Below are 57,671 nucleotides of genomic sequence, written 5' to 3'. Positions count from 1 at the left end.
TCGATATTCCAACTGCAACGCGGGTCGCAGGCAATAGTCAGGCAATGCCATACCCCGGTAAATATCCGGATTACACATCAGCGTGGGTTTTAATTCCCCCGCGGTCAGACGTTGTTCATCAAAGACCGAAAGATGCTTACGGATGAACGCTTCACATTCAGCATCAAACGCATAACGATCGGCGATTTTCACCTCTGAATGGGCTAGAGAAATATACACCACGCGCGAATCAAGCACCGTAGACAGGGCGAGAAGATGCGGGACAACGTTATTCTTCATGGTCACCAGTTGTGGGTTGAGTTTCCCGTCAAGGAAATAGCGAATGGCAGGGGGAATATCCGATGAAGGAAGCGTTTCAAGCGCATGGATCACAATACCAATAGCGCGAAAATCGAGCGTTGCCTCAAACAAGCGCTGAAATTTTACATTGACCTTCAGTTCACTGAGCAACGCGCCAAGTTCAGTGGAAATACGATCTGCAATATTGGGTTTCTCCACACTGACCAGATGTACAAAGTGGTCGATGTTGGGCGGGAAGTAAAATGAGGGATCGCCCATGGCAAGGGCTTCGCGCGCGTGAACGCCCAGATAGATTTCTTTGGTGGTAAACTGCACGGGCAGGTAGAGCCTCTGCCCGTTGAGCATCCGGCGGCCAAGCATCACGTCATGAGATTGATTTAACGCCGGAGGTGGGAAATGCTCCGCCAGTTGCGCATAGTATTTATCATAGATGCCCGTTATCACCGGGTTCAGACCGGCCGCATTTGCCTGCCAGTAAGCGGAGTGCTGAATAGCATGCTGGCGCGACACTGACGCATATTTTTTCATCAATTGTTGCGCTAAGGCAGTCTTGCGGCGCGGTGCAAAATGCGGGGGCGTTTCATCCAGATACTGTTTGACGTAGCGGATATGACTGAATTTCGTCAGCCGCCGCCGGGAGGCGCGTCCCAGCTTTTGATAGCTGAGGCGAAACGGCGTCTCTTTCTCTCCCAACCCCAGCAATAACATATCGAGAACCATCCAGGCGTACGCAGGCTCTCGTGCTTTTATCTCTTGCGGCGGAAAACGCAAAAATTCATCGCTCAATGTCGCAATGATATGGGGCTTATCGGCTGCCGGTAATTTAGCGCGGTCGTACATCTGGCTAAAACGTGAAGCCGGTGAAGGTAGGTTCTCCGTACCGCGCTGGAATCGTGCCCCCTTATCCGGGTGCCATCCTCCCAGGGTCATAAACTGCCGCAAATACGCTGCCAGCGCAGCATGCTCTGTGTCTGATAGCACCTCGAGATGCCGATGCGCATCCGTCCCGTTCTCCACCTTAGCAGGTGCGCTGGCGCGTTCCCTTGCCTCTGGCGCTAGCGGTAAACGGTCCGGCACGCTAACGGCATGTCCAGAGGGCGGCAAATAGGGATAAAACGCAGCCACGCTCTCATTGCCAGGATAAAAACCGTGAGGGATCATCCCCGGTTCATCCTGGTATCGTGAACGGAGCATGCCGATCCCCGCCGTTCCCCCACGCCACGCCATGCCGCCCAGCAGCAATAATCCGCCCAATAGCAGCGTCTTTTTAACGCGCGACGTCGCTTTGTTCCCCCTCTTATTGTCGGGTTTGGGTGCGGTGCAACAGGTTTCAGCGCTGGACATCAGCGTCAGTGGGGAAGCCGAAACCGCACGTAGCTTGTGCCGTAACGGTTTGAGATCGCCATGGACCGTTTTATGTGGGGTTTTACACGCTGACGGTGACATTACAGAACACATCGGGCTGCAAGACGAGCCCGAAACAGGAAGTAACAACGTCATGACAAGATACCTTTCTCAAGTAAACGCCAAAAGAGAGAGTGAAAAAAAGGCGGGATGATAAATCAAATAATAAACAGCATGTTACAGAAAACACCCTTGCTATAAGACACAACAAAACCGGCAACAGACAGGATAAAGCGTTTCATTTCTTGAGAATAAGAGCATAACCGTCCACAATTTACCTCAGGCCATAACCCTTAAGGACATCATGATGAAGAGAACGTTTATCGCCCTGTTATTGGGTGCGGTTTCTGTTGGTGCGATGGCGCAACAAGGGGGATTTGTCGCGCCGAACAGCGCAGGCGCTACCTCGGGAGGATTTAAGGGCCCGGTGCCCGGTTTGACCACCGTAGAACAGGCTAAAACACTCAGGGACGATGCCTGGGTGGTATTGGAAGGTCATCTGGTACGGCAGTTAGGTCATGAACTGTACGAGTTCCGCGACAGCTCTGGCACCGTCCATGTTGATATCGATGACAAGCGCTGGGCAGGGCAAACGGTCACACCCAACGACAAAATCCGCATTGAAGGCGAAGTGGATAAAGACTGGAATAGCGTTGAAATCGACGTTAAATCCGTTCATCTGGTAAAATAACGCGTCACCATAAAGGGGCTTAACGCCCCTGTTCACTCAGGGCACGCCGCGCTACACTGCGCAACATCATGCGCCCTTTTTTATTGTTGCAAGGAACTTATGACTGCGCTCAAGCGGTTAACCGCCCTTTCCCTCACGACGCTACTGTACGCCTGTAGCGCTTTTCAAGGCAAACCCATGCCGCTGCCACCGCCAACACCGCATGCGCAGCTTATCGTCTATGCCCAAACCGGCACCTTAGAGAAAATGGGTTCGATATCGGTTACCGTGCGAGGCAGTACCGACGACGCCGATCGCGCCATTCAACAAAAAGCGGACGCTTACGGCGCACGCTATTACACCATCACGTTGAAGCAAGAGCACGCATTGACCAACATGTGGACATCACGCGCCGTGCTGTACCGCTAAACAAGCGCGCTGATGTACAAAAGCGGCGTGGTTACGCCAGACGCTGCCTGACCGCCTCAAACAGACAAACGCCGGTCGCGACGGAAACGTTAAGCGACGAGACGCTACCGGCCATCGGGATACTGATCAACTCATCGCAGTGTTCACGCGTCAAGCGGCGCATCCCTTCCCCTTCCGCGCCCATTACCAGCGCCAGCGGGCCAGTCAGCTTGCTTTGGTAGAGCGTATGATCGGCTTCACCCGCCGTCCCAACGATCCACACCTGATTTTCCTGCAACACGCGCAGCGTGCGCGCCAGATTGGTCACGCGGATCAACGGAACATTTTCCGCGGCCCCGCAGGCCACTTTTTTTGCGGTGGCATTGAGTTGCGCAGAACGATCGCGCGGCACAATGATCGCATGCACCCCGGCGGCATCCGCGTTACGCAAGCACGCACCGAGGTTGTGAGGATCGGTAACACCATCCAGTACCAATAAAAACGGCTGTGCTACGCTTGCCAGCAGAGCCGGCAGATCGTTTTCCTGATACTGGCGCCCCTCTTTAACCCGCGCCACGATCCCCTGATGCACCGCCCCTTCAACCTTGCTATCCAGCCATTGACGATTCGCCACCTGAATCACGATGCCATTGGCTTCCAGGGCGGCGATCACCGGTTGCAAGCGGCGATCTTCACGCCCTTTCAGGATGAACACTTCCAGAAAACGCTGCGGATCGCGTTCTAACAGGGCGTTGACTGCGTGGATACCGTAAATAATTTCGCTCATTGATACTCTTCAAACGTGGTGTGTTAACGAACGGCGGAAACTCCGCCGTTCGCTGCGGGCATTTACTGTGCCGCGTTCTTTTTACTGGCGCGTTTCGCCTTGGTGGCGGCGGCGATCTTACGCGTTTTTTCGACGTTTTTCTGCGTCTTGTCGGTCTTTTTCTTCGCTTTGGCCTTGGCTTTCACCTTATCGGGCGCCGCCTTTTTCCCTGCGCTTTCGTCCTTGCGGAACGCGCTATCAGGTTCAAAATTGGCCGGCTTCTTACCACCGCGACGTGGGGGCCGAGCCTCACGGCGGACAGGTTTTTTCGCCTTGTCGCGTGCGGTCTTGCCTTCACCGCGCACTTTACGGGTGCTGGAGAGCAGAGAGAAATCGATATTGCGTTCGTCCATATTGACCGCTTCCACGCGAATTTCGACTTCGTCACCGAGACGATAGACTTGCCCGCTCGATTCACCGATCAAGCGTTGACCTATATTGTCATAACGGTAGTAGTCGTTATCCAACGTGGAGACATGCACCAGACCGTCGATAAACAGATCGTTGAGGCGGACGAAGAAGCCAAAGCCGGTGACGCTGGCGATGATCCCGGTAAAGGATTCTCCCACGTGGTCCTGCATAAAGTCACACTTCAGCCAGTCGGCGACATCGCGTGTCGCTTCATCCGCACGTCGCTCGGTCAAAGAACAGTGCATGCCCAGTTGCAGCATCTCATTCAGATCGCTGTGCCAGCCGCCGGTCGGCGTCCAGCGTTCACGGCGATCGCTCAACAAATACTTGATGCCGCGGTGCAGTGACAGATCGGGATAGCGGCGAATCGGAGACGTAAAGTGACCGTATGACGTCAGCGCCAGACCAAAGTGGCCGCGGTTTTCCGGATCGTAAATCGCCTGCTTCATCGAGCGCAGCATCATGGTTTGCAGCATTTCATGATCGGGGCGTTCCGCCACCAGCGTCATCAGTTCGGCGTAGTCTTTGGGCTCCGGTTTCATACCGCCTTTCAGCGTCAACCCAAGCTCACCCAGCACGCTACGCAACGCCAGCACATGGTCTTCACTCGGGCGATCGTGCACCCGGAACAGCGCAGGCTCCTGATTTTTCTCAACGAACCGGGCCGCCGAGATGTTAGCCAGGATCATGCACTCTTCAATCAGTTTGTGCGCATCGTTGCGCACCATCGATTCCACGCGTTCGATACGGCGTTCCGCGTTAAAAATAAACTTCGCTTCTTCGGTTTCAAAGGCAATGCCGCCGCGCTCTTCGCGCGCTTTTTCCAGCACCTGATACATCTTGTGCAACTCTTCCAATCCGCCTACCAGCGGCTGGTAATGCGCTCGCAGCTCCGCATCGCCTTGCAACATATGCCACACCTTGGTGTAGGTCAGGCGCGCATGGGAACGCATCACGGCTTCGTAGAATTTGTAGGTCGTCAGCTTGCCGGTGGCAGAAATGGTCATCTCGCACACCATACACAGCCGATCCACGTCCGGGTTCAACGAACACAGGCCGTTAGACAGCACTTCCGGCAGCATCGGCACCACTTGCGAAGGGAAATAAACCGAGGTACCGCGCGCCCGCGCTTCATGATCCAGCGGCGTATTGGGGCGCACGTAATAGCTGACATCGGCAATCGCAACCCACAGACGCCAGCCACCACCGCGTTTTTTCTCGCAGTAGACCGCATCGTCAAAATCGCGCGCGTCTTCACCGTCAATCGTTACCAGCGGCAGCGAGCGCAGATCAACGCGCCCTTTTTTCGCACTTTCCGGCACCTGTTCGTTGAAATCTTTGATCTGTTCTTCGACCTGTTTCGACCAGGTGTGCGGGATATCGTGGGTGCGCAGCGCGATATCCACCGCCATGCCGGTGCCCATTTTATCGCCCAGGATCTCGACAATCTTCCCGATGGCTTTGGTGCGACGCGTTGGGCGCTGGGTTAACTCCACCACCACCATGTAGCCCATGCGAGCGCCGTTGATGTTCTCTTGCGGGATAAGGATGTCGAAGCTCAGGCGGCTGTCATCCGGCACCACAAACCCCATACCGGCATCGAGGAAGTAGCGACCGACAATCTGCCCGGTACGCGGTTCCAGTACCCGCACGATACGGCCTTCGCGCCGCCCTTTGCGATCGGCACCCAGCGGTTGCGCCAGCACCACGTCGCCATGCATGGTGCGTTTCATCTCTTCAGCCGACAGGTACAGGTCGTCCTTGCGCCCTTCTACGCGCAGGAAACCAAAGCCGTCGCGGTGGCCAAGGACCGTGCCGCGCAGCAAATCCAGTTTTTCCGGCAGCGCATAGCATTGGCGGCGGGTAAACACCAGTTGACCATCACGCTCCATCGCGCGCAAACGGCGGCGCAGCGCTTCTTGCTGCTCTTCCGTCGTCAATGCCAAATCGGTTGCCAGTTCGTCACGGCTGATGGGCGTATTGCGTTTTTCGATGTGGGCCAGAATGTATTCGCGACTGGGGATGGGTGATTCGTATTTTTCTGCTTCACGTTCCAGGAATGGATCTTGGGACATTGCGGTTCCTCCGTTGTCTTCAGCAGAAGGCTGAACGGACTTCATTCAACCAACAATAATTTATAAAGCGGCGGGTTCTCTTTCACCATATCGGCCAACGTATGTTGGTCCAGTTCGGAGAGAAAGCGCTGAACGCCCTGTTGCAGCACCAGTTTTAACCGGCATGCCGGCGTGATGTGGCAAAACTCATGGTTGCAGTTCACCAGAGACAGCGGCTCCAGCGCGCGCACCACATCGCCTATGCGGATGGTTTCCGCGGGCTTGCCCAAACGGATGCCGCCATTTTTTCCGCGCACCGCCATCACAAAGCCAGCCCGACTAAGTTGATTGATAATTTTGACCATATGATTACGAGAGACGCCATACACTTGCGTCACTTCAGTAATATTCGTCATCTTGCCTTCAGGCAGTGATGCCATGTAGATAAGCGCGCGTAATCCGTAATCCGTAAAACTGGTTAACTGCACAGAAACCTCGGATACCCTCGGGTATCGGTAAGAACGTCGCAACCATGCTCATCGCATCAACGTTCGTCAAATCATCAAAACCCATGCTGGCAGCACTCCCTCGCTTGTTTTGCACTACCAAGGCATCACAGCCAAAGGAAGCAAAAGTGAGGCTAACACGGACGATAAATCACATAAGAGCTAGATTTACTAGCAATAATAAACCAGTCGCGAATGATCCGGCGAATTATTTAGCATATTCGCTGGGTTTACGCATTGATTGCTTCCTTACATCGGTGAATTGCCATAGGTTGGGACTTCATACCTGACGGGAGGAGAGATTCAGAGCCTCGTGACACACTCACTTGACATCCCTGCTCAGCAGTCGGGTGATACGAGCAAGCAAACGGTTACCATAGATAAACGCTCTACTTGCAAAGCAAACCGCCAACAAAGAGGTAAACATGAATTTACATTTTAAATGACAATCTATCGTACACTTGACAAGCGATCAATTATCTCCCTTTGTCAATTTCCTATGCTATCAATTGGTTACTTAGCTATCGTTAAGTGCAAATTTTTACTGAATGTCTGAAAACAAAATGAAGCGCAATGTAGCCTGGAAAAAATATTGTCAAGGCATCTAATCATTACATCACACTTCTTAATTATTACTTTGTTGATAAACAATGAATATTGTCAAAAACCACTTTAAAAATAAATTGAAGGCTACCTATAAATAAAAAAATAATTCAATACCTAACAACTTATATTCATCAATAACAAAACAATCATAGATAAAACCCCCTACAAAAACTAACAACAAGATTATACTGAATATAACTCTGGGCCTTAAAAAAACCAGAGAGAGAAATAAGAAAAAGACCACAAAATAAAACAATAATTTAGAATCAAAAAACCTTAACCTGTTAATTATCAAGGTGAAATCAACGTGTTATTCTATCTGTTACCAACATAAATAATGAGCAGTCTCATTTTATTTATAGAGAGGTATGTATGCAAGCCTATAAAGCCATAGTGATATTAATCATATCATTATTTTCATTCAGCTCAAATAGTTACGCTGTATATCTGTATAATATTGATGATGAGGGTAGTTCTGTAGAAAGTCTAAAAATATTACTGGGAGAGCCGACCACTCAAGAGTTAGTCGTCGCGAAATTAAATATTTATCAGCTAAACAATGAAATAAAAAAACTAGAAATACCCATAAACACTAACTTGGTGGTTAGCTCAGAACTTATCAGTTTTGAAACAACAGATGCACAGGCCGCCGTTTGGCAAGGCAGAATTGTAAAAGTCAACAAAGGAGGTTACATTGATAATGTATTTCAAAATTCAGTAGACAGCTTTGTGACTCTGATTAGGGCAGACAACAGACTCACCGGAATGATCTCTATCAGAGGGAAAATATATACAATCAAGCCATTAGATGAATATAGAGTTGCAATTATCACTCTGGACAGCAGCAAGTTCCCTGATGAGGGTGAGCCTATAAATGTCCCTGACACAGAGACCAGTCCAGTAGCGCCACCCACAGACTTAGCACAAACACCTTTTAACCCCAATGCAACAAGCGAAATTAATATCTTAATGATCACAACCCCTGAAGCTTTTAATCAAATAGGTGAAGCTAATTATAGGGGATTTATCAGCATGGCAGCCAAGACATTGCAACAAAATGCCCTTAACACCAATCTCAGAATACGATATACCGTCAGTGATATCGTCACCAATATCGCAGAGAGAGGTCGAAACCAGCACCAATTACTCGCGGCTATGCAGACCCCCAATAACGAGTTGGGTCAATTTGCAGCATACCAACGTAACCGTGCACGGGCAGACCTGGTTCAATTAGTCGTCGCCTATAATGGCGTTTGTGGGTTAGGAAACCACTTGGACGGCTCCTTACACCACTTTAGGTATTGGGGGTTTAGCACCGTCTGGCACAGATGCGTCGATAATTTTACCCATGTACATGAATTCGGTCATAATTATGGTGCCATGCATGACCGAAACACCGAACAAAACCGCTTTTTCCCGTGGGGATTTGGTTTTCGGGATACGGCAGTGGTTCCTGGGTTTAGCACAGTGATGACAAGTTGCAACGGTTGCAGCAGAATCAATATGTTTTCCAGCCCGTTATTAGCACCTAATGGTCGCCCCATGGGAACCACAATGGAAGATAACCGGCGAGTGGTCGATCAAACACGCCACAATGCCGCGCTGGTTTTTCCAAAAGATCCTGGTGGTCCTGTCGATCCCGAATATCCTGTAGATCCTGGTTATCCCACAGGCAACTACGACCATGTGTTTCCAAGCGGTCTATCCACCTACCGAGCAGGAACACGTGTTTTACAGCCCAGAAATAACCTTATCTACGAGTGCCGTCCATTCCCCAATGAGGGCTTTTGTAGGCAATGGTCGCCAGCTTCCCCACAATTTGAGCCAGGTTTCGGTGCAAGTTGGCCACAGGCGTGGATACTACGGTGATAACTGCTGGAGCTATTTGTTATAGCCCCTTGTTATCTACCTGCGAGTTCCATCCGGCATAACCCCCTCCCGCCAACGCGGTATTCAGGACGCCGCGTTGGCGGGCATTTGCCGCTCCATCGAGTCAATCATCGACTGCTTCGCGGTGTCCAAATGGCGGCGCAGCTCACGCATCGCGAGCAGATCGTTGCGACACAGCATCGCGCTCAGCAGCGCCAAATGCTCCTCCACCGCCAGCGTATTGCGCTGTTTGAGCGAACGCTCGTCCCACTGATAGTGAAAGTGGAACACTACCGAGATTATCTCGCTCATCTGATCGAAAAACGGATTATCCGCAGCAGAAATAATCAGTTGGTGCAGTTGCTGATCCAGCGGCGAAAACAGGCGATAGTATTCCTGAATATGGTTACGCAGTTCACGATGGCTCTCCAGCAACTCTTTCACCGTGATCCAACGCGGATCGCGGTCAGGCAAGTTCATAAAGGCGTTCAGCGCATGCGTTTCCAGCATCTCCCGCAGTTCGAACAGTTTTTCGGCATAGGCCTGATCGAACTGTTTCATGCGCCAATAACCCCGGCGCAGGCTCTCGATCAGATCGTAACGTGAGAAGCGCAGCAGAAACTCGCGCACCACCATCGGCCGGACGTGGCACCGGCGTGCCAGTTGCAGTTCGGTAAAGGCATCGCCCGGCACAATCTGGCGCTGGTTGATCATGTGATAAAAGCGCTTTTCGAACAGTGCGGTCTGTTCCTCCAGCGTTTCGGCGATCACATCAAAACCGTCATTGTTCTCCGGCACGCGCGCAATGTGATATTTGCCGCCTTCGCGCACCACGATGCCGCGCTCGGCCAGGTAATCCAGCGTATGCATCACCGTCGTGCGACTGATATTGAACATCTCCGCCAGCACCGCCTGCGAAGGCAGAGGAGAGACCAGCGAAGCCTGATTTATCGCATCGATAAACTGGTTAATCACATGCTGGCGTAAGGTGGGTGTACGACTCATACAGGACCTTATTTGGTTTTTTATTCATTAAAAACCGATTAAGAGCCAAAGTCAGTGTGATTTATCACATTACTGAAAACTCTCTGCAACATGGGGCCCTGTTTTAGGAAAAGATAACGGCACCAGGTGAAATTGATGTAGAGAATAAAAAATGAAAAGTCTTATATGCCGACAACCAACACAATTTGAATATAAAGAACGACCCGTGCCAACACCAGCGGAAAACGAAGTATTATTAAAAGTCAAAACGGTCGGCATATGCGGCACCGACATTCATGCCTGGGCGGGGAAGCAGCCTTTTTTTAATTATCCTCGCGTACTCGGTCATGAAATTTGCGGTGATATTGTTTCCATAGGAAATAATGTCACTCGTTTTCATATTGGCCAGCAGGCTGCGGTTATTCCTTATCTCTCTTGTAACACGTGCAGTGCCTGTTTAAATCATCGTCCGAATTGCTGCGAAAATATCTCGGTTATCGGCGTACATCAGGACGGCGGCATGGTGGAATATATCGCTGTGCCGGAAAGCAACGTGCTGCTGGCAGAAGGTATCGATCCGGCCGCTGCTGCGCTGATTGAACCCTTTGCCATCAGCGCTCACGCCGTCCGTCGCGCTGAATGTGTACCGGGCGACAGCGTACTGGTGGTGGGCGGCGGCCCGATTGGGCTGGGCGTCGCGGCCATCGGCCTGGCGGACGGCCTGAATATCGCGCTGGCCGATACCCAGGCAGAGCGGCGAGCGCATACCCATAATCTGCTAGGCATACCGGTGCTGGACCCGGCATCCCCTCAGTTTGAACAACAACTCCGTGCCACCTTCCAGGGAGAACTGCCTAACAAAGTGATCGATGCCACCGGAAATGAAATCGCGATGAATAACAGCGTCAATCTTATTCGTCACGGTGGACAAATTATTTTCGTTGGTTTATTTAAAGGAAATCTCTCATTTTCCGATCCTGATTTTCATAAAAAGGAGACGACCATGAAAGGAAGCCGAAATGCCACCCATGAGGATTTTGCCAAAGTGGCGACATTGATGAGTGAAGGGAAAATCAGTGCGGAAATGATGTTAAGCCATCGGTTTGACTTTTCGTCTCTCGCTGCGATTTATGAAACTGAAATAGTCAATAATAAAAATCTGTTGAAGGCGGTCGTGGAGTTTTAATCTCACTCTGCGGAATCATCGGACGAATGCCTTACCCTACAAAAATAATGAGGTTGCTATGAAAATAAAATTACTGCCCTTATGTTTTGCTGTGAGTTTTGCCGTAACAGGAATCGCTGGCGCACAGGCGCAAACCAAAGAACTGCGCTTTTCCTGGTGGGGGGGCAACCAGCGCCACCAGGCCACGCTCGCTGCCATTGCCGCGTTTGAAAAAGCGCACCCGGACGTCAAGGTGAAAGCAGAGCCCGCCGGGTGGGATGGCTACCTCTCCAAATTAACCACGCAGTTGGCAGGCAACACCGAACCGGACGTGATGCAAACCAACTGGAACTGGCTGGTGCTGTTCTCCAAGGACGGCAACGGTTTCTATAACCTCAACAATGCCAAAGGGATAGACTTGACGCAGTTCTCCCCGCAGGCGCTCAAAATGACCAGCGTGGACAACAAGCTTAACGCTATTCCTGTCGCCATGACGGGGCGCTCCATGTATTACAACCCGGTGCTGTGGCAAAAAGCGGGGTTGAGCTACCCACAAACCTGGGATGACATGCTGGCTGCCGGTCCGGTTTTTAAACAGAAACTGGGCGACGATCACTACCCGTTCGTGCTGGCTAACCACGACACTACCATCATGACGTTTCTGAACTCGTACATGATTCAGAAATACAATAAAACCATGATCGATGATAAAACCCAATCCTTCACCTTTACCCCGCAGGAGTGGCTGGACTACTTCGGGATGTATAAAAAGCTGGTGGACGGGCACGTCATCCCCAACATGAAATTTTTCGCCGCCTACGGCAAAACCAACGCCTGGGAAATTCCCAACTGGCTGGAAGGCAAGATTGGCGGAGTCCACACCTGGAGCACCGACAACACCTTCTCCGGTAGCCTGAAAGCACCGGCTACGCTGGAAGTGGGGCCTTATCCAACATTGCCGGGCGCCAAAGACAGCGGCATGTTCTACAAACCGGCCATGATGCTCTCCATCGGCAAAAATACCCGCTATCCGCAGGAGTCTGCCCAGTTGATCAATTTCCTGCTGAATGCGCCGGAAGGGGTCAGCGCCATGGGGCTGCAACGCGGCGTGCCGCTGAGTCAGGTTGCCAGCAAACAGTTGATGGATGCGGGTACGCTCAATGCCACGCAGTTGCCCGTGCAGGGGCTGAAGCAGGTGGAATCGCTGTACGGCAATATTGCGCCGTCACCCTATATGGAGAACCCACAGTTGCTGGCCTCGTTCCTGGAACACCTGCAAAAATACGATTACGGCCAGATGACGCTGGAAGAGATGGCACAGTCGTTCCCCAAATCGGGGCAGCGTATCCTGAAAAAAATCATGTAATACCAACACCTACGCTACGCATCCGTGTGGCGTAGGCGCTATCAGTAATGGGTAAACCGTTTTATTCTGTCACTACGATATTTGTAAACATGCGAGAAAACTATGAACGCCTTTGACACTGCGCACACGGACACCGCGGCAGCCGCAAGCCGCTACGACGCGATTTATCAAAAACTTGAGCTGCTGTTCAATGAGATCATTACCGTTCGCACGGACGATGCCGCATTGAAGAAGCTGAAGGTGATCGCTTCAGATCTCTCGATCGAAAACTGGGACTGGTCGCAAGGCGTGGGGATCTACGGTATCTGGCGTCTTTATCAGGTCACGGGCGAACAGCGTTATCTGGACTATGTGCTGGCATGGTATCAACGCCGCCTGGCAGAAGGGTTGCCGGAGAAAAATATCAACCGTATGGCACCGATGCTGACGCTCACCACCATGGGGATCGCCCAGGAGAGCCGCGAGCATCAAGCGCTGATCGAGGAATACGCACACTGGATTGAACATGAACTGCTGCGCACCCAGGAGAATGGGTTCACCCACTGCACCAGCGATCACCTCAATGAAGAGCAGCTCTGGGTCGATACGCTGTTTATGAGCGGTCTGTTCTACGCCCGTGCCAGCGCCTATCTCAATCGTCCTTCCTATCTGGACGAGGTCAGCTATCAGTTCCTGTTGCACATCAAATACCTGATCGACAGAGATACTGGGCTGTGGATGCACGGCTGGAACTTCAGCGGCAACGGCAACTACGGCAAAGCATTGTGGGGACGCGGCAACGGTTGGGCCGCCATCAGCACCGTCGATTTCCTCGAGATGCTGGACCATCAAGATGCCAGCCACCAGATGATCCTCAACACCTTCCGCCGTCAGGCCGATGCGGCCGTGCGCTATCAGGATGCCAGCGGTATGTGGCGCACCCTGCTTAACCAGCCTGACAGCTACCTGGAGGCCTCCGGCACCGCCGGTTTCACCTACGCGCTGTTGAAAGGCATTCGTCTCGGTCTGCTCGATGAACGCTATCACGATGCCGCCTGGAAAGGCGTCAATGCCCTGCTGAGCCGCATCAGTCCACAGGGCGAAGTGGCGGATGTCTCCGCAGGAACCTCGGTCGGGCACGATCTCGACCACTATCGCAAGATTGCCATCAAACAGCGCGCGTATGGTCAGTCGCTTACCATGCTGGCGTTGACAGAGGCATTGGCCGGGCTGAAGTAGCTTCGAAATTCTGGCAGCTCCGTGGCGTATCGGGCCGTCGCGGGGCTTTTTTCAGCGTTGTTTACTGCGCCGTGTGTGGCGTAAAGGCCTGCTCCGCATCCGGTGGCAACAATCCCGCGTTCCAGCGCTGCTGCCAGCTGTGCGCAAAGGTTTGCATCCCGCTTTGGCCGCCCATTTGCAACAGGCCAGGCAGTTGATGGCTTTTCCCCTCACGAATCAGGTTGGCTACCGCCGTATTTGCCAGCAACACTTCATACAGGGCAACGCGCCCGCCACCGCGTCGTAGCACCAGTTGCTGCGCCACCACACCTTGCAGACACAGCGCCAGTTGGCTGCGCACAAAATCCTTCTCCTGTGCGGAAAACACATCCAGCAGACGTTCTACCGCCTGTGCGGCACCGCGCGTATGCAGCGTCGCCAACACCAAGTGCCCGGTTTCTGCCGCCGTTAACGCCAAGCGAATGGTTTCGCCGTCGCGTAATTCCCCCAGCAGGATCACATCAGGATCTTCACGCAGCGCGCCGCGCAAGCCGTGGGCAAACGACGGGCAGTGCACGCCGATTTCACGCTGTTGAATCAGGCCGCGATTTGCGGAAAGCGCGGAGGAGTAGACAAATTCAATAGGGTCTTCCAAGGTAATAATATGACAAGCCCGCTGCTGCCTGAGCGCATTCACCATCGCTACCAATGTGGTGGATTTTCCACTGCCGGTTGCGCCTGTCACCAGAACCAACCCGGCGGGTCGCGTTATTAACGATGAAAGAATTGGCGGCGCATGCAGTGTTTCCAACGCGTGCGCCGTTGTTGCAATGGTGCGCAACGCAACGGAAAGCCCGGCATGCTGGCGAAACAGATGCGCGCGCAGCCGAATGCCGTCGGGTGTGGTCAACGCGCCATCCGCCTGCCCCTCGGTGTGTAATTGCTGGCGCTGAAGGGCCGTCATCCAACTTTCGCCCCAACGTTCCAGTTGCGCAGCGCTGCAACAGGCGCTGGCCTGTACCGGTTGTAGCTCGCCATCAATACGCCACATCGGCGGATATCCGCTACACAGGTGCAGATCGGAGGCATTCTGTTTTACACTACAGGTTATCCACTCATTGATATCCATAGATCCCATCCTTAGCATGACCATGAACCCGATTGAGCAGAATCTACAGAACGTCAGAGAGAAGATCGCCACCGCCGCCACCGCATGTGGACGCGACCCGCACGCGGTGACCTTGCTTGCCGTCAGTAAAACCAAACCTGTGGCGGCGATCGAAGAAGCGATTGCCTGCGGGCAGCGAGGTTTTGGGGAAAATTATGTACAGGAAGGCGTGGACAAGGTGCTTTATTTCCGTGAGGCCCTGCCTCAGGTGGAATTACAATGGCACTTTATCGGACCACTGCAATCCAATAAGAGCCGCCTGGTTGCCGAACATTTTGACTGGTGCCACACCGTCGATCGCCCTAAAATCGCCCAACGCCTGAGCGAACAGCGTCCGGCGGCGTTAGCGCCGTTGAACGTATTATTACAAGTGAATATCAGCGGTGAGGCCAGCAAATCGGGGATTGCACCGGCAGATCTTCCTGCCTTGGCCGCCAGCGTCGCGGCACTGCCGCATCTGACACTGCGGGGTCTGATGGCGATTCCGGCACCGGAAAGCGACTACGCACAGCAGTTAGCGGTATTTCAATCGATGAATGACCTGTTTGCGCAGTTAAAATTGCATTATCCTCAGGTGGATACCCTCTCCATGGGGATGACGGATGATATGAGCGCCGCGATTGCGGCAGGCAGCACACTGGTACGTATCGGCACCGCCATTTTCGGCGCGCGTGATTATCATCAGCATGGGTAAGCCTTAGCATGTATAAGCCTCAGCGTGGATAATCCCCGTCGGGGCTGAACCCTGCTACTGGCCGGTTGACGAAAACGAGAGAACATAAAGATGCAACACCGCAAGCTTACCTTTATTGGTGCCGGAAACATGGCGCAGGCCATTATCGCAGGGCTGGTTAACGGCGGTTATCCCGCCGATCGTATCCTCGTCTGTGCTCCGAGCGCCGCACGCCGGGATGCGCTGGCCCAGCGCTATGGCGTTATCAGCAGCGACGACAATCTGGCGGGCGCGCAGGACGCCGATGTCGTGGTGCTGGCGGTGAAACCGCAACTGATGGCAAGCGTGTGCGAGCCGCTGCGCGGCATACTGAACGTGCCGGGCAAGTTGGTGCTGTCCATTGCGGCTGGCGTCAGCGTGGCGCGTTTTCAAGCGCTGTTAGGAGAGCCGTTAACGCTGGTACGCATTATGCCGAACACACCGTCGCTGGTGGGTAAAGGCATGAGCGGCCTTTATGCACCCGCCAACGTATCGGCGGAGGATCGTGCCTTTAGCGCTGCGCTGATGCAAAGCGTGGGTAAAGTATGCTGGGTTGAGCAAGAGAGCGGCATTAACGGCGTTATCGCCGCCGCAGGCAGCGCACCGGCCTACTTTTTCCTGTTTATGGAAGCGATGCAGCAAGAGGCGATTCGCCAGGGATTTACACCGGAAAGCGCGCGCCAGTTGGTGCAGCAGGCCGCACTGGGTGCAGCCGCACTGGTCGAAGCCAGCCCGGACACGCCGCTTGCGACGCTGCGTGAGAATGTGACGTCCAAAGGCGGCACCACCGCAGAGGCTCTGCGGGTGTTTAACGAACGCCAACTGACACAAACTGTCGCCGATGCCATGCAGGCTGCCGTGCATCGCGCACAGGAAATGGAAAAACTGTTTTAACGCACCGTTATTCTCTATATAGCTGATAAGGAATCGATGTTTCTATGCTAACCCTGACGTTTCTGGTCAAGACACTGGTCGACCTGTATGTAATGGTGCTGCTGTTACGCATTTGGATGCAATGGTCACGCAGTGATTTTTATAACCCGCTGTCGCAATTCGTAGTAAAAATCACGCAGCCTATCGTCAGGCCGCTGCGCCGTATTCTGCCTGCACTCGGCCCTATTGATAGCGCATCGCTGCTGTTGGCGTTTCTGCTGACCACGCTGAAATACCCGCTGCTGATGCTTATTCAGGTAGGCGCTTTCGCGATAAGCCCGGTGAACCTGCTGGTGGGTTTGTTGGCCCTGCTAAAATCCGCGGGCTATCTGGTGTTCTGGGTGGTGATCATCCGTGCGCTGATGAGTTGGGTAAGTCAGGGACGCAGCCCGGTAGATTACCTGCTGTTCCAGCTCACCGAGCCCTTTATGGCACCGATTCGCCGTATTATTCCGGCCATGGGCGGTATCGATTTCTCGGCGATGGCAGTGATTTTGATCCTGTATCTCCTGAACTACCTCGGCATGGATCTGTTCCCGGAATTCTGGTTCCTGCTGTGAGTGCTATCGCTCTGCTGCCCGACGGGTTGGTCATTCGGCTCTATATTCAGCCGAAGGCCAGCCGTGACCAGATAGTTGGCCTGCACGGTGATGAGCTGAAAGTCGCCATCACGGCACCGCCGGTCGATGGTCAGGCCAACGCGCATTTGGTCAAATACCTTGCCAAGCAGTTCCGGGTGGCTAAAGGCGCGGTGAGCATTGAAAAAGGCGAGCTGGGCCGCCATAAACAGATTAGAATTGCTAACCCGCAGCACATTCCTACGGAAATCGCCGCATTGATCTCGCAGTAACCCACCGCAGGGTGCTGCGCATCGCAACAGATAACCCCCCGCCATTCCCTACGATGGCATTAACAGAATGCAGGACACACGCATGGATACCACGAGGCAAAACGTCGTTTTAGCCACCGGCAACCCCGGGAAAGTTCGCGAACTCGCCGATCTGCTGGCGGATTTTGGTATGAATATCGTCGCACAAACCGAGCTGGGCGTTGATTCTGCCGAAGAGACCGGGCTGACCTTTATCGAAAATGCACTGCTCAAAGCGCGCCACGCGGCACAGATCACCGGGTTGCCTGCGGTTGCTGATGACTCAGGTCTTGCGGTTGATGCGTTGGGCGGCGCGCCGGGCATTTATTCCGCGCGCTACGCCGGGGTTGACGCCAGCGATCAAGCCAATCTGGACAAACTGCTCGATGCCATCAAGGATGTGCCTGACGAACAACGCGGTGCCAGCTTCCACTGCGTGCTGGTCTACCTGCGCCACGCCGATGATCCGACGCCGCTGGTCTGCCACGGCCGTTGGCAGGGCGTGCTGACGCGTGCAGCAGTGGGTGAAGGCGGCTTCGGCTATGATCCTATCTTCTACGTGCCGGGCGCCGGCAAAACCGCCGCAGAAATGACGCGCGATGAGAAAAATGCGCTGTCGCACCGTGGTCAGGCGCTGCGTTTGCTGCTGGATGCGCTGCGTCATGCATAAACTACCGCCGCTCAGCCTTTACATTCACATTCCCTGGTGTGTGCAAAAATGCCCGTACTGCGATTTTAACTCCCACGCTCTCAAGGGCGAGGTGCCGCATCAGGAATATGTGGATCACTTATTGGCCGATCTGGATGCGGATCTGCCACTGAGCGGCAACCGGGCTCTCAGTTCAATCTTTATTGGCGGCGGCACGCCCAGCCTGCTGAGCGCTGAAGGCATGCAGGCGCTGCTCGATGGCGTGCGCGCCCGTCTGCCGCTTAGCGCTGATGCCGAGATCACCATGGAAGCCAACCCCGGCACGGTAGAAGCCGATCGCTTCAGCGGCTACCAGCGCGCGGGAATTAATCGTATTTCGATTGGCGTGCAAAGCTTCAGTCCGGAAAAACTGACGCGTCTCGGGCGCATCCACGGCCCGGAAGAGGCCAAGCGGGCCGCGCATCTGGCGGCCGGTCTTGGACTGCGCAGTTTCAATCTGGACCTGATGCACGGCCTGCCAGATCAGACGCTGGAAGAAGCGCTGGACGATTTGCGTCAGGCGATAGCACTCAATCCACCGCATCTGTCGTGGTATCAATTGACGATTGAGCCGAATACCCTGTTCGGTTCGCGCCCGCCGGTGCTGCCCGATGATGACGCGCTGTGGGATATTTTCGCGCAGGGACATGCGCTGCTCACGGCCGCAGGCTATCAGCAGTATGAAACCTCTGCCTACGCCAAACCCGGCTATCAATGTCAGCACAACCTCAACTATTGGCGTTTTGGCGATTATCTGGGGATAGGGTGTGGCGCGCATGGCAAGATCACCCGTGATGACGGAAGTATTCTGAGAACCGTCAAAACCCGCCATCCGCGCGGCTATATGCGCGGCACTTACCTGGACCAGCGCAATGCGGTGCAAGCGGAAGATCTGCCGTTCGAATTCTTTATGAACCGCTTCCGACTGCTGGAACCCGCGCCGCGCAGTGAGTTCAGTGGCTACACCGGCCTGGCAGAAAGCGTGGTGCGCCCACAAATAGACTGGGCGGTGGCGCAAGGTTACCTGACGGAAACCGCTACTCACTGGCAGGTTACCGAACACGGCAAGCTGTTTTTAAATTCTTTGCTGGAAGGTTTTTTGGCGGAATAACCTCTACCGTATTAAGAACACAGGTGACCGGTGAGATAACATTTATCGACACCTGTCATCGCCAGAAAGGAATAATGCCTGTTTTTTTATTGTGAGCGCCCTCTTGAGATGATAATTTCACGCCCCTGCACGGCACTGAAGGACATTATCAATGATCTTAAAAATTTACTCACCACCAATCATCAACGTAAATACCACAGATCAAGCAACCAGGAAATCCGCACCTGAAAATAGCCTCTATAGATCTATCAGCTTTACCGAAAACTCGAGCAATGACATCAAAACAAAAGCAAAAGAAATATCAATAAAGTATGACCTCCTTGTCGACGATGTTTTATGTAATACACCGGGCGTCCAGAAAAATCAGAGGGAGCGCCTTCGTAATATCGGATTTGCCGTCACAGCATTAGAGCAGGTTACCAAAAAAATTTCGCCCGTTACCGAGAAAAACCCAACGTTGGGTTTCGCTTTTACAGAGAAAATAAAAAACATCTGCGAAGCGCTCCCCGTCGATAGAAAAAGAAACTTCACGCATGATGATGCTTATCTTTTGCGTGGAAGTAACTTTATTTCTGAGTTTCTTGCATCACAGGAAACATCAGTCGACAAGATAAGTTATGCGCAATTGTTGCATCTCGGGGAAAAAATGAGAAAAAACAGCACTAACCCCACCGCTATTAACGACACATCAATGAATAAATTCTTAACCGTTTGGGAACTTCGTAATGAATTAGCGCAATACTAGAGTTGATTATCTTATCTACGTCAGCTTACCTGCATCACAACAACACAGGTAAGCATATCAAAAAAAACGTTTATTTAGTATTGACCACGAGGACTGCCCACGGAGCACCGATTTCAGTTCAGTAAACATGGCACTATGCCCAAACTTTACCCCGTAGATTAATCAATATTAAATAAAACGCTAACACCCATGGCCGTTCATATTTTATACGTTTAATATCGTACAACGTTCAATATCTCACACTATTTCCCTCAATGGTACTTGAATAAATATAAGGATCATATTTATGTTCGGAACAATTCAACCAACCACATCATCAAATGGATGTCATGGCCTGGATACAGATAAAACCGCCAAAAAAGGTCATTTGCTTTTGGATTCGTGCCATGCCATAACCAATGTCCCCTTGGAACTTAACATCAGGGAAATGGAAACGCGGTTGTTCCAGATGGCAATAAAGAATAATTATATAAAAGACATACCCTCTTTAAAAGAAAGCATCCTACAAAATGATCGGTTACACTCACTCGGCATGGCGGTGACCACCGTTGCCAACATTGATATGATTAACAATGCCTATCCTCACCAAAAAATAACAGTGGATATGCAGACAGCAAAAATCGTCAACGAAATATGTGACAACACGCCAAGGGATAAAGCCATTGATATTGGTAAAGACAGTGCCATCAATAATCGAGGAAAAGCATTTATTTCTGGTTTCATTGCTGAATCATCGCCTATTGATGTGACACATTACGCACAGGCTCTGGATATTGGTTATCGCAGTCAGTTTAACGATATTGATCCTGTAATGATTGATCAATTTACGGGCTTATGGAAAATTCGTTTAGAAACATCAAAGCCCGTAGATATTCATTGATATTGTGCTCGCAGAAAAGAAGTTTAATGCGGCGATTGCATATCAATGTGGGGGATCCCATCCTCATCGTACACTTCACTGCAAGGCGTAAAGCCAAAGCTGCCGTAAAAGTGCTGTAAGTGGGCCTGCGCCGAGAGGAATTGCGGCTTGTCAGCCCAGTGACGCGCGCAAACCGCCAGTACATGCTCCATCAGCAGGTGTCCCACATGCTGCCCGCGCGCGCTGGGTGCAACGATAACGCGCCCAATCTTCACGCTGTCTTTTGCCGTCTTGGGGGCCAGCAACCGAGCGTAGGCCACCATTTTTCCTTGATGATACGCGGCCACATGGCGATGGCTGTCCACCAGATCTTGTCCGTCAATATCCTGATACGGGCAGTTCTGCTCAACCACAAACACCTGATTGCGTAACGCCAGAATGTCATACAGCGCATACAGATTCAGATCCTTGGCACACCAATCGTGCCAAATCAGGTTCATTTTCATTTCCTGTGCCATTACCGCCATGTTATCTATTCCTTCGCCCCACCGATTAAACGTCGCGCACGCGCCGTCGTCACCCACAGCACCACAATACTTAAGGCAAATAATACGCCAAACCCAACGCCAATGCCGAGCACCGGAACCCCCAGTTTCACCACCAGCGAGTAGAGGCCGAGCATCAGCAGCATCGCGGTGTTTTCACCCAAATTTTGTACCGCAATAGCGTTACCGGCCCCGACGCTGATACGTCCACGTTCCTGCAACAGCGCATTAAGCGGCACGATAAAAAAGCCCCCCAGCGCGCCGATAATCACCAACAGGCCATAGGCGCCAATCAAATTGGTCTGCAAGGTAAAAAAGACCACCGCGACGCCGATCAGCACCCCGGCAGGCAGGCAACGGCGCACGGTTTTCAGCGTAATCAATTTGGCCGCCAGCGCCGCACCTAACACAATCCCCACCGCCACCATGGCATTGAGTAGCGTCGGCGTAGCGTTATCGGTAATACCGAGCGCCAGTGGCACCCACAGCACCAGCAGGAAGCGCAGCGTCACGCCTGCGCCCCAAAACAGGCTGGTGCCAATCAAAGAAAGTCTGGCATCACCGTCACGCCACAGCGTGATCGCCGCGGAGAAGAAGCCTTGCGCCATGCGCTTCGGGTGCCAGGAGGTGCCCGGTCGCGCCGCGTTCAGGCGTGGGATCATCAGGTTCGCCGCCAGCGCAATGCCATAGGCCAACGCACAGGCACCCAACGCCAGATACAGATTCCAGTCAGCCAACACACCGCCAGCGACCGAACCAATGAGAATGGCCGCAATGGTCGAGGCTTCCATCAGTCCGTTGGCTTTCACCAACTGATCGCCGTGGGTGATCTCGCCGAGAATGCCGTATTTGGCCGGTGAGTAAGCCGCCGCCCCGACGCCAACCAACGCGTAGCCCAGAAAGGGATTGCCTCCCACGCAGATTGCCAGGGCTCCTAACAACTTCAAGGCGTTGGCGAACATCATCACCCGCCCTTTGGCAAAGCTGTCGGCCACTTGCCCGACAAAAGGGGCCAGTACGATATAGGCCGCCACAAATCCCATTTGCAGCACCGGCTGGCTCCATTCGGGATAGAGCAACGATTTGATCAGCGCCAGCGTGGCAAACAGCAGCGCATTATCACCAAACGCAGAGAAAAACTGCGCAACGATGACCGCATTCATGCTGCGCGACAGCAGCGGCGGCATGGCACCTTCCGGCGTACTCATTCTGCGCCCTCCGGTTGCTCTGCCATCTGGCGCAGCGTGACGAAATCCGGCTTGCCGCTGCCCAGCAGAGGCAGCGCTTTCAGCACGCGAATATCACGCGGTACCGCCAGTTCCGGCACGCCGCTGCTGCGCGCCTGCGCCAGCAAACGCTCACGCGTCAGCGTACTGTCAGTGGTAAACAGCACCAGCGCTTCCCCTTTGCTGCTGTCGCTTTTCGCGCTGGCAGCGTGTTGTTTATCCGCAGAGACTTGCTGCGCCAACTGCTCCACGCTCTCCAGCGACACCATTTCTCCGGCCAGCTTGGCAAAGCGCTTCACCCGGCCCACGATGGTACAAAAGCCCTGCGCATCCAAATCGACAATATCACCGGTGTCATACCATCCCTCTTGCCGCTCGCCGTCGGCGTTTTCCGCCACCGTGCGCTCCAGCACGCCGGGATTTTCTACCCGCAGATATCCCTTCATCACATTGGGGCCACGCAATTGCAACCGACCACCGCGTTCGATGCCCGGCACCGGAATCAACCGGGATTCAATCTCTGGCAGCAAGCGCCCTACGGTATGCACCTTTGCGGCCATCGGAACGTTAATCGCCACCACCGGCGCACATTCGGTAACGCCATAGCCTTCAAGGATGCGGATACCGAATTTATCCTGCCAGACGTTACGCACGTTCTCAGACAGCTTCTCAGCGCCGGCAACCACGTAGCGTAAGCGAGCAAAATCATAAGGATGCGCCACGCGCGCGTAGTGTCCAAGGAAGGTGGAGGTGCCAAACAGCACGGTACAATTCTGATCGTAAACCAGCTCAGGAACGATGCGGTAATGCAGCGGACTGGGGTAAAGGAAAACGCGCGCGCCGGTCAGCAGCGGCGTAAACAATCCCACGGTCAAGCCAAAGGCATGGAACAGCGGCAGCGCCGACATAAAGCGATCGCGCGGGGTAAAATCCGCCACGGTGCGAATCTGCTCGACGTTCGCCAACAGGCTGGTGTGAGAGTGCACCACGCCTTTCGGGTTGCCTTCGGAGCCGGAGGTGAACAGGATCATCGCGGCATCGTCTGGCTGATGCGGCACCATGGCGCGCACCGGAAACAGCAGGTGGAATAAAATCCACGCTTTGTCGGCCAGGGTCACCGTACCCTTCAAATCTTCCAGATACACCCAGTTGGCCTCTTTCACCTGCTCCGGCAGGTGGGTCAGTTTCCCTTTTTCCAGAAACTGACGCGAGGTGACGATGGTTTTGATTTCCGCCGCCAGCATGGCGCTCTTAATCCCTTTTGCCCCCGCCGTGTAGTTCAGCATGGCAGGCACGCGAGCGCGCAGCGAGGCACCAAGAATGGCCGCCGCCGTCACCGTAGCATTGGGCAGCAGCAGGCCGACGTGCTCTTTCTCCCGGGTAAAACGTTGCAGGATGCGGCCAACGCCGAGGGATTTTTTCAGCAGCCCTTGATAACTGTCTTCACTGAAGGCGATATCCGCGATGGACGGCGAGCTGTAGCCATAGCGCTGACAGGCACAGAGAAATGCCTGATACAGCGTCTGGCGCGGGCGCGTTTCCATACGCGCAGCCATCATGATGCGGTGCAGGTGCTCACCCGCCAGCTCGCGCCGTTCGCGCGCGCTGCCCGCTACCGGCATCGGTAATGTGGTCGGCGGCAAATAAGAGAGGGTAACCTGAGGGAAAAGGCGCTGCTTAAACGTACCTTTAAGGCGACCAAACGGGCTGAACGCAATGCCTTCAATGCGCACCGGCACCAGCGTAGCGCCCGATTTTGCCGCGACAAAGGCAGCACCGCTGTAGATTTTCATCAGGGAGCCGGTCACGGTGATACGCCCTTCGGGAAACACCACCACCGGGCGGCCCTGCTCAATCACTTTGATAAGCCCTTTGATCGCCAACGGTTTGGTGGGATCGAGTGGCACAAAATCGATATAGGGTTTCAGGAAACGCATAAACCAGCGATCGCTGATGCTGGAATAGACAGCAAACACCGGCTTAATCGGCAAAAACAGCGCCAACAGCACACCGTCTAAAAATGACTGGTGATTTGGCGTAATCAGCAGTTTTGATTGTTTAAATACCGCACTATCGCCTTCAATCCGTACGCGATACAGGCGCTGGAACAGCCAACGCAGCAGGGTGTATATCATTCCTTCTCCCATAGTCAGGCCATCAGCGTGCCGGAAGCAGGCTGGCCCTTCACAGTTAAACGACCACATAAAAACGGCGGGACATTCAAACTACTATAGCTAGCAGACGAGTGTCAGGGCAACAGTGCCACACGCATGATGCAGAAATAACGAGAGAAAATGGGAAAGGCGGGGAGCAAACGACAGGCAAAAAAAAACCTACGCATCCGCGTAGGTTGGTGCAATTTCATGGTTCAATGTACTTCTGCGATTCACTCGACAGAGTCCATCGATTTACCACCAATCAATACCTCTGGGATGGACTACTCTAGAGACTCACCCTTGATGAGGCCAGTGGACAATCGCAAGAGTTCTGCTCTAAGTGCAACCAACTGTAAATTTCTGCCGAGTCATGTAAAGTCAGCCTCCCATATTGTGATAAAAATCCCCTTCCGGCCTGAAACGTGATCTACATCTCACGCTGAGCGGCCCTGCTTGCCGATAGCTATTTAGCGTTGCTCGGTGGATTTCTGGATGCAGTTGTCCTCGTCAGGGAAAACAGCACTGCATTTTACAGGAACAAATAACCACACAAATAACGTGTATTTAGGCGCTTTTTTCAACGGAATTGTTTCCCACTCACGCGCTACTATCAATCACGCTTGCATCGGGCAAGTTTACGAAATCGTATAAAGGTTATGGAAAATAATGAAGAATTATAAGATTGGCACCAGGCTTGCTGGGGGATTCGGCTTGCTGATCCTTTTTTCTCTGGTCATGTTGGTCTCCGGGGTATACCAACTGAAACAAATCTCAAGCAGTACCGCATGGATGATGCAGGCACCGTTGCAGAAAGAGCGTCTGGCCGCAGACTGGCACGGCGCGCTGGTGGCAGGCGTACAGCGTAGTATGGCCGTTGCGATGAGTGACGATCCGGCGCTGGCAAAACTGTTCGAGGCGGAGAATGTCGCCGCGAGCAAAGAGAGCACCAAACGTCAGGATGCCTTTGCCAGCCTGATTTCAACGCCCGAAGAGAAAGCCCTGTTCGATAAGCTCGGGGAATTCCGTCAGCGCTATCTGGATAAACGTAACGCCATCACCGCCGCCAAAAAGGCCGGTAATATGGAACAGGCCAAGCAACTGTTCGAAAATGAATTTATGTCCGCATCGCGCGGCTATCTGGCTAGCGTAGAGGCGTTGAGCGAGCACCAACGCAGCGCCATCGATGAGATGGGGAAAGCCATCGACAGCAGCGCACGCAATGGCTATCTGTTTCTCGGGGTTATCGGTCTGCTGATTGCCGTGATCGGCGTGCTGATTGCCTGGGTATTAACGCGCAGTATTGTGCATCCGTTAGAGCGTGCCGTGCAGGCGACACAAGCGGTAGCCGATGGCGACTTAACCCATGACGTCCGACCGGAAGGGCGCGATGAAGCCGCGCAACTGCTGCACGCCCTGCACAACATGACCCAGCGTCTGCGTAACATCGTGGGTGAAGTGCGTGAAGGGTCTGAATCGATCGCCGGGGCGTCGGGGCAACTGGCGGCGGGCAATATCGATCTCTCCAGCCGTACCGAAGAGCAAGCCAGTGCGTTGCAAGAGACGGCAGCGTCCATTGAACAACTGGCTTCCACCGTGCGTCAAAACGCCGACAACGCCAAACAGGCTAACCACCTGGCGCAATCCACCGCCGGTCAGGCACAAGCGGGTGGGCAGTTAGTGACGGACGTGGTGAAAACCATGGGCGCTATCGATGCATCATCGAAAAAAATCGTTGATATCATTGGCGTGATTGACAGCATCGCCTTCCAAACCAACATTCTGGCACTGAACGCGGCGGTAGAAGCGGCTCGCGCCGGTGAACAGGGTCGCGGTTTTGCCGTGGTTGCCAGCGAAGTGCGTAATCTGGCGCAGCGCAGTGCCGGTGCCGCCAAAGAGATCAAGGAACTGATCGACCATTCCGTACAAACGGTGGAAGCCGGTAATCGTCTGGTGGAACAGGCGGGCGAATCTATTGTCGGGATCGTTAACGGTGTGCGGCAGGTGAGCGATCTGGTTGGTGAAATCAGCTCCGCCAGTCAGGAACAAACCCTGGGGATTGAGCAGGTGAACGTGGCCGTTAACCAGATGGAAACCACCACCCATCAGAACGCCGCGCTGGTGAATGAGGCTTCGGCGGCAACGCAGTCGCTGCAACAGCAGGCGGCACAGTTGGCGCGTACTGTCAGCATTTTCCGCCTGAGCAACCGGGAAACCAACGCTGCGTTAGCGGCTAAACCGCTGCCTGCGGCGGCACCGAGTGCGCTTCTGCTCAAGCCAGCGCTCGGCGTCAGCAAACCTGGTGCAGACAAAGAAGGCGATTGGACATCGTTCTGATGTGATGCATGACTCAGCTCGCCTCTCGGGGCGAGCTCCGACTGATAACAAAGTCCGTTGTTAGGTGAAGTGCAGCGATGGGGTCGTAGCGGCGTAAGCCGCCGGAGTGCCCCTCGTTGCGATTCGCCGGGAAACACGGACTGAGTTTACACCAACGCCTGATGATAGAGCCGTACCGGTTTGGCCGGGTATTCCAAACCATCACCGATATAGTGCCAGCCCATTTTCTCGTAGTAGCCGCTAAAGGTGGCATACAGATAGAGGGATGAAAAACCGGCGTGACGACTATAGGTCAACACGTGCTGTTGCAACGCTTTACCCAGTCCCCTATCCCGATAGTTTTCATCAATATAGAGCGCTGCCAGCCACGGAGAGAGATCCTGGCGACTTTGCAGATCGCACAGCCACAGCCCTACGGTGCCCACCAGTTTCCCGTCATCCAGTGCGATAAAGGTCAGGGGCAATCCTTCTTGCCGCATACTGCTTTGTACAATACTGGCGAAAAATTCACGGCCATTGTGGTGATCAAACGCCTGCCACAGCCAGTCCGTCACCTGCGCCTGATGGTGCGGATGGGAGGCTAAAGGAACAATTTCAACCATAACCCTGCAATCCTGATACGGGCACAACGCGAGCACCCACTATAAATAGTCAGACCAGTTTTCCCTGAAAAATCGGTACTGAATCAAAAAGATAACCATCAAATTCTGGCGCATCCGCATCGGAGATCGCCATCAGCGTGCTTTTGACGTTTTCCAGATGCTCCCACATCGCCTGATAAGCACCCGGTACGTCGCGTCGGCGCAGCGCCGCCAGAATGGTCTGGTGATCCGCCAGCCATTTCAGACGATAACCGTGTTTACCAACGTGAACATAAAGCTGTTGCCACAGGGGATTGTCGTCACGGCAGGTCCAGATATGACTGACCGATTCCAGCAGCATCTGGTTTTGCGTCGCACCGGCAATTTGCAGGTGAAACAGTTTGTCGTAATCGCTGCGGTAGTCGTTTGCCGCAATCGCCGCCTGCTCTTTTTCCAGCGTCACACGCAGGTTTTCAATATCGGCACGGGTTGCCATGCGCGCGGCAAACGCCGCAATGTTACTCTCCAGCAGTTGGCGCGCCTGCAACATTTCAAAGGCACCAATGCGGTGATGCGCCTGGCTCTCTTCGGTTTCCTCATCAGGGATGCAGAGCACGTAGACGCCCGATCCCTGACGAATATCGACGGTGCCTTCCAGCTCCAGCATCAGCAGCGCTTCACGCACAATGGTGCGGCTAACGCCGTAGGTTTCAGCAATGTTTCTTTCCGGCGGCAGGCGCGACCCGACCGGGAATTTTCCCTGCTGGATTTTCACGCGCAGATCGCTGCCGATCTCCTGATACTGTTTCTTTTCTTGCAGAACCACATCTTTCGCCACACTTTCACCCTAGCTACCGCAGCCCAACAGATAACGCGCACGTTGACCGGATGCCACCGTGCCAAACCACGACAACACGCCGGTTAACAACAACGCGCGGCAAGCCGCGCGTCAGGATATTGCGGCTAGTTTACCAAACTCAGCGCCTGATCGAGCACTTTGGCACCATTTAATGTGCCATAGGCGACGGAGTCGATCACGGCAATTGGCACCTGATAGCTGTCAGTCAACTTTTGATTTTCTACCAGTTTGAAGCGAACCTGCGGCCCCAGCAATACCGCGATGATATCCTGACCGTAATCTTGCAGTTCCTCACGCAGATTTTGTTCAGGAATGGCGTAAATTTTCAGCTCCAAGCCGCGCGCCGTCGCTTCTTTCTCCATTTTTGTCACCACCAGCGAGGTGGACATGCCCGCCGAGCAGGCCAATACGATACGTTTCATGGCAAATCTCCTTGGGTGTTATTTGTCTTCATCATCCAACATCAGGTTGAGCGTGCGCGTGTCGCGCAGTTGCCGGAACCACCCTGCCGAGGCTTTGGGTCGGCGCGCCCGCTCCTGCTCAAGATCGATTTCGATCAGGCCATAGCGATTTTTAAACGCATTCATCGGGGAGACGTTATCGGTAAAGGCCCACAGCATATAGCCCTGACAGTTTGCCCCCTCTTCACGCGCTTTCAGCGTCCAGTAGAGGTGTTCGGCAATAAAATCGATACGGTAGTGATCCTGAATCACGCCGTCGCTGTTTTTAAAGCGCGCCTCGTTCTCCACCCCCATGCCGTTTTCCGCCACAAACCAGGGAATATTGCCGTATTCCTTGGTCATGCGCTGCGCCATGTCATAAATGATTTTGGGCTGAATTTCCCACCCTCGGGAGGGGTTCATGCGGCGTCCCGGCAAGGCAAAATGCTCATAGTAGTAGGCGGGATGAAACGGGGTATCGGGATGCCATGCCCGCTCTGGCGCTTTCACCCGGTGTGGGAAATAAAGGTTGATGCCCAGTTCATCCACCCGATTATCACGGATGACCGCCAGCTCATCATCGGTATAGGCCCATTGCACCTGATGTTTTTCCAGCAGCGCCAGCAGCTCCGCCGGATATTCGCCCTTCACCGCCGGATCGAGAAACACGCGGTTGAAGAACAGATCGTACAGGCGCGCCGCCTCAACGTCGTGCGCGGCGTGGGAGCGCGGGTAGGTCACTTCCGGGTTGAGAATGGTGCCGATACGACCACCGTCCCGATGGTGGCCGTTGGCTCGAAAGCAGGCGATGACTTTCGCTGTCGCCAGATTTTTGTGATGATTCCACTGCATCCAGGTGCCGGTGTTCTGCTCATACGGATAACGCTCAGCGTCCAGATAGACACGGGTTTGCACCACAATCGGCTCATTAAACACAAACCAGCGCTTCACCTTGTGTGCATAACGGGCAAACACCGCTTGCGCATAGGTGACAAACCACTCCACCACCTGCTTCGATGCCCAGCCCTGATACTTCTCCATCAGAATAGCGGGCAGCTCGTAGTGTTCCAGACACAGCATCGGGGTAATCCCCTGCCGCAGCAGTTCATCGATCACGCTATCGACATAGGCGGCATAGGTTTCATCGACGATGCCCTGCTCATAATCGAGCATAAAGCGCGACCAGTTGATCGAGGTGCGGTAGTGCGTCAATCCGCACTGTTTCATCAGCGCAATGTCTTCGCGATAGCGGTGATAAAACTCGGTGGCACGCGCCGGACCATAACCGTTATGCCACACCTGACGATCCTGCTTGTACCACAGGTCCAGATAGGAATCCTGCCCGGCGCGCTTTCCGCTCCACCCTTCGGTTTGCCAGGCGGATGCCGCGGCCCCCAGAATAAAATCCTTGGGAATGGTGACAGTGACGTTACTCATTGTTCAGCTCCTCACTCTGGTTATTTGCCCGCCGCGTTAGCCTGCGGTGCCGCCTGCTCCGCTTCCCGCTGCGCCAGATCGGCACGGCGCGACGCCACCTGCACAAAGGGCAGATAGATCAGGGTGGCAGTCAGAATGCACACCAACTGAGTAACTACCGCGCCCATGGAACCGGCGGTAGAGAGCCAGGCGTTGATGATGGGCGGCGTGGTCCAGGGCACCATCACCACCGCTTTGCCGGCAAAGCCCATACTGGTGGCAAAGTAACCGATGGTACCGGTGACTAACGGCGTGATGATAAAGGGAATCGCCAGGATCGGATTCAGCATGATCGGCATACCAAAAATCACCGGCTCATTGATATTAAACACGCAGGGACCAAAGGAGATCTTGGCGATCTCTTTCATTTCCCGCCGTTTAGAGGCAATCATCACCGCCAGCAAAAGTCCGATGGTCAGCCCGGAACCCCCTATACTCATATAGACGTCCCAAAACGGCATGGTGATGATATTGGGGATCTCCTGCCCTTGCTCAAACGCAGTCATGTTAACCGCGATCGCCCCCAGCAGCAGCGGTTCGCGGATCGGTTTGATCATCTGGTTACCGTGGATACCGATAACCCAGAACAGTTGCGCGACGAACATCAGCACCAGCAATCCCGGCAGACTCTGCACCACCGATTCCAGCGGCTGCTGCACCACTTTGTAAATGGCGTCATACAGGTGCATACCGGTAATGGCGTGGAAGGTGAAACCGAGGGTGGCAATAAACGTCACGGTGATGATGCCGGGGAGCAACGCCGAAAACGATGCCGCGACGTTAGGCGGCACGCTGTCCGGCATCTTGATGCGCAACCGGTCTATTTTTTCCAGCTTGCTGTAGATCTCCACCGAGAGGATGGCGATAAACATGCCGAGAAACAGACTTTTGGTATCTGAGAACTGCCGCGCCAGCACGTCTTTTACCGGTACCGTTTGCCCATTAACCACGATATCGATGGTGGTGGGCGTGATCGAAATCAGGCAGATCACCGCCAGCAGACCGGGGAAAAGGCTGCGTGAGCCGTTAATGCGCCCCAGTTCGATCCCGATCAGAAACACCGCACCAATGGTCAGAAAATTGAGCGTCGCGTAGTTGATCCCGCTCATGATGGGTTTGAGCGGTGCCAAAAAAGAAAACATCGCGAAACTGGCCAGACCGTTTTTCGGATCAAGCACCATGTTGGAGATCAGCACGGAAAAGGCACCGACGATAATCACGGGCATCAGGGTAATAAACGAGGCCTTGATGGCCATAATATAACGCAGGCTATTGAACTTATTGGCAAAAGAACCCAATGCGTCAATCACTTGGTCCTTGAATGACATAACAGCACCTCATCACAATGGTTGTGTAGTGCGGGACAGTGCCCCAGATAGCCGTTACGCGCAGAATGCATACCGCTCATCGCGCATGTGCGTTTGGCATACCAAAATTCGACCAATATGCGTTATTTTTCTGTGACAATACTCCCATAAACCAATATTGGAATTCCAATATGATGATCCATGCAACATTTGGCATACCATAAGGGGATAGAAATGACGATCGAGATGGAAACCACCGTGATGGAGTTGATCATCAATGCCGGAGAAGCGCGCTCACAGGCCATGATGGCTATTCAGGCAGCGCGCCAGAAGAAGTGGGAACTCGCCACTGCGTCATTAGCCGCGTCGCAGGAGGCCGTGCGAGCCGCGCATCTGATCCAGACGCAGTTGATTGGGGAAGATGAGGGGCAAGGAAAGATTCCGGTCAACCTGATCCTGGTACACGCCCAGGATCATTTGATGACGGCGATGCTGTGTCGCGATCTGGCTGAAGAGATTGTGCTGCTGCGTCAAGAAGTCGCCGGTGCCGCCTGAGCGGCATAGCGTTACGCGGCGCTAGTCTTGATCCAGCTGTGCGGCCACGTAGAGCAGAAAACGATCCTCAAAATTCGCCAGATTCAGCCCGGTCAGTTCAGCAATGCGCCGCAGGCGGTATTCGAGGGTATTTTTGTGAATAAACAGCGCTTTGGCTGTTTCACCGGCCTGCTGGTTATGGCGAAACCAGGTATGCAGTGTTTTTCGAAACACCCCGTTGCCGTCGTTGGCTTTTAGCCGCTGCAACGGGCTTACCAGTTCTGCCGCTTGCCAGCCATCGCGCAGGCTATCGAGCAGTACTGGCAGCTTGATGTCCTGATAGCAGAAGCAGTGCACGTCCGGCATCCGCTGTTTGCCTACGCTGATGGTGGTTTTCGCCGTGTGGTAAGAGCGCACCACGCCCCCTTCCTGCGGGAAAAAGTTACCCAGCGCCAGGCGTACTTTAAGCGGGCTGCCCTGTTGCAAGCGCTGATAAAGCTGTACCATGCGACGCTTGTGCTCTTCGGGCTCCCAACGTTCGGCGTGCAGATAAGCGGGTTTCAGCACCACCATTTCGGTGAGTGAAACTATCGCCATCAGGTCATCTTTACCGGTTTCCATCAGCAGCGATTGCAACTGCTGCAATTCACTCATCGCGGTACTGACACCGAGCTGCCCGCTGTCCAACTCCACCACCATGGCGACGCGCGGCAATGTCAGATCGACCCCCAAACGCTGCGCCCACTCTTGCATGGTGGAAGAGTAGTTGTCATTGCGCACCATGCTCAACACCAGCTCTTCACGCAAACGGCTGTTTTGCGCCAGCAGTTGCAGCAAATGCGCTTGTTCCAGCATCATTTCCGCTGTCATGCACACCAGTTCGCCAAATTGCAGCAGCCCATCGGGATCGCCGGTCAGGCCAATCACGCCGACGATGTGGTTATTTAACCGCAGCGGCAGGTTCAGGCCGGGCCTGACACCGTGCAGCGTATGCATAGAGGCATCATCAATCGATACCACTCGCTGTTGACTGAGCGCCAATAGCGCCCCTTCGTGAATTTCACCAATACGTTCGCGATCGCCGCTGCCAATAATACGGCCTCTGGCATCCATGACGTTGATATTACAGTCAATAATTTTCATGGTGCGTTCAACGATCGAATAAGCTAATTTCGCGTCGAAATCATAATCTGTCATTTACTATTCCCCTGGTGCAGCGCAAAAATATTTCGCCAGCAGGAAATACCCCACGGGAAAATACGCCACATCAATAACCACTGCTTTTTGTAATTTAATAAAGTTATTTAGACTAACCCGATTATTATAAAGGGAAAGGCGAATACCTTTATTTCATAACGTGCCTTGTCTTTTATTCCTGTTTAAAAATAAAGACTTCAACAGCGATAAAAAAATAAATCATGAATTTCGGTACGGGAAATTAGTGCGATACATCGCCGCCATAGCCCACAGACGGCGATGATCGTCACGTACTTATTCCACGACGCAAATACGACAGGTATTGGTGCTGCCAATTTGCCCGACGCTGTCGCCCTGCGTCAGAATGACGCTGTCACCGGTCGCAATCGCACCGCGTGCTTTCAGCAGTGCGATGGCATCCTGCGCCGCGCCCAGCCCTTCGGCACGGCCGTTAAACGGCAGAGGCGTAACGCCGCGATACAGTGCGACCTGATTCAACGTTTCGGCATGACGCGATAGCGCATAAATCGGTAAACGGGAGCTAATGCGAGACATCATGCGGGCAGTGCGGCCCGACTCCGTCATCGCAATCACGGCTTTGACGCCCTGCAAGTGGTTAGCCGCATACATTGCTGACATCGACGCCATCTCTTCAACGTTGGTAAACTGCACGTCGAGGCGGTGTTTCGAGGTGGTAATGCTCGGGCTGCGTTCCGCCCCGAGACACACGTTCGCCATCGCCGCTACCGCTTGCGCCGGATAGCTGCCTGCGGCGGTTTCAGCCGATAGCATCACGGCATCGGTGCCGTCCAGCACCGCATTGGCGACGTCCATCACCTCAGCACGCGTCGGCATCGGGCTGGAAATCATCGATTCCATCATTTGCGTCGCGGTGATCACCACGCGGTTCAACTGGCGCGAGCGCTGAATCAGACGTTTTTGGACGCCTACCAGCGCGGCGTCACCAATTTCTACGCCCAAGTCGCCGCGCGCCACCATGATGACATCGGCAGCCAGGATCATGTCATCCATGTTTTCTGGTGTGGCAACGGTTTCCGCACGCTCTACCTTGGCAACAATGGCGGCCTGACAGCCCGCTTCGCGCGCCAAGCGACGCGCATAGCGTAAATCGTCTCCGGTGCGTGGAAACGACACCGCCAGAAAATCTACCTTCATTCTGGCTGCCAGCAGAATATCTGCCTTGTCTTTTTCCGTCAGCGCTTCGGCTGAAAGCCCGCCGCCGAGCTTGTTGACGCCTTTGTTATTGGAGAGGGTTCCGCCCACGGTGACAGCCGTGATGATTTTTTCGCCGTCAATGCGCACCACGCGTAGTTGAATACGGCCATCGTCCAGCAGCAGAATATCGCCCGGCACCACATCGCGCGGTAGCGCCTTATAATCGATACCCACCTGGGTATTATCGCCCAGTCCTTTTTCCAATAAGGCATCCAGAATAAAGCTATCTCCGACGTGCAGAAATACTTTACCTTCTTTAAAGGTTGATACCCGAATTTTCGGCCCTTGCAGATCGCCCAAAATAGCCACTGATTTACCCAAACGTTGGGCAATAGCGCGAACCTGTTCCGCACGAGCAATATGATCATCTGCCGCACCGTGCGAGAAATTAAAACGGACTACGTTGGCACCCGCACTTATTATTTTTTCCAGGTTATTATCGCGATCGGTTGCCGGACCGAGAGTCGCAACAATCTTGGTGCGCCGAAGTGTTTCAGTCATATTCTTTCCCTTTTTATTACTGGCGCTTAATTATGCTGCCGCTTTTTTCAACAGGCGGCCAATATTCTCGCACGCACGTTCCATATTAATCGGGCCATCTTTCAGCAGCGCTTCAATATTGTCTGCACGCGGAATAATGCCGAAAATGGTGTCGATGCCTTCGCCGTACAGCGCTTCAACGCCTTCGCCAACGCAGCCGGATACCGCGATAACCGGTACGCCCTGCGCTTTGGCAGTTCTGGCAACGCCGTAAGGGGTTTTACCGAACTTGGTTTGGTAATCGATACGCCCTTCACCGGTAAAGCAGAAATCCGCACCGACCAGTTTGTCACTCAACCCGCTGAATTCGACGACAATATCAATGCCTCGACGCAGTGTGCATTGGGTGAAAGCCATCAGCCCTGCGCCCAGACCGCCCGCCGCACCGGCACCCGGCACAGTGGCAATCTCTTTGCCCAACTGATTGCGGATTACCGCCGCGTAGTGCGCCAGATTGTTATCCAGCTGTGCGACCATCTCCGGCGTTGCTCCTTTCTGCGGACCAAAAATCGCTGATGCACCCTGCTCGCCGCACAGTGGGTTGGTAACATCACAGGCCACCTGAATATCCACCTGTGCCAGACGGCTATCCAACCCGGAAAGATCGATATGGTGCAAACGATCCAGCGCGCCGCCACCGCGCGGCAGCGTGTTGCCCGCTTCATCATAAAAACGCACACCCAGCGCTTCTGCCATACCTGCGCCGCCATCATTGGTTGCACTGCCACCGATGCCCAGAATGATTTTCTTGATGCCTTTGTCCAGGCAGGCACGAATCAGTTCACCGGTGCCGTAGGTGGTGGTCACCAGCGGATTTTTGGTGTCGCGATTAACGAATTGAATACCGCTGGCAGAGGCCATTTCAATCACGGCAATCTCGCCGTTACCCATGATGCCGTAGCTGGCTTCAACCGTTTCTCCCAACGGTCCGGTCGCGTTTAACGCATACAGCGAGCCTTCGGTGGCATCAATCAGCGACTGGGTGGTGCCTTCACCGCCATCCGCCATGGGAACGTGCACGAAATTCGCTTCGGGGAATACCTTACGCAACCCTTTTTCCATCGCGTTACACACTTCTTTCGCCGTCATGCTCTCTTTAAATGAATCGGGCGCTAATACAAACGTTTCGTTTTTCATTGTGGGTTGCCTCAAACTAAAGAATAAAGCCGTACAGCACGGTAGCGACAAGGGTCATGGTGCCGCCGACAATCGCTTCGTAAGGCAGCAAGCCCATACGCTGTCTGATGGTCATGTTCATGCTCTGTGCTGTGACGTGGAAATAGTTGCCCTGCGGCAAGGAGTCGATCACGGTGGCCCCGGTGTGTACCATCACCGCAGAGGCAATCGGCGCGATGCCGATAGTGGCGATGGCGTTACCGAAGGTGCCGGTCGCCAGAATGGTCCCGGTGGAGGTGGAAGCCGTGGCCGCCGCCATCAAAATGCCGGAGATAGGTGCCAGGAAGGTGCCGGAAATGCCCATGACATTAATCAGTTGCACCACCTGGGCCGACAGGTTGGATGCGGCAATCAGGCCCGCAATCGCACCGGCACCAATCAGGATCAGCACGGTAGCGGTCATTTTTTCCAGACCTGATGCGGTGTAGGCAATCACCTTGTGCTTTTGCCCCATGGCAATCAGCCCGACGATACCGGCGATCGGCAGTACATACATGGCATCCAGCTTGAACGCGGTCAGCGCGCTAATGTGGAAAATGGAACCAATCGGGTTAATCATCAGTAAGATAACGGCAACCGCTGGCGCGACGATGGCCTTGCCCAGCGTTGGGTAGGTTTTGTCATTTTTTGCGCTCTGGGTGCCGTAGGCAGCGGCAGCTTCCTCACCACTTACCATGATCCCTTTATTTTTCAACATCGAGGCGACAACCACGGTAATAATCAAACCGAATACGGCAGGAATAAAACCGGCGATCATCACGTCGCTTAAATTGAGGTGAAAGCCGTTTGCTGCGGCAATGGTATTGGGGTTTGGCGATATAATATTCCCCGCTTTACCGCCGCCGGAAAGCGCCAGTAATAATGCCAGTTTGGAAATCCCCATTTTATTACCTACTGATAACGCAATGGGTGCGACAATTAATACTGCGACGGGAATAAATACCCCCACTGCGGTAATGATCATGGTAGCCAGCGCCAGCGCTAAAATCGCTTTGCTCTCCCCCATCTTCCTCACAATGGCCTGGGCGATGGTTTCCGCCGCGCCCGATTCCATCATCACGCCAGCCAGTACACCGGCGGCCAGTACGCGGATTACCGTACCCATCACGCTCTGCGTGCCAGACGTCAGCAGCCCGATAGTCTGCTCAAGATTGCCACCGCCGATCATGGCACCGAGAATGGCGCCGAGGAACAAGGAGTACACCGGATTAATTTTTTTCAGGATGAGCGCAATGGCAATAAAAAGACCAATCAACGCCCCGTACCATGCCAAGGGTTCTATGGTATGCATAATGAGACCTCTTATATTTTATATGTCTTCGACAATAGGGTGCTAATGCAAATACATTCCTGGTGGAATCTGCATTATTTGATGCGGTAATAAATTACGCCGTTCTAAATAGCTTTCTTTCGAAAAAAATCAGAATCGATAAATAATTCCTTATCACATGCTCTTATGGATTGAGAATTATTCTATGACTTGGCAATAAAATAACCTATGTGTCGTAACACGAAAAAATTGGGCATTTGTATAAATATTTTTGTGTTGCAGAACAAGAAAGCGAGAGGTTTATCACATTGCGGGGGGAGAAGAGCCGCATTCCTGCGGCTGAAATTCCTTTTCGGTATGTCCGGGTTTCCCGGCGAATCACGACGAGGGGCGCTCCGGCGGCTTACGCCGCTACGACCCCATCGCCGCACTTCACCTAACAACGAACTTCGTCAGCGGTCTGGGCCGCATTCCTGCGGCTTAGCGTGGCGTCATCGAGACCTCAATACCACGTGGTTACAGCGCCTCGAGCGCCAACAATTCCTCGATGGTTTGGCGGCGGCGAATCAGGCGTGCTTCACCGTTTTCGAACAGCACTTCCGGCAGCAGCGGGCGGCTATTGTAGTTGGAGGACATGGAGGCACCGTAAGCGCCGGTGTCGTGGAACACCAGATAGTCACCGACCTGTACCGCAGGTAACGCCACCGTTTCCACACCGCCGCCAGCCTGTTGCGTAAACACATCACCGGATTCACACAAGGGCCCAGCCACTACGGTATCGCGCAACGGTGCGCCAGCAAGAGAACGCTCATCTGCTGGCAGCAGCGAGATATGGTGATAGCTGCCGTACATGGCGGGGCGCATTAGGTCGTTAAACCCGGCGTCCACCAACACGAAGTGGCGGCTACCCATGTTTTTGACGGCACGCACCTGTGCAACCAACACGCCAGACTCCGCCACCAGAAAACGTCCCGGTTCGATTTCCAGCGTCACCGGGTGACCAAGGTGCGTCTCAATACGCTGACGCGCTCCGTGCCACAGGCCAAAGTAGTGCTCGGTATCGATAACCGGTTCACCCGCGCGATAGGGAATGGAAAGCCCGCCGCCTGCGGAAATGGCTTCAACATCCTGACCAAACTCAACCACCTGACGCACCATGGCATCACACACTTGCTCCAGATGGCCGTAGTCCACGCCGGAACCGATATGCATATGAATGCCAACCAGCTTCAGGGAGTAGCGTTGGATGTGTGCCAGCGCCAGCGGTAAATCGGCATACCAGATGCCGTGTTTGCTGTTCTCACCGCCGGTGTTGGTTTTCTGGCTGTGGCCATGACCAAATCCCGGATTGACGCGCAACCACACCGGGTGACCGGGCTGGGCTGCCCCCAACTGCGCCAGCATATCCACTGAACCGGCATTAACCGGAATATTCAGCTCCACCACACGCGCCAGCGTCGGCGCATCCAGCATGTCAGCGGTGAACACAATCTCGTGATCTGCCGTACCCGGCACAAACCCCGCCACCAAAGCGCGCTCAATTTCTCCCAGCGATACCGAATCCACCTTTACACCTTGTGCGCGCATCAGACGCAGAATATGGGTGTTGGAACAGGCTTTCTGCGCGAAACGGATGGTGTCAAACTGACGCAGTTGTGCGATACGCGCCACGATGGTGTGCGCATCATAGGCCCACACCGGGCATCCAAAACGAGCGGGTAATTCGCGCAGGCTATGTGCGTTAAGCGCGTGGGTGAGGTCATTCAGATCGTGCGGCATAGGGTTTCCGTGCAACAAAAGGGGAGCAATGACCACACGGTAACGGGCAGCAACGATTTAAACAAATATCGGTTTTCGCATATCCTATTCATCCATGATATGGATTAGCTAGGCCACCTCACGCAGCGCATCGGCGGTAATATGCACCCCCACCACACTGCCCGTGCGGTACAGATCGCTCGGTGCACGGTTGAGTACATCCACAGCCAGCTCTACGCCGTTAACCACTACCCGGTATCGCACCACGTTACCTAGCAGGCTGTGGTTAAGGATCTCCCCGGTGATGCCCTGTTCAGGCGCACCCAGCGTGATGGATTCAGGGCGAAGTGCCACCTGACCGGTGAAGTGTTCTCCCGTCAACTGTTGCGCCTGCGCGGCACTCAGCAGGTTATAGCTACCGATAAAGCTGGCGGCAAACAGGTTGGCAGGCTGGGTATACAGCGATACCGCATCGCCATCCTGCACGATCTCCCCGTTGTTCATCAGCACGATACGATCGGAGAGCGTCAGCGCCTCTTCCTGATCGTGGGTAACAAAAATCGCCGTCAGGTTCAACTCACGCTGAATGCGACGGATTTGTTCGCGCAGGTGGCGGCGAATACGCGCATCCAACGCGGAGAGCGGCTCATCCAGTAACAGCAAACGCGGTCGCGTGACCAACGAGCGCGCCAGCGCCACGCGCTGACACTGGCCGCCGGAAAGCTGGTGCGGATAACGGTGGGCAAACTCATTCAGCTCGACCAGCGCCAGCACCTCGGCCACCCGCTGGCGAATTTCCCCCGCACCAAGTTTTTGCATCTTTAACCCGAAAGCCACGTTCCCTTCTGCCGTCATGTTGGGGAACAGCGCATAGTTCTGGAACACCATGCCAATGCCGCGCTTTTGTGGAGACACCGGTACGATATCCTGTCCCTGTAGCAGGATCTGCCCGCTGTCCACGGGCGTCAGGCCTGCCAGACAACGCAACAGCGTCGATTTGCCGCAGCCACTCGGCCCCAATAGGGTAACGAACTCCCCTTCCGACGCCGAGAAATCGATATTGTGGAACACCTTGGTCGGCCCGTAGTGTTTATTGAGCTGTTTGACATCAAGATAGGACATATCAGGATTTCTCCCGGTTAAGAAAATTAGCCAGCCAGGTCACCAGCAGCACGACGAGGAAATAGGAGATCACCAGCGCACTGGTAAAGTGCCCGCTGTCATTACGCTTGTTGTAGAGATACACCTGCAACGTTTCAAAGCGGGTGCCAACCAGCAGGTTGGCAAACACGAACTCGCCAATCAGGAAAGAAAACGAGAGCAACACCGCGATCATCACGCCTTTACGCAGATTAGGCAGCACCACCCACAGCGCCGCCTGCCAGGTGCTGGCACCCAGCAAATGCGCCGCATCAAGCAGCTCTTTGAGGTTAATCGCCTGAATATTGTTGGAGATGGCGCGATAGATAAAGGGTAGCGCGATAGCAAAGTAACAGCCGATCAGAATCCAGGGCGTGCCGGTAATGGCGAGCGGTCCAGAGGAATAGAGCTGCAACAATCCCACGGAAGAGACCACCGGCGGCACCGAGAACGGCAGCAAAATCAGCACGTTCATTACTCCATCCAAACGCGGAAACCGCCAGGCGATGACAAACATCGCGGGTAACACCAGCAGCAGCGAAAACAGCAGTGCGCCAAAGCAAATCAGCAGCGAATGGCCCAGCGCCACCAAAAACCGGCTATCGCCCCACAGGGCAATAAACCACTTCAGCGTCACGCCGTTGGGCAGAATGGTGGCGCCCCACTCTGTCGCCAGCGCATAGCCCAACGTCGCGAGCAGCGGCAGCAGCAGAATCAGCAGCACCAGTAAGACTACCGTCTGATGGTAGCGCCGTTCAATGGATGACATGGCAGCCTCCGGTCAGGGGATTAGGGCGCGGCATGGAGATAGCTCCGACGCAACAACCACTGATGCACAACGGTGATCAGCGCCATCAGCAGCACCAGCAGCACGGAAAGCGCGCTGCCAAGATTGGGATCGAGGGTGATGTCCCCGGCAACCAGCGCGGCAATACGTATCGGCACCACGTTGAAGTTACCCGTGGTGAGCGCGTAAATGGTGGCGTAAGCCCCGAGCGCATTGGCAAGCAGGATAACAAAGGTACCGAGCAACGCGGGCATCAGCACCGGAATGCCGATGTGCAGCCAGAAGCGCCAGCGCGGTGCGCCCAGCAGCGCCGCCGACTCTTGCCACTCCGTGCGCAGCCCGTCAAAAGCGGGATAGAGCAGCAATATCCCCAGCGGGATTTGAAAATAGGTATATATCAGGATCAAGCCGTCGCGGGAGTAGATGTTGAACCCGTCGATCACGCCATATTTTTTCAGTAATAAGGTAAAAAAGCCGTTCAGCCCCACCATAATCACGAAGGCAAAGGCCAGCGGAACGCCCGCGAAGTTGCTGGTCATATTGGCAAATGACAACACGAAGCGCTGCAAACGCCCCGTCCCCAACTGGCGCAGCGAGTAGCCGCCAATCAGAGCGATGATCACGCCGTAGAAGCTGGACCAAAACGAGATATCCAGTGAAAAACGGATTGCCTGAAGGTAAAATGGCGAGGAAAGGATATCGCTGTAGTTCGCCAGCCCCCACGCCTCTTCGGTTTGGCTGTAAAAGCTGTTCACCAGGATCCAGATAAGCGGCGCTATCTGGAACGCAAAAAAGACGGCAAAAAACGGCAACAGGATCCCTGCGACCAGCCAGTTTTTTTTCACGCGTTATCCTCCCTCTGCGGCGTGGACCAATACGTCCTGCACGCCTCCTATCCGGACACGGACAGGGTGCGCACAGGAGCAGGCCTTACTGTTTCATATTGATAATCACGTGCTCTTGCCACTGACGCGGCAGCGTTTTCACGGTTTTATCCCAGGCTTCGCCGTCAGCGATTGGACGCACGCTTTTGTACTGTTCTTCCGGCAACAGTTTAGCCTTCACATCGTCCGGCAGCGTGATGTACTGCGCGCGGATCGGGCGCGCATAGCCGCGCGCCAGATTGATCTGCCCGGCATCAGAGAAGATGTACTCACGTGCCAGCTTGGCAGCATTGGGGTTTTTGGCATATTTATTGATGATAGTGGTGTAACCGGAGATCACCGAACCATCGGAAGGGATCAGCACTTCAAAGCGATCTTTGTTGATTTTATCGCGGTAGTTCAGGCCGTTGAAATCCCACACCACGCCAACCTGCACCTCCCCTTTTTCGATATTCGAGATCACCGGATCGGTCACGCCAAGACGCCCCGCCTTCGCCAGCTTGCCGAAGAACTCCAACGCCGGTTTCAGGTTTTTCTCGTCACCGCCCAGCGCAAAGTTGGCGGCCAGCACCCCGCTTACCGCCTGCGACGCCGAGTTAACGTCACCGATGGTCACCACGTAGTTGCCTTTGAGCAGGTCGGCCCAGCTGTGTGGGATCTCTTTCACCTGCTGTTTATCGATAATAAAGGCGATAGATCCGGTATAGGCCAGCGCCCAATGCCCGTCTTTATCTTTAGCCCAGTCAGGCACCTGTTCCCAGGTGGTTGGTTTATAGGGCTGGGTTACGCCTTTTTGCACCGCAATCGGGCCGAACGCGGCACCCACGTCGCCGATATCGGCGCTGGCATTCTGTTTTTCAGCCGCAAACTTGGCGATTTCCTGCGCGGAAGACATATCGGTATCACTGTGCTTTAAACCATAGTGGGCAGAGAGAGCTTGCCAGGTATCTTTCCAGTTGGCCCAGCTGTCCGGCATCCCTACGCTGTTTACCGCGCCTTCAGCCCGCGCGGCTTTTTCCAGCACTGCCAGATCCTGCGCCAACACCGGGGCGGAAACAAAAGCGATTGAGGAGAACAGTGCGCTACTGATTAACACGGAAGACAACAATTTCTTCATCATGATGCTCCTGATTTCATAGGTTCGCGACGCTGGTCCTAGCCAGCAATGACTACGCCAATTCAGCACAGCGGGATGAAAGTTATATGTCGGGTGTATGACAACCGTATGTCAGCGCAAGCTGGGAACAGAGCGTACCCAACGGGTGACGCACGACATTCCCGGTCATGGTGCACATTGCGCGATATCGATGTTTGACTCTGGTGAAATGCCCCTGCATGAAGTGCAGTAACCCGATGATAGTTCAGCCTCATGGCTTCATCCATTCAGAGGCCGTGAACACAGTGATAACATTACCGTCATGTGACATTAACCGCAGAAAATATGCTTAGCCATTGATTGAGCAGCCATCAAGCGCGATTTCCTCCGCATTTGGTGAAAAAATAAATAAATCCCGGCCAAGCTATTCATTTATGATATCGGTCAGCGAGGCAACCACGACTGAGGCCACGATGCCGACCATTTCACTGCGCCACATTGAAATTTTTCATGCCGTCATGACCACCGGTAACCTCACCGAGGCCGCCGCGTTGCTCAATACCTCGCAACCCACCGTCAGCCGCGAGCTGGCGCGCTTCGAGCATCTGGTACACATGGCGTTGTTCGAGCGGGTACGCGGACGCCTGCACCCTACGGCACAGGGACTACAACTGTTCGAAGAGGTGCAACGTTCCTACTACGGGTTGGATCGCATCATCAATGCCGCGCGCGACATTCGGCGCTTTGAACAGGCACAGCTTTCTATCGCCTGCCTGCCGGTGTTTTCTCAGTCCTTGCTCCCTAACGTGTGCAAACCGCTGCTGGACAGCTATCCCTCGCTCAGCCTGAACGTCATTCCTCAGGAGTCGCCACTGTTGGAAGAGTGGCTGTCAGCACAGCGCCACGATCTCGGGCTGACAGAGAACAGCGTGACGCCCGCAGGCACCGAGCGACATACCCTACTCACGTTGAACGAAGTGTGCGTGTTGCCCGCACAGCACCGTTTAGCCGCGCGCCAGATACTGACGCCAGAAGATTTTCGCCATGAGCGATTTATCAGCCTTTCAAGCAGCGACAGCTATCGCCAACTGCTGGACAAACTGTTTGATAACGCAGGAATAGCGCGTGATATGGTGCTGGAAACCCACAGTGCGGCATCGGTGTGCGCCATGGTGCGCGCCGGCGTCGGCATTTCTATCGTCAACCCGCTCACCGCGTTGGACTACGCCGCCTCCGGCGTAGTGGTGCGCCCATTTAGCGTCGCGGTGCCTTTTACCGTCAGTCTGATTCGCCCGCTGCACCGCCCGGCCTCCGCGCTGGTCGACACCGTGATCACCCATCTAACGCACTATACGGCAGGTATTGCCGAGCAACTGGACGCGGTGCTGGTGCGCTGAGTCGCTCATTATTCCGCTTGCAGCGCCAGCCAGCGCGGCTCATGCGCGAACCAGTGCACTAAAAAATCCAGCAGCGCACGCAGCGCAGGCGGCATATGCTGACGAGAGGCGTAAATACCGTAAATGCCCATATCCTGCGCTCGATACTCTGTCAGCAGCGGCACCAGCGCACCGCTGGCAAGATGGCGCTGAACCGAATAGCGCGGTTGCAGCGAAATGCCTGCACCTTCCAGCGCGCTGGATAACAACACCAGCGATTCATTGCCGCTCAGATTGCCGCTGACGGGTACGGTAACCGGCTCATTATCATGGGTAAAATTCCACAGACTTTTGCCAAAGTAGGTGTAAGTCAGGCAGTTGTGCAACGAAAGATCGCTCAGTTGACGCGGCATCCCCTGTTTTGCCAGATAAGCAGGCGCGGCGCACAGCACGGACGCACATTGGCCGAGCGGGCGCGCGATCAGGTTGGGGTCGAGCGCATTGGTGATGCGCAGTGCCAGATCGATACGATCCTCAACCAAATTGATCGCACGGTTATTCATCTGCATATCCACCGCCACGCCCGGGTGGCGTTGCAAAAATGCCGTAACCGCCACGCCCAGCGCCGTTTGCCCCAGCGATTGCGAGCAGCTAACGCGCAACAGCCCACCGATAGAATCCACATCCGAGGCGTTTTCCACCCGCATATCTCCCGCCAGCGCCAGCATCTCACGACAGCGTTGTAAGGTTTTTTCACCCGCATCGGTTAAACTCAATTTACGCGTGGTGCGATGCAGCAGGCGTGCCTGCGCCCAGGTTTCCATTTCATTCAGGTAGCGGCTCACCATGGCGCGCGACATGTCCAATACCTCGGCGGCAGCGCTCATGCTCCCCCGTTCAACAATAGCGACAAACACTTCAGCAGCAGTAATGCGATCCATGATTAGCTCGATTTATGCAACAGAGAAGCCACCATTTAGCCATTTTTATTCCGATAATTGCAACTTAAGATAGACCCCGTTGCGTACTTTTAAACAAATCGAATTTTTAACGAATAACGAATGGAGTTCCTGCTATGAAAAAATCGACCTTAACGCTGGTTGCCGCCGCCGTCCTGAGTATGACTACCGTGGCCCACGCCGCCTCCCCGTTGAAGCTTGAAGTCTTTAACCCTGGCGAAGCCAGTATCTTCCCGGTCTCTTCTGCACTGGTTGTCGGTGAACATGAAGTCGCGCTGATTGACGCCCAGTTCCAGCGTAACGATGCGCAAACCCTGTTGGGTCGCATTAAAGCCACCGGCAAGCCGCTGAAAACCATTTATATCAGCCATTCCGATCCGGATTATTACTTTGGTCTGGATGTGATCAAGGCCGCCTTCCCGGACGCGAAAGTGATTGCCACTCCGGCAACCATCGCGGCGATCGAAGCCAGTCAGGCAGGTAAAGTGGCCTACTGGGGCCCGATCATGAAAGAAAATGCGCCGCAAAAGATCATTGTGCCAACCCCGTTGAAGGGCGACAGCTTCACTGTTGACGGTCAGAAACTGGAAGTGAAAGGCCTGACAGGACCTACGCCGGATCGCACTTTCGTCTGGATCCCGTCGCTGAGCACCGTGGTAGGGGGGATTCCGGTTTCCGCCAATATCCACCTGTGGATTGCCGATACCCAAACGCCGCAATCTCGCGCAGACTGGCGTCAGACGTTACAACAGATTGAGCAGTTGAAACCGAAACAAGTGGTGCCGGGTCACTTCCTGCCGCCGATGGATTACAGCCTGAGCAGCGTCACGTTCAGCCTGCAATACCTGAACACGTTGGAAAAAGCGCTGGCTACCAGTAAAGATTCAGCCGCGTTGATCGACACCATGAAAAAGCAGTACCCCGACCTGCACGAAGAGTCCAGTCTGGAACTGAGTGCCAAAGTGCTTAAAGGTGAAATGAAATGGCCGCAGTAACCCTGCACTATATTTATGACCCGCTGTGTGGCTGGTGCTACGGTGCCGCGCCACTGGCGCAGGCCGCACATGCAATGTCAGGCGTCAATGTGGTGCTGCACGGCGGCGGCATGATGACGGGCAGCAACCGCCGTCAGGTCACGCCGCAGTGGCATGACTACGTACTGCCTCACGATCAGCGAATCGCAGAGCTGACCGGCCAGCCTTTTGGCCGACCTTACTTCGATAAGCTGCTGCGCGACACCAGCGTAATACTGGATTCCGCGCCGCCGACGGCAGCCGTTATCGCAGCAGAGCGCATGGCCCACAAGGGCTATGAGATGCTGCACCATGTGCAACGAGCGCATTACGAACAGGGCAGAAAAATCGCTGATGCCGCCGTATTGGCACAGTGCGCCAGTGAGATCGGATTGGACCCCGTTGCTTTTGCCAATGAGTATGCCTTCGTTACCGCTGATGGCCTGGAGCAACATTTCAAGGAAAGCCGTGCATTGCTGGCGAACGTGGGTGGACATGGTTTTCCCACCTTCGTGCTGGAAACCGCCGACGGCAGTAGAGAGATTGTCCAGACGGTCGAATTTCTGGGCAATATGGATGCGTGGCGCGCCTTTTTGCAGGTTAAGATCGGTGGATTTGCTGCGTAAGCGGTATTCACTACCCGTAAGCCGGTGTCGATGATGCCGGCTTTCAATGATACACTGTGCTCAGGTTTCCCTGTATTGGGATCACGATTGACCAGACACAGTAAGACGTATGCACCCATCTTCTGATACTCAGCACCACTTTCCCGCACAACGCTTCTCCATCGCGCCGATGCTCGATTGGACCGATCGTCATTGCCGCTATTTCCATCGTCAGTTGACGCGTCAAACGCTGCTGTACACCGAGATGGTCACGACCGGTGCCATTATTCACGGCAAGGGCGATTATCTGGCTTACAGTGATACCGAGCATCCGGTGTCGTTGCAGTTGGGCGGCAGCGATCCTGCCGCACTGGCGCAGTGTGCGCAGTTGGCAGAGCAACGCGGCTACGATGAGATCAATCTCAACGTCGGTTGCCCTTCGGATCGCGTGCAAAATGGACGCTTTGGTGCCTGCCTGATGGCAGAAGCTGAACTGGTGGCGGATTGCATCAAAGCGATGCGCGATCGGGTGTCGATCCCGGTTACGGTGAAAACCCGTATCGGCATCGACGATCAGGATAGCTACGCTTTCCTGTGCGATTTTGTTCAGACCGTAGCAGAGCGCGGCCAGTGCGATACCTTTATTATCCATGCGCGCAAAGCCTGGCTTTCTGGCCTGAGTCCGAAAGAGAATCGCGAGATCCCGCCGCTGGATTATCCGCGCGTCTATCAGCTCAAGCGCGATTTTCCGGCATTGACCATCGCCATTAACGGCGGGGTAAAAACGCTGGAAGAGGCAAAAACCCATTTGGCGCAGCTCGATGGGGTGATGATGGGGCGCGAAGCCTATCAAAATCCCGGCTTGCTGCTGGATGTCGATTCGCAACTGTTCGGTATTGATGCGCCCGCCGTCAGCCCGTTTAGCGTGGTGGAAGCGATGTACCCTTACATTGAGCGTGAACTGACGAACGGAACCTATTTGGGCCATATCACCCGCCATATGCTGGGCTTGTTCCAAAGTATTCCCGGCGCGCGCCAATGGCGTAGACACTTAAGTGAAAATGCCCACAAACCCGGCGCAGGCATCCCGGTGGTGGAAGCGGCGCTGGCGCTGGTGCGCGATCGCGTAGCATAAAAAACACTAACAGTTAGTCAAAATAACCACAACCTGCCGTCCGCATCAACATTCCCTTCTGATAAATCAATACGTTATCAGAGGGGAAAGGTTGGCATGCTTCTTGTAATACCCCCGTAGCGATTGCCGTTAGCACGGCACACCTGACTGAGGAGAGGAATCATGCTGGAATTTTTGTTCGTTGTGGGCTTTTTTGTGATGTTAATGGTCACCGGAATTTCACTGATTGGCGTACTAGGCGCGCTGGTCATTGCCGCGGTGGTGATGCTGGTGGGTGGATTGATTGTCACCGCCATCAAAGTGCTGCCCTGGCTGCTGCTGGCGGTGGCGATCGTCTGGCTGTGGCGTTACTGGCAGCAAAAACCGCTGCGTGATTACCGCTGACACCGCGCGTTGTGACGGCAGCAACAAATACCGCTTCTGAGCACCACGGCCCCGGTAATTTACGCCAATTTTGTGCGCCAGCAGATATTTTTTCCCCTAAGCCGCTGTTAGGATGGCGGCTCTTGGTCACTATGACTGCCTCCATGTAGCAAGGCGGTTTGCGTAACCGGCAACACGCACAGGACACGCGGCCTGCGCGAGTCAATAAAAAATGATTTCATCCGCGTCAGAGCATCATCATCCAAAAAAATTACGCCTCGATGCGCTGACGTTCGCCACGCTGTACCCTACATACAGCATGATGAAATATCGAAAATAATGCAGCAACAAGGGCCCCGTTTGGGGCCCTTACTTTTTATACTTACCACCTAACGACCTACTACCGCGGTTCGCTTATCGTCCCGGGATCAGCAGGCAGGAACCGTGCGTCTGGCGACTCTCCAGTGCGCGATGCGCCTTTTGCGCTTCCGACAGTCCGAAGATCTGGTTGGCAGAAACATCCACGTTGATAGCACCGCTGGCAATCAGCGAAAACAGCTCGCGGCTTGCTTTATCCAGCTCTGCGCGGTTGGTCACGTAGCCAAACAGCGATGGGCGCGTCACGTAAAGCGACCCTTTCTGGTTCAGAATGCCGAGATTCACGCCGGTCACCGGGCCGGAAGCGTTACCGAAGCTGACCATCAAACCGCGACGTTGCAGGCTGTCGAGCGAGGCTTCCCAGGTGTCTTTGCCCACCGAGTCGTACACCACGGGCACCTTCTGCCCCTCAGTTAATTCCAGCACCCGCTGCGCGATGTTCTCGCTGCGATAGTTGATGGTCGCCCAGGCTCCCGCCTGACGAGCCAGCGCCGCCTTGTCATCTGACCCGACCGTGCCGATCAGGTTTGCTCCCAGCGCCTTGGCCCACTGGCAGGCGATCAGGCCAACACCACCGGCGGCCGCGTGGAACAGGAATGTCTCGCCGGGCTTAATCTCATAGGTTTCACGCAACAGGTAGTACACCGTCAGCCCTTTCAGGAACGACGCCGCGCCCTGCTCAAAGCTGATAGCCTCCGGCAGGTGCGCTACGCGATCCGCCACCACATTGTGCACCGCACTGTAAGCGCCCAGCCCCGCTTGCGCATACACCACGCGATCGCCGACCTGAAAGCCGTTAACGCCCGCGCCGATTTTCGCCACCACACCCGCCGCCTCCGTGCCCAGCCCAGACGGGAAGGTTTGCACCGGGTACAGTCCACTGCGCACATAGGTATCGATAAAGTTGATCCCAACAGCACGATTTTCAATTTGTACTTCACCCGCAGCCGGTTCACGCGGGGTAAAATCAACGTACTCCAGTACCTCAGGGCCGCCGTGGGCGCTGAATTGAATGCGTTTTGCCATGTTTTCTCCTGATGCCATCCGGTGCGATAAACACGCGGGCGCAAGTGTAGAACGGTTTTTATCACGTCAGTTTCGTATACAATGCCTCCTTATGGAATGACAAATCAACCAATAAAGAACGTAATCCCATGGCAGAAAAGCGCACCGCACCCCCATCGAAACAGCCCCGCGACCGACAGGTGGAAGGGTTAAAGCTTCCACCGCACTCGCTGGAAGCGGAACAGTCGGTTCTGGGCGGTTTGATGCTCGACAACGAACGCTGGGATAACGTCGCAGAACGCGTCGTCGCTAACGATTTCTACAACCGCGCCCACCGTCTGATGTTCAGCGAAATGCAGCGCCTGTTGGAATTGAACAAGCCCATCGATCTCATCACCCTGTCCGAGTCGCTGGAGCAAAAAGGCGAGCTGGATACGGTCGGCGGTTTTGCTTATCTGGCAGAGTTGGCGAAGAACACCCCCAGCGCCGCCAACATCAGTGCCTACGCCGATATCGTGCGCGAACGGGCAGTGGTGCGTGAGATGATCGCCGTTGCCCATGAAATCGCCGATGCGGGCTACGATCCGCAGGGCCGCAGCAGTGAAGATCTGCTGGATCTGGCGGAGTCGCGCGTGTTTCAGATCGCCGAAAACCGCGCCAGCAAGGATGAAGGCCCGAAAAGCATCGACCGTATTCTGGAAAATACCGTCTCACGCATCGAGCAGTTGTACCAACGCCCGCACGACGGGGTGACCGGGGTTTCCAGCGGGTATCAGGATCTGGATAAAAAAACCGCCGGACTGCAAAAATCCGATTTGATTATCGTCGCGGCGCGCCCCTCCATGGGAAAAACCACCTTTGCCATGAACCTGTGCGAAAACGCCGCCATGATGCAAGAGAAGCCGGTGCTGATCTTCAGTCTGGAAATGCCCGGCGAACAGATCATGATGCGTATGTTGGCCTCGCTGTCGCGCGTCGATCAAACCCGTATCCGTACCGGGCAGTTAGATGATGAGGACTGGGCGCGTATCTCCAGCACCATGGGCATTCTGCTTGAGAAGAAGAACATGTATATCGATGACTCTTCCGGCCTGACGCCCACGGAAGTGCGCTCCCGTGCGCGCCGCGTTTTCCGCGAACACGATGGTCTGAGCCTGATCATGATCGATTACCTGCAACTGATGCGGGTGCCCTCCTTGTCTGATAACCGAACGTTGGAAATTGCAGAAATCTCTCGTTCACTCAAAGCATTGGCAAAAGAATTGCAGGTGCCTGTGGTCGCGCTCTCTCAGCTTAACCGAGGTTTGGAACAGCGAGCGGATAAACGGCCAATCAACTCCGATTTGCGTGAATCTGGCTCCATCGAGCAGGATGCCGACCTGATTATGTTTATCTATCGTGATGAGGTTTATCATGAAAACAGCGATTTGAAAGGCATCGCTGAGATTATCTTGGGGAAACAGCGTAACGGCCCTATCGGTACCGTTCGGTTGACCTTCAACGGGCAGTGGTCGCGTTTTGATAATTACGCCGGTCCACAATACGATGATGAATAAATAGCGCACCTGAGCGGGCTGCGTTAAGGACAGTAGAAATGAAAACGGCAACCGCCGTCATCAGTCGCCGCGCATTGCGTCACAATATGCAACGCGTGCGTCAGTTAGCGCCTAACAGTCGGCTGGTCGCCGTCGTCAAGGCCAATGCATACGGTCACGGCGCAGTGGAATGCGCCACGACGCTTGGGGAGGCAGACTGCTTCGGCGTCGCCCGACTCTCGGAGGCGCTGGCACTGCGCCAAGCTGGCATCACCAAACCCATCCTGTTGCTGGAAGGGTTTTTCTCTGCCGATGACCTTCCTCTCCTGGCGCAGCATCAATTGGAAACCGCGGTGCACAGCGTCGAACAATTGACGGCACTGGAGCAAGCCGATTTGCCGCATCCTCTGACCGTGTGGATGAAACTGGATACGGGTATGCACCGTCTGGGTGTGCGCCCTGACCATGCTGAGGCGTTCTATCAGCGACTGACGCAGTGCCGCAATGTGGTGCAACCGGTGAATATCATGAGCCATTTTTGCCGCGCCGATGAGCCTGAGTTCAATACCACCCTGAAACAGATCGCCTGCTTTGATGCCTTTACCGAGGGGAAACCCGGCGCGCAATCTATCGCGGCTTCCGGCGGCATTCTGCTGTGGCCACAGGCGCACCGCAATCAGGTACGACCGGGGATTATTCTCTACGGCGTATCACCGCTAGCCACGGAAACCGCCACGCATTTTGGGCTGCAACCGGCGATGACGCTGACCTCACACCTGATCGCGGTGCGCGAGCACAAAGCGGGTGAAGCCGAAGGGTACGGCTGTACCTGGACCAGCGAGCGCGATACCCTGCTCGGCGTGGTCGCGATGGGTTATGGCGATGGCTACCCGCGCTCAGCACCGTTTGGTACGCCAGTGCTGGTCAATGGCCGTGAAGTGCCGTTGGTTGGACGCGTATCGATGGATATGTTGACGGTCGATCTGGGGCCGGATGCGCAGGAGCAGGTGGGCGATGAGGTGATATTGTGGGGAGATGCGCTGCCGGTAGAGCGGATCGCCGCACATACCAAGATCAGCGCTTACGAACTGATTACCCGCGTGACACAGCGCCTGGTGCTGGAGTACCTCGACGATTAACGTTTACGCATAAAGGCGTACCGCAGGGTACGCCCTTTTCACCAATTACACGTCACTGACCGCGATATCTACTGGCGTGCGATTACGGTTCTTCACTCGGTAAGCCACCGCCATTGCTACCAGCCACACCGGAATCAGCCATACCGAGATCTGGATACCGGGAGTAATCGCCATGATCACCAGAATCCCCGCCAGAAACAGCAGGCAAATCACGTTGGTTACCGGGTAGCCCCAGCTTTTGAAACGCGTTTCTTTTGCAGCTGCTTGCATCGCATGGCGGAACTTGAGGTGTGTAATGCAAATCATCGCCCAGTTGATCACCAACGCGGACACCACCAGCGCCATCAGCAGCTCAAACGCTTTGCCCGGCATCACGTAGTTCAACACCACGCACAGCCCGGTTGCCAGCGCCGATACGCCCAGCGCATTCAGCGGAATGCCGCGTTTGTTGATGCTTAACAGTGCCCGTGGTGCGTTGCCCTGTTTCGCCAGGCCAAACAGCATGCGGCTGTTGCAGTAGACGCAGCTGTTGTACACCGAGAGCGCCGCAGAGAGCACCACCAGATTGAGCACGGTCGCCACCACGTTGCTATCCAGCGCGTGGAAAATCAGCACAAACGGACTGCCGCCTTCCACCACTTTCTGCCACGGGTACAGCGACAGCAGCACCGCCAACGCGCCCACATAAAACAGCAGGATGCGATAAATAACCTGATTAGTGGCGCGCGGAATACTTTTTTCCGGCTGGTCAGCCTCGGCGGCCGTGATCCCTACCAGTTCAAGACCGCCAAAAGAGAACATGATGACCGCCATTGCCATCACCATACCGCCAAAACCATTGGGGAAAAAACCACCGTATTGCCACAGGTTGGCTACGCTGGCTTCCGGCCCACCGCGACCGCTCATCAATAGATAACACCCGAACGCGATCATGCCGATGATCGCCGCCACTTTAATGATGGCAAACCAGAATTCCATTTCGCCGTACACCTTCACGTTAGTGAGATTGATGGCGTTAATCAGCAGGAAGAAAACGGCCGCAGAAACCCAGGTCGGCACATCAGGAAACCAGTATTGAATGTAAATACCGACGGCGGAGAGCTCTGCCATGCTGACCAGCACATAGAGCACCCAGTAGTTCCAGCCGGACATAAAACCGGCAAAGTTGCCCCAGTATTTATTGGCGAAATGGCTAAAGGAACCGGCTACAGGCTCCTCCACCACCATTTCCCCTAACTGACGCATAATGAAAAAGGCGATAATCCCGGCAATCGCATAGCCCAACAGTACCGATGGCCCGGCCATTTTGATGGTTTGCGCAATCCCCAAAAACAGCCCGGTTCCCACCGCGCCCCCTAATGCGATCAACTGGATATGGCGGTTTTTTAACCCTCTTTTCAGTTGATCCGTTGTCTGCGGTGTATCCATGACATTCCCCGAACAAGATGTTGTGTTGGCAATCTCATAGCAACAATCAGGCCAGCCTCAGCAATGCCACGACGGACGCCTGCCATAAATGAAACTAATACCATGAATATATTCATTATTTTTATTATCACTGTGCATGATAGTGCATGGCAGTAAAAAACAGATTGATGCATAAACAGGCAACTTAATGCACGAAATGCCCTTAATTGCATCACTCCACGCACGATATTGCGCCAACACGGTGCATGCCCATTTATTGTGCAATCGCCCCGAGAACCGGGATGTGAAAAGAAGCGGCACGCGCTGACAAAAAGCTGTTAGTCTGTTTTATCTCCCGATACATCATGCGGATAAAGCACCATGTACCAGATAGACGATTATGATTTGAAAATGCTGACCTTACTGCAAACCAACGGTCGCTTGACCAATCAGGAGCTAAGCGAACTGATCGGGTTATCCGCATCGCAGTGTTCTCGCCGTCGCATTGCGCTTGAGCAGGCTCGGCAAATCCTGGGCTATCACGCCCGCCTGGCACCCAATGCCATCGGCCTGGAGTGTCTCGGTTTGATCGAAGTGCGCCTGATCAACCATACCGCCGTCTACGTGGAGCGCTTTCACCAGATGCTGGGAGAGGTGGATGCGATCATTGATGCCTATAAGACCACCGGCGATGCCGACTATTTACTGAAAGTTGCAGTAGCCGATCTGCAAGGACTGAGCGATCTGATCAGTCGCATTTTATCGCAGAATAAAAGCGTCTCTCACCTGAAGACCTCGGTGGTACTGAATCGCCTGAAAGAGAATGGGCTCATGTTGCCTAACTGAAGGTTTGCACCCTATTAGGGCAAGGCGCTTCCTTTTAGTGCATGAAAAGAACAAGAACACGCGCATAACCTTCAAATCATGCGTGAATCACGCAAAAAATTAAGTTTTATGCATTTTTTGTGCAAGGCGTAATTGCAGTATTTCAATAACTTATAGTTATTATCGGTGTTACTGCGCCAGCTACTCCGCTGTCAGCGCCATTTTTGGTGCACTTTTTGCTTTGGTTGCGTCACATTTTGATTTTTTCTGCCATTGAGCACACCATGGATAACGTTGTTGCAACTGAAAATCTAAAACACACGCTGCTGGAGGATGTTCTGGCGCTGTTGATTGGCTCACTGATGGTGTCTTTTGGCATTATCTTGTTACGCCAATCTGGCGCGCTCACCGGCGGCACGGCAGGGATGGCGTTCCTGCTACACTACATTACGCATATCTCGTTCGGCACCATTTTCTTTCTGATCAACCTGCCGTTTTATTATCTGGCCGTGCGCCGCATGGGCTGGCATTTCACCATCAAGACCTTCTGTGCCGTCGGGCTGGTTTCTCTGCTGTCAGACGTGCATCCGCTGTTTGTTCACTTCGATAAACTTCAGCCTTTCTATGCCACGCTGTTTGGCAACATTATCATTGGGTTGGGATTTATCGTGCTGTTTCGTCACAAGGCAAGTCTGGGTGGCGTGAATATTTTGGCGCTCTACCTTCAGGATCACTACGGCATACGCGCTGGCAAATTTCAAATGGCGCTTGATGTGGTGATTGTGCTGGCTTCACTGTTTGTGGTAAGCATACCTATGCTGGTGGTTTCCGTATTAGGAGCCGTGATTCTTAACTTAATCATTGCGATGAATCACCGCCCGGGGCGTTATACGGTCTAAACGGCGTCCGGGATAAGCGCGCCAGCGATAATAATGATTTACCCGATACCCCGCCGCGCGTTAAGCGCAGCAAATGATTATTTCAGGAGAATAACCGTGTTCCAACATGTCGACGCCTATGCCGGCGATCCCATCCTGTCTCTGATGGAAAAATACAAGCAGGATCCGCGCACAGATAAGATCAATCTCAGTATCGGGCTCTACTACAACGAACAGAACATCATCCCGCAACTGCGCGCCGTGAGCGATGCCGTTGATGTGCTTGAAGCGCAGCCTAAAGCGGCTTCCTCCTATTTGCCCATGGAAGGCTTCCAACCCTATCGTTCCGCAATCCAGACGCTGCTGTTTGGCGCAGAGCACCCGGCGCTGGCCGCTAACCGCATCGCCACTATCCAGACGCTGGGCGGTTCCGGCGCGCTGAAAGTGGGTGCCGATTTCCTTAAACACTATTTCCCGGAATCCGAGGTGTGGGTCAGCGATCCGACCTGGGAAAACCACATTGCTATTTTTGCCGGTGCCGGATTCAAGGTACACACTTACCCCTATTTCGATGCGCAAACGCTGGGGGTAAATGTCGATGCCATGGTTGCCACGCTCGAAAGCCTGCCAGCGCGCAGCATCGTACTGCTGCACCCGTGCTGCCATAACCCGACCGGCTCCGATCTGACCAATGCGCAATGGGATCGCATTATTGAAACGGTGATCAAACACGAACTGATTCCGTTTATGGATATCGCCTATCAGGGCTTTGGCGGCGGCATTGACGCCGATGCTTACGCACTGCGCGCCGTTGCCAGCGCGGGCGTTCCGGCCTTGATTGCCAACTCCTTCTCCAAGATTTTTTCTCTGTATAGTGAACGCGTTGGCGGGCTTTCCGTGGTGTGTGAAGACGCCGACAGCGCGCAGCGCGTGTTGGGGCAGTTGAAAGCCACGGTGCGCCGTAACTACTCGACACCGCCGAATTACGGTGCTCAGGTGGTTTCTAACGTGTTGAATGATGCAGCGCGCAATGCGGAGTGGAAAGCAGAAGTCGAAGAAATGCGTTCACGTATTCTCGCCATGCGTAAAGCGCTGGTGGATGCCCTGAAAGCAGAACTGCCAACGCGCAATTTTGACTACCTGCTGACACAGCGCGGCATGTTCAGTTACACCGGTTTTAGCCCGCTACAGGTAGATCGCCTGCGCGACGAATTTGGTGTTTACCTGATCGCCAGCGGCAGAATGTGTGTTGCGGGCCTGAATTCGGGCAACGTCGCACGCGTCGCCAAAGCGTTCGCTGCGGTTCAATAACGCATATCAAAGGCTTAACGCCCGCGTTAAGCCTTTCCTTTTTGCCATCCCACTCCTCCAACCACTCCCCTTTCACTGTGATTCATAAGAAATTTTTATATAGCGCGACATTGACACCCCGCTTGCGCTGAACTACTACTTAAGACATATCCCATATTTTATTACCCAACAGATTTCGATGGATAGGGCGCAGTCCTCAGCTGAGTCTGAGGTGTACGGGAGCCAGTCTCCCCCTACAGTGAAAGAGAAAGGGTATTTTTCACATTCACTTTCTTAATCATTAACTTACATCATGATGTTGAACAGCCGATCGCTCACTGATTTGCGACAACAATAATAAGCAGAAAAAT

The 57,671-nt window shown here is 54.2% G+C and carries 53 protein-coding genes (1 of these 53 only partly in view); 27 read left to right on the top strand and 26 right to left on the bottom strand.

All coding sequences use genetic code 11. The annotated features are described in order from the left end of the window. Positions 1-1,746 carry the 5' portion of a putative adhesin gene (locus tag J5067_RS16660; RefSeq protein ID WP_264644681.1) on the bottom strand. 1,386 nt of this gene lie to the left of the window's left edge, so 1,746 of the gene's 3,132 nt are visible here — the first part of the coding sequence; its start codon is at positions 1,744-1,746; its stop codon lies beyond the left edge, outside the window. A 265-nt stretch (positions 1,747-2,011) separates the two neighbouring features. Here J5067_RS16660 and J5067_RS16655 point away from each other — a divergent pair, with 265 nt between their 5' ends. Both J5067_RS16655 and bsmA read left to right on the top strand, forming a co-directional pair. Beyond that, positions 2,012-2,395 carry a YgiW/YdeI family stress tolerance OB fold protein gene (locus J5067_RS16655; RefSeq protein WP_264644777.1) on the top strand — a complete coding sequence of 128 codons (384 nt, stop codon included), beginning with the start codon at positions 2,012-2,014 and terminating at the stop codon, positions 2,393-2,395. A gap of 99 nt (positions 2,396-2,494) precedes the next feature. Then, complete coding sequence (gene bsmA / locus J5067_RS16650) at positions 2,495-2,803, top strand: biofilm peroxide resistance protein BsmA (protein ID WP_264644680.1); 309 nt, start codon at positions 2,495-2,497, stop codon at positions 2,801-2,803. 31 nt (positions 2,804-2,834) lie between these two features. Here the strand turns inward: bsmA and rlmB are convergent, their stop codons facing one another. The 3 genes from rlmB to nsrR all read right to left on the bottom strand — a co-directional run bounded on the left by rlmB (position 2,835) and on the right by nsrR (position 6,561). Further along, positions 2,835-3,569, bottom strand: a complete 735-nt coding sequence (rlmB, locus tag J5067_RS16645; protein WP_264644679.1) for a 23S rRNA (guanosine(2251)-2'-O)-methyltransferase RlmB — start codon at positions 3,567-3,569, stop codon at positions 2,835-2,837. 62 nt (positions 3,570-3,631) lie between these two features. Further along, positions 3,632-6,094: a ribonuclease R gene (gene rnr / locus J5067_RS16640; protein WP_264644678.1), complete on the bottom strand. Its 2,463-nt coding sequence runs from the start codon at positions 6,092-6,094 to the stop codon at positions 3,632-3,634. Positions 6,095-6,135: 41 nt separating this feature from the next. After that, a complete protein-coding gene (gene nsrR, locus J5067_RS16635; RefSeq protein WP_264644677.1) occupies positions 6,136-6,561 on the bottom strand; it encodes a nitric oxide-sensing transcriptional repressor NsrR in 426 nt (141 codons plus the stop codon). A 996-nt stretch (positions 6,562-7,557) separates the two neighbouring features. Between nsrR and J5067_RS16630 the strand changes: the two genes are divergently transcribed. Then, positions 7,558-9,054 carry a zinc-dependent metalloprotease family protein gene (locus J5067_RS16630; protein ID WP_264644676.1) on the top strand — a complete coding sequence of 499 codons (1,497 nt, stop codon included), beginning with the start codon at positions 7,558-7,560 and terminating at the stop codon, positions 9,052-9,054. A gap of 84 nt (positions 9,055-9,138) precedes the next feature. Here J5067_RS16630 and J5067_RS16625 read toward each other — a convergent pair whose 3' ends face one another. Then, positions 9,139-10,059: a GntR family transcriptional regulator gene (locus tag J5067_RS16625; RefSeq protein WP_264644675.1), complete on the bottom strand. Its 921-nt coding sequence runs from the start codon at positions 10,057-10,059 to the stop codon at positions 9,139-9,141. Positions 10,060-10,210: 151 nt separating this feature from the next. Here J5067_RS16625 and J5067_RS16620 point away from each other — a divergent pair, with 151 nt between their 5' ends. The 3 genes from J5067_RS16620 to J5067_RS16610 all read left to right on the top strand — a co-directional run bounded on the left by J5067_RS16620 (position 10,211) and on the right by J5067_RS16610 (position 13,787). After that, positions 10,211-11,224, top strand: a complete 1,014-nt coding sequence (locus tag J5067_RS16620) for a zinc-binding alcohol dehydrogenase family protein (protein ID WP_264644674.1) — start codon at positions 10,211-10,213, stop codon at positions 11,222-11,224. Positions 11,225-11,282: 58 nt separating this feature from the next. Beyond that, complete coding sequence (locus J5067_RS16615) at positions 11,283-12,569, top strand: ABC transporter substrate-binding protein (RefSeq protein ID WP_264644673.1); 1,287 nt, start codon at positions 11,283-11,285, stop codon at positions 12,567-12,569. 102 nt (positions 12,570-12,671) lie between these two features. Then, positions 12,672-13,787 (top strand): glycoside hydrolase family 105 protein, encoded by a 1,116-nt coding sequence (locus J5067_RS16610; RefSeq protein WP_264644672.1) that lies wholly within the window; start codon positions 12,672-12,674, stop codon positions 13,785-13,787. Between the two features lie 61 nt (positions 13,788-13,848). On the opposite strand, the gene J5067_RS16605 is transcribed toward J5067_RS16610, so the two are convergent. Continuing rightward, complete coding sequence (locus J5067_RS16605; protein WP_264644671.1) at positions 13,849-14,895, bottom strand: type IV pilus twitching motility protein PilT; 1,047 nt, start codon at positions 14,893-14,895, stop codon at positions 13,849-13,851. A 22-nt stretch (positions 14,896-14,917) separates the two neighbouring features. Between J5067_RS16605 and J5067_RS16600 the strand changes: the two genes are divergently transcribed. The 8 genes from J5067_RS16600 (at position 14,918) to J5067_RS16565 (ending at position 20,871) form a co-directional block, all read left to right on the top strand. Then, entirely contained in the window at positions 14,918-15,628 is a 711-nt protein-coding gene (locus J5067_RS16600) for a YggS family pyridoxal phosphate-dependent enzyme (protein ID WP_264644776.1), read from the top strand. 90 nt (positions 15,629-15,718) lie between these two features. Then, a complete protein-coding gene (gene proC / locus J5067_RS16595; RefSeq protein WP_264644670.1) occupies positions 15,719-16,540 on the top strand; it encodes a pyrroline-5-carboxylate reductase in 822 nt (273 codons plus the stop codon). 44 nt (positions 16,541-16,584) lie between these two features. After that, on the top strand, positions 16,585-17,139 hold the full coding sequence (locus J5067_RS16590; RefSeq protein WP_222158092.1) for a YggT family protein: 555 nt from the start codon (positions 16,585-16,587) through the stop codon (positions 17,137-17,139). Further along, positions 17,136-17,429: a DUF167 family protein YggU gene (yggU, locus tag J5067_RS16585; protein WP_264644669.1), complete on the top strand. Its 294-nt coding sequence runs from the start codon at positions 17,136-17,138 to the stop codon at positions 17,427-17,429. Before J5067_RS16590 ends, yggU begins: the two co-directional genes overlap by 4 nt. 82 nt (positions 17,430-17,511) lie before the next feature. After that, on the top strand, positions 17,512-18,117 hold the full coding sequence (gene rdgB / locus J5067_RS16580; RefSeq protein WP_264644668.1) for an RdgB/HAM1 family non-canonical purine NTP pyrophosphatase: 606 nt from the start codon (positions 17,512-17,514) through the stop codon (positions 18,115-18,117). Continuing rightward, entirely contained in the window at positions 18,110-19,246 is a 1,137-nt protein-coding gene (gene hemW / locus J5067_RS16575; protein ID WP_264627893.1) for a radical SAM family heme chaperone HemW, read from the top strand. Before rdgB ends, hemW begins: the two co-directional genes overlap by 8 nt. Before the next feature lie 151 nt (positions 19,247-19,397). Then, the gene (locus tag J5067_RS16570) at positions 19,398-19,991 is read left to right on the top strand and encodes a hypothetical protein (protein WP_264627891.1); all 594 of its coding nucleotides are present in this window, start codon (positions 19,398-19,400) and stop codon (positions 19,989-19,991) included. A 286-nt stretch (positions 19,992-20,277) separates the two neighbouring features. Further along, complete coding sequence (locus tag J5067_RS16565) at positions 20,278-20,871, top strand: hypothetical protein (RefSeq protein WP_264644667.1); 594 nt, start codon at positions 20,278-20,280, stop codon at positions 20,869-20,871. Positions 20,872-20,894: 23 nt separating this feature from the next. Here the strand turns inward: J5067_RS16565 and J5067_RS16560 are convergent, their stop codons facing one another. The 3 genes from J5067_RS16560 to aas are packed head-to-tail and all read right to left on the bottom strand — an operon-like array spanning position 20,895 to position 24,756. Next, complete coding sequence (locus J5067_RS16560; protein WP_264644775.1) at positions 20,895-21,350, bottom strand: GNAT family N-acetyltransferase; 456 nt, start codon at positions 21,348-21,350, stop codon at positions 20,895-20,897. 32 nt (positions 21,351-21,382) lie between these two features. Beyond that, positions 21,383-22,603, bottom strand: coding sequence for a lysophospholipid transporter LplT (gene lplT / locus J5067_RS16555; protein WP_264644666.1), 1,221 nt, complete (start codon positions 22,601-22,603; stop codon positions 21,383-21,385). After that, positions 22,600-24,756 (bottom strand): bifunctional acyl-ACP--phospholipid O-acyltransferase/long-chain-fatty-acid--ACP ligase, encoded by a 2,157-nt coding sequence (aas, locus tag J5067_RS16550; RefSeq protein WP_264651585.1) that lies wholly within the window; start codon positions 24,754-24,756, stop codon positions 22,600-22,602. The genes lplT and aas overlap by 4 nt, the downstream gene beginning before the upstream one ends. Before the next feature lie 687 nt (positions 24,757-25,443). Here aas and J5067_RS16545 point away from each other — a divergent pair. Beyond that, positions 25,444-27,111: a methyl-accepting chemotaxis protein gene (locus tag J5067_RS16545; RefSeq protein WP_264644664.1), complete on the top strand. Its 1,668-nt coding sequence runs from the start codon at positions 25,444-25,446 to the stop codon at positions 27,109-27,111. Positions 27,112-27,257: 146 nt separating this feature from the next. Here the strand turns inward: J5067_RS16545 and J5067_RS16540 are convergent, their stop codons facing one another. The 5 genes from J5067_RS16540 to J5067_RS16520 all read right to left on the bottom strand — a co-directional run bounded on the left by J5067_RS16540 (position 27,258) and on the right by J5067_RS16520 (position 31,795). Then, on the bottom strand, positions 27,258-27,713 hold the full coding sequence (locus tag J5067_RS16540) for a GNAT family N-acetyltransferase (protein WP_264651584.1): 456 nt from the start codon (positions 27,711-27,713) through the stop codon (positions 27,258-27,260). 49 nt (positions 27,714-27,762) lie between these two features. Further along, a complete protein-coding gene (locus tag J5067_RS16535) occupies positions 27,763-28,530 on the bottom strand; it encodes an FCD domain-containing protein (RefSeq protein WP_264644662.1) in 768 nt (255 codons plus the stop codon). A gap of 125 nt (positions 28,531-28,655) precedes the next feature. After that, positions 28,656-28,973: a PTS sugar transporter subunit IIB gene (locus tag J5067_RS16530; RefSeq protein ID WP_264651583.1), complete on the bottom strand. Its 318-nt coding sequence runs from the start codon at positions 28,971-28,973 to the stop codon at positions 28,656-28,658. Between the two features lie 18 nt (positions 28,974-28,991). Beyond that, positions 28,992-30,428, bottom strand: a complete 1,437-nt coding sequence (locus J5067_RS16525) for a glycoside hydrolase family 1 protein (protein ID WP_264651582.1) — start codon at positions 30,426-30,428, stop codon at positions 28,992-28,994. Between the two features lie 20 nt (positions 30,429-30,448). Further along, positions 30,449-31,795: a PTS sugar transporter subunit IIC gene (locus tag J5067_RS16520; protein WP_264651581.1), complete on the bottom strand. Its 1,347-nt coding sequence runs from the start codon at positions 31,793-31,795 to the stop codon at positions 30,449-30,451. 213 nt (positions 31,796-32,008) lie between these two features. Here J5067_RS16520 and J5067_RS16515 point away from each other — a divergent pair, with 213 nt between their 5' ends. Beyond that, positions 32,009-32,329: a PTS lactose/cellobiose transporter subunit IIA gene (locus tag J5067_RS16515; RefSeq protein ID WP_264644659.1), complete on the top strand. Its 321-nt coding sequence runs from the start codon at positions 32,009-32,011 to the stop codon at positions 32,327-32,329. Positions 32,330-32,350: 21 nt separating this feature from the next. On the opposite strand, the gene J5067_RS16510 is transcribed toward J5067_RS16515, so the two are convergent. The 9 genes from J5067_RS16510 to J5067_RS16470 form a co-directional block, all read right to left on the bottom strand. Next, positions 32,351-33,505: a CdaR family transcriptional regulator gene (locus tag J5067_RS16510; RefSeq protein ID WP_264644658.1), complete on the bottom strand. Its 1,155-nt coding sequence runs from the start codon at positions 33,503-33,505 to the stop codon at positions 32,351-32,353. A gap of 294 nt (positions 33,506-33,799) precedes the next feature. After that, positions 33,800-35,242 carry a pyruvate kinase gene (gene pyk, locus J5067_RS16505; protein ID WP_264644657.1) on the bottom strand — a complete coding sequence of 481 codons (1,443 nt, stop codon included), beginning with the start codon at positions 35,240-35,242 and terminating at the stop codon, positions 33,800-33,802. A gap of 30 nt (positions 35,243-35,272) precedes the next feature. Further along, on the bottom strand, positions 35,273-36,418 hold the full coding sequence (locus J5067_RS16500) for a glycerate kinase (protein ID WP_264651580.1): 1,146 nt from the start codon (positions 36,416-36,418) through the stop codon (positions 35,273-35,275). A gap of 16 nt (positions 36,419-36,434) precedes the next feature. Continuing rightward, positions 36,435-37,748: a GntP family permease gene (locus tag J5067_RS16495; RefSeq protein ID WP_264644655.1), complete on the bottom strand. Its 1,314-nt coding sequence runs from the start codon at positions 37,746-37,748 to the stop codon at positions 36,435-36,437. A 495-nt stretch (positions 37,749-38,243) separates the two neighbouring features. Further along, entirely contained in the window at positions 38,244-39,506 is a 1,263-nt protein-coding gene (lysA, locus tag J5067_RS16490) for a diaminopimelate decarboxylase (RefSeq protein ID WP_264644654.1), read from the bottom strand. 108 nt (positions 39,507-39,614) lie between these two features. Further along, complete coding sequence (locus J5067_RS16485; protein WP_264644653.1) at positions 39,615-40,607, bottom strand: ABC transporter ATP-binding protein; 993 nt, start codon at positions 40,605-40,607, stop codon at positions 39,615-39,617. A 1-nt stretch (position 40,608) separates the two neighbouring features. Further along, positions 40,609-41,394 (bottom strand): ABC transporter permease, encoded by a 786-nt coding sequence (locus J5067_RS16480; RefSeq protein ID WP_264651579.1) that lies wholly within the window; start codon positions 41,392-41,394, stop codon positions 40,609-40,611. A gap of 20 nt (positions 41,395-41,414) precedes the next feature. Then, positions 41,415-42,257, bottom strand: coding sequence for an ABC transporter permease subunit (locus J5067_RS16475; RefSeq protein ID WP_264644650.1), 843 nt, complete (start codon positions 42,255-42,257; stop codon positions 41,415-41,417). Between the two features lie 85 nt (positions 42,258-42,342). Next, positions 42,343-43,413, bottom strand: coding sequence for an ABC transporter substrate-binding protein (locus tag J5067_RS16470; protein WP_264651627.1), 1,071 nt, complete (start codon positions 43,411-43,413; stop codon positions 42,343-42,345). A gap of 97 nt (positions 43,414-43,510) precedes the next feature. Here J5067_RS16470 and J5067_RS16465 point away from each other — a divergent pair, with 97 nt between their 5' ends. Further along, positions 43,511-43,645 carry a hypothetical protein gene (locus J5067_RS16465; protein WP_264651578.1) on the top strand — a complete coding sequence of 45 codons (135 nt, stop codon included), beginning with the start codon at positions 43,511-43,513 and terminating at the stop codon, positions 43,643-43,645. A 220-nt stretch (positions 43,646-43,865) separates the two neighbouring features. Next, positions 43,866-44,789 (top strand): LysR family transcriptional regulator, encoded by a 924-nt coding sequence (locus J5067_RS16460; RefSeq protein WP_264651577.1) that lies wholly within the window; start codon positions 43,866-43,868, stop codon positions 44,787-44,789. An 8-nt stretch (positions 44,790-44,797) separates the two neighbouring features. On the opposite strand, the gene J5067_RS16455 is transcribed toward J5067_RS16460, so the two are convergent. Then, positions 44,798-45,709, bottom strand: a complete 912-nt coding sequence (locus J5067_RS16455) for a LysR family transcriptional regulator (RefSeq protein WP_264651576.1) — start codon at positions 45,707-45,709, stop codon at positions 44,798-44,800. Between the two features lie 134 nt (positions 45,710-45,843). Between J5067_RS16455 and J5067_RS16450 the strand changes: the two genes are divergently transcribed. The 4 genes from J5067_RS16450 (at position 45,844) to pspG (ending at position 48,864) form a co-directional block, all read left to right on the top strand. Next, positions 45,844-46,722, top strand: coding sequence for an MBL fold metallo-hydrolase (locus J5067_RS16450; RefSeq protein ID WP_264644646.1), 879 nt, complete (start codon positions 45,844-45,846; stop codon positions 46,720-46,722). After that, positions 46,710-47,366 (top strand): DsbA family protein, encoded by a 657-nt coding sequence (locus J5067_RS16445; RefSeq protein WP_264644645.1) that lies wholly within the window; start codon positions 46,710-46,712, stop codon positions 47,364-47,366. The genes J5067_RS16450 and J5067_RS16445 overlap by 13 nt, the downstream gene beginning before the upstream one ends. Positions 47,367-47,475: 109 nt before the next feature. After that, positions 47,476-48,480 carry a tRNA dihydrouridine(20/20a) synthase DusA gene (gene dusA, locus J5067_RS16440; RefSeq protein WP_264644644.1) on the top strand — a complete coding sequence of 335 codons (1,005 nt, stop codon included), beginning with the start codon at positions 47,476-47,478 and terminating at the stop codon, positions 48,478-48,480. A gap of 162 nt (positions 48,481-48,642) precedes the next feature. Continuing rightward, entirely contained in the window at positions 48,643-48,864 is a 222-nt protein-coding gene (gene pspG / locus J5067_RS16435) for an envelope stress response protein PspG (RefSeq protein ID WP_264624700.1), read from the top strand. A gap of 393 nt (positions 48,865-49,257) precedes the next feature. Here pspG and J5067_RS16430 read toward each other — a convergent pair whose 3' ends face one another. After that, complete coding sequence (locus J5067_RS16430) at positions 49,258-50,247, bottom strand: quinone oxidoreductase (RefSeq protein WP_264644643.1); 990 nt, start codon at positions 50,245-50,247, stop codon at positions 49,258-49,260. Between the two features lie 128 nt (positions 50,248-50,375). On the opposite strand from J5067_RS16430, the gene dnaB reads away from it, so the two are divergent. Together dnaB and alr are read left to right on the top strand one after the other, a co-directional pair. Then, the gene (gene dnaB / locus J5067_RS16425; RefSeq protein WP_264644642.1) at positions 50,376-51,782 is read left to right on the top strand and encodes a replicative DNA helicase; all 1,407 of its coding nucleotides are present in this window, start codon (positions 50,376-50,378) and stop codon (positions 51,780-51,782) included. Between the two features lie 38 nt (positions 51,783-51,820). Beyond that, positions 51,821-52,900, top strand: a complete 1,080-nt coding sequence (gene alr / locus J5067_RS16420) for an alanine racemase (protein WP_264644641.1) — start codon at positions 51,821-51,823, stop codon at positions 52,898-52,900. A 45-nt stretch (positions 52,901-52,945) separates the two neighbouring features. On the opposite strand, the gene J5067_RS16415 is transcribed toward alr, so the two are convergent. Further along, a complete protein-coding gene (locus J5067_RS16415; RefSeq protein WP_264644640.1) occupies positions 52,946-54,328 on the bottom strand; it encodes an amino acid permease in 1,383 nt (460 codons plus the stop codon). Positions 54,329-54,688: 360 nt separating this feature from the next. Between J5067_RS16415 and J5067_RS16410 the strand changes: the two genes are divergently transcribed. The 3 genes from J5067_RS16410 (at position 54,689) to J5067_RS16400 (ending at position 57,321) form a co-directional block, all read left to right on the top strand. Further along, positions 54,689-55,153, top strand: coding sequence for an Lrp/AsnC family transcriptional regulator (locus J5067_RS16410; protein WP_264651575.1), 465 nt, complete (start codon positions 54,689-54,691; stop codon positions 55,151-55,153). A 263-nt stretch (positions 55,154-55,416) separates the two neighbouring features. Further along, positions 55,417-56,031 carry a YitT family protein gene (locus tag J5067_RS16405; RefSeq protein WP_264644638.1) on the top strand — a complete coding sequence of 205 codons (615 nt, stop codon included), beginning with the start codon at positions 55,417-55,419 and terminating at the stop codon, positions 56,029-56,031. A gap of 96 nt (positions 56,032-56,127) precedes the next feature. Next, complete coding sequence (locus tag J5067_RS16400) at positions 56,128-57,321, top strand: amino acid aminotransferase (protein WP_264651574.1); 1,194 nt, start codon at positions 56,128-56,130, stop codon at positions 57,319-57,321. Positions 57,322-57,671 lie beyond the last annotated feature (350 nt).

Origin of the sequence: Candidatus Symbiopectobacterium sp. NZEC151 (assembly GCF_025962655.1) — a bacterium.
Taxonomy (GTDB): Bacteria; Pseudomonadota; Gammaproteobacteria; order Enterobacterales; family Enterobacteriaceae; genus Symbiopectobacterium.
This window is presented reverse-complemented; position numbering and strand designations above follow the sequence as displayed.

Excerpts from the sequence above, each read along its gene's own strand:
- J5067_RS16560 (WP_264644775.1), bottom strand. The coding sequence starts at position 21,350 with ATGAACCTGATTTGGCACGATTGGTGTGCCAAGGATCTGAATCTGTAT.
- J5067_RS16445 (WP_264644645.1), top strand. The coding sequence starts at position 46,710 with ATGGCCGCAGTAACCCTGCACTATATTTATGACCCGCTGTGTGGCTGG.
- J5067_RS16525 (WP_264651582.1), bottom strand. The coding sequence starts at position 30,428 with ATGAGTAACGTCACTGTCACCATTCCCAAGGATTTTATTCTGGGGGCC.
- J5067_RS16620 (WP_264644674.1), top strand. The coding sequence starts at position 10,211 with ATGAAAAGTCTTATATGCCGACAACCAACACAATTTGAATATAAAGAA.
- J5067_RS16630 (WP_264644676.1), top strand. The coding sequence starts at position 7,558 with ATGCAAGCCTATAAAGCCATAGTGATATTAATCATATCATTATTTTCA.
- J5067_RS16545 (WP_264644664.1), top strand. The coding sequence starts at position 25,444 with ATGAAGAATTATAAGATTGGCACCAGGCTTGCTGGGGGATTCGGCTTG.
- J5067_RS16510 (WP_264644658.1), bottom strand. The coding sequence starts at position 33,505 with ATGACAGATTATGATTTCGACGCGAAATTAGCTTATTCGATCGTTGAA.
- aas (WP_264651585.1), bottom strand. The coding sequence starts at position 24,756 with ATGATATACACCCTGCTGCGTTGGCTGTTCCAGCGCCTGTATCGCGTA.
- J5067_RS16515 (WP_264644659.1), top strand. The coding sequence starts at position 32,009 with ATGACGATCGAGATGGAAACCACCGTGATGGAGTTGATCATCAATGCC.
- J5067_RS16465 (WP_264651578.1), top strand. The coding sequence starts at position 43,511 with ATGACAACCGTATGTCAGCGCAAGCTGGGAACAGAGCGTACCCAACGG.
- J5067_RS16460 (WP_264651577.1), top strand. The coding sequence starts at position 43,866 with ATGCCGACCATTTCACTGCGCCACATTGAAATTTTTCATGCCGTCATG.
- J5067_RS16570 (WP_264627891.1), top strand. The coding sequence starts at position 19,398 with ATGATCTTAAAAATTTACTCACCACCAATCATCAACGTAAATACCACA.
- J5067_RS16430 (WP_264644643.1), bottom strand. The coding sequence starts at position 50,247 with ATGGCAAAACGCATTCAATTCAGCGCCCACGGCGGCCCTGAGGTACTG.
- proC (WP_264644670.1), top strand. The coding sequence starts at position 15,719 with ATGCAACACCGCAAGCTTACCTTTATTGGTGCCGGAAACATGGCGCAG.
- rdgB (WP_264644668.1), top strand. The coding sequence starts at position 17,512 with ATGGATACCACGAGGCAAAACGTCGTTTTAGCCACCGGCAACCCCGGG.
- J5067_RS16410 (WP_264651575.1), top strand. The coding sequence starts at position 54,689 with ATGTACCAGATAGACGATTATGATTTGAAAATGCTGACCTTACTGCAA.
- hemW (WP_264627893.1), top strand. The coding sequence starts at position 18,110 with ATGCATAAACTACCGCCGCTCAGCCTTTACATTCACATTCCCTGGTGT.
- J5067_RS16530 (WP_264651583.1), bottom strand. The coding sequence starts at position 28,973 with ATGAAACGTATCGTATTGGCCTGCTCGGCGGGCATGTCCACCTCGCTG.
- J5067_RS16605 (WP_264644671.1), bottom strand. The coding sequence starts at position 14,895 with ATGGATATCAATGAGTGGATAACCTGTAGTGTAAAACAGAATGCCTCC.
- dnaB (WP_264644642.1), top strand. The coding sequence starts at position 50,376 with ATGGCAGAAAAGCGCACCGCACCCCCATCGAAACAGCCCCGCGACCGA.
- J5067_RS16590 (WP_222158092.1), top strand. The coding sequence starts at position 16,585 with ATGCTAACCCTGACGTTTCTGGTCAAGACACTGGTCGACCTGTATGTA.
- J5067_RS16565 (WP_264644667.1), top strand. The coding sequence starts at position 20,278 with ATGTTCGGAACAATTCAACCAACCACATCATCAAATGGATGTCATGGC.
- J5067_RS16450 (WP_264644646.1), top strand. The coding sequence starts at position 45,844 with ATGAAAAAATCGACCTTAACGCTGGTTGCCGCCGCCGTCCTGAGTATG.
- lplT (WP_264644666.1), bottom strand. The coding sequence starts at position 22,603 with ATGAGTACGCCGGAAGGTGCCATGCCGCCGCTGCTGTCGCGCAGCATG.
- rnr (WP_264644678.1), bottom strand. The coding sequence starts at position 6,094 with ATGTCCCAAGATCCATTCCTGGAACGTGAAGCAGAAAAATACGAATCA.
- J5067_RS16520 (WP_264651581.1), bottom strand. The coding sequence starts at position 31,795 with ATGTCATTCAAGGACCAAGTGATTGACGCATTGGGTTCTTTTGCCAAT.
- pyk (WP_264644657.1), bottom strand. The coding sequence starts at position 35,242 with ATGACTGAAACACTTCGGCGCACCAAGATTGTTGCGACTCTCGGTCCG.
- J5067_RS16610 (WP_264644672.1), top strand. The coding sequence starts at position 12,672 with ATGAACGCCTTTGACACTGCGCACACGGACACCGCGGCAGCCGCAAGC.
- dusA (WP_264644644.1), top strand. The coding sequence starts at position 47,476 with ATGCACCCATCTTCTGATACTCAGCACCACTTTCCCGCACAACGCTTC.
- lysA (WP_264644654.1), bottom strand. The coding sequence starts at position 39,506 with ATGCCGCACGATCTGAATGACCTCACCCACGCGCTTAACGCACATAGC.
- bsmA (WP_264644680.1), top strand. The coding sequence starts at position 2,495 with ATGACTGCGCTCAAGCGGTTAACCGCCCTTTCCCTCACGACGCTACTG.
- J5067_RS16455 (WP_264651576.1), bottom strand. The coding sequence starts at position 45,709 with ATGGATCGCATTACTGCTGCTGAAGTGTTTGTCGCTATTGTTGAACGG.
- J5067_RS16655 (WP_264644777.1), top strand. The coding sequence starts at position 2,012 with ATGAAGAGAACGTTTATCGCCCTGTTATTGGGTGCGGTTTCTGTTGGT.
- J5067_RS16485 (WP_264644653.1), bottom strand. The coding sequence starts at position 40,607 with ATGTCCTATCTTGATGTCAAACAGCTCAATAAACACTACGGGCCGACC.
- J5067_RS16495 (WP_264644655.1), bottom strand. The coding sequence starts at position 37,748 with ATGCATACCATAGAACCCTTGGCATGGTACGGGGCGTTGATTGGTCTT.
- J5067_RS16540 (WP_264651584.1), bottom strand. The coding sequence starts at position 27,713 with ATGGTTGAAATTGTTCCTTTAGCCTCCCATCCGCACCATCAGGCGCAG.
- J5067_RS16405 (WP_264644638.1), top strand. The coding sequence starts at position 55,417 with ATGGATAACGTTGTTGCAACTGAAAATCTAAAACACACGCTGCTGGAG.
- J5067_RS16500 (WP_264651580.1), bottom strand. The coding sequence starts at position 36,418 with ATGAAAAACGAAACGTTTGTATTAGCGCCCGATTCATTTAAAGAGAGC.
- alr (WP_264644641.1), top strand. The coding sequence starts at position 51,821 with ATGAAAACGGCAACCGCCGTCATCAGTCGCCGCGCATTGCGTCACAAT.
- J5067_RS16615 (WP_264644673.1), top strand. The coding sequence starts at position 11,283 with ATGAAAATAAAATTACTGCCCTTATGTTTTGCTGTGAGTTTTGCCGTA.
- J5067_RS16625 (WP_264644675.1), bottom strand. The coding sequence starts at position 10,059 with ATGAGTCGTACACCCACCTTACGCCAGCATGTGATTAACCAGTTTATC.
- J5067_RS16470 (WP_264651627.1), bottom strand. The coding sequence starts at position 43,413 with ATGAAGAAATTGTTGTCTTCCGTGTTAATCAGTAGCGCACTGTTCTCC.
- J5067_RS16600 (WP_264644776.1), top strand. The coding sequence starts at position 14,918 with ATGAACCCGATTGAGCAGAATCTACAGAACGTCAGAGAGAAGATCGCC.
- pspG (WP_264624700.1), top strand. The coding sequence starts at position 48,643 with ATGCTGGAATTTTTGTTCGTTGTGGGCTTTTTTGTGATGTTAATGGTC.
- J5067_RS16480 (WP_264651579.1), bottom strand. The coding sequence starts at position 41,394 with ATGTCATCCATTGAACGGCGCTACCATCAGACGGTAGTCTTACTGGTG.
- J5067_RS16415 (WP_264644640.1), bottom strand. The coding sequence starts at position 54,328 with ATGGATACACCGCAGACAACGGATCAACTGAAAAGAGGGTTAAAAAAC.
- rlmB (WP_264644679.1), bottom strand. The coding sequence starts at position 3,569 with ATGAGCGAAATTATTTACGGTATCCACGCAGTCAACGCCCTGTTAGAA.